Source organism: Butyrivibrio sp. NC3005, from assembly GCF_000424545.1.
GTDB lineage: Bacteria > Bacillota > Clostridia > Lachnospirales > Lachnospiraceae > Butyrivibrio.
This window is the reverse complement of sequence record NZ_AUKC01000019.1, coordinates 1-57671: the sequence shown is the minus strand read 5'-3', so window position 1 is coordinate 57671 and position 57671 is coordinate 1. Positions and strand designations below refer to the sequence as shown.

Annotated in this window: 50 protein-coding genes, 1 tRNA gene and 1 pseudogene; 47 read left to right on the top strand and 5 right to left on the bottom strand. The window is 36.9% G+C overall.

Going from position 1 to position 57671, the window contains the following annotated elements:
- The first annotated feature begins 449 nt into the window (after window positions 1-449).
- The 6 genes from G634_RS0107045 to G634_RS0107020 all read left to right on the top strand — a co-directional run bounded on the left by G634_RS0107045 (window position 450) and on the right by G634_RS0107020 (window position 6267).
- On the top strand, window positions 450-2189 hold the full coding sequence (locus G634_RS0107045; protein WP_026504702.1) for a glycosyl hydrolase family 18 protein: 1740 nt from the start codon (window positions 450-452) through the stop codon (window positions 2187-2189).
- A gap of 44 nt (window positions 2190-2233) precedes the next feature.
- A complete protein-coding gene (locus G634_RS0107040) occupies window positions 2234-3298 on the top strand; it encodes an L-threonylcarbamoyladenylate synthase (RefSeq protein WP_026504701.1) in 1065 nt (354 codons plus the stop codon).
- A gap of 27 nt (window positions 3299-3325) precedes the next feature.
- Window positions 3326-3763, top strand: coding sequence for a ribose 5-phosphate isomerase B (gene rpiB / locus G634_RS0107035; protein WP_026504700.1), 438 nt, complete (start codon window positions 3326-3328; stop codon window positions 3761-3763).
- 35 nt (window positions 3764-3798) lie between these two features.
- A complete protein-coding gene (gene upp / locus G634_RS0107030) occupies window positions 3799-4428 on the top strand; it encodes a uracil phosphoribosyltransferase (protein ID WP_026504699.1) in 630 nt (209 codons plus the stop codon).
- A 94-nt stretch (window positions 4429-4522) separates the two neighbouring features.
- Entirely contained in the window at window positions 4523-5005 is a 483-nt protein-coding gene (locus G634_RS0107025; protein WP_026504698.1) for a deoxycytidylate deaminase, read from the top strand.
- A 155-nt stretch (window positions 5006-5160) separates the two neighbouring features.
- Window positions 5161-6267 (top strand): cell wall hydrolase, encoded by a 1107-nt coding sequence (locus G634_RS0107020; RefSeq protein WP_196805298.1) that lies wholly within the window; start codon window positions 5161-5163, stop codon window positions 6265-6267.
- Between the two features lie 38 nt (window positions 6268-6305).
- On the opposite strand, the gene G634_RS0107015 is transcribed toward G634_RS0107020, so the two are convergent.
- Window positions 6306-6794 (bottom strand): DUF402 domain-containing protein, encoded by a 489-nt coding sequence (locus tag G634_RS0107015; RefSeq protein ID WP_026504696.1) that lies wholly within the window; start codon window positions 6792-6794, stop codon window positions 6306-6308.
- Between the two features lie 88 nt (window positions 6795-6882).
- On the opposite strand from G634_RS0107015, the gene G634_RS0107010 reads away from it, so the two are divergent.
- Window positions 6883-9444, top strand: coding sequence for a hypothetical protein (locus G634_RS0107010; protein ID WP_026504695.1), 2562 nt, complete (start codon window positions 6883-6885; stop codon window positions 9442-9444).
- A 65-nt stretch (window positions 9445-9509) separates the two neighbouring features.
- On the opposite strand, the gene G634_RS0107005 is transcribed toward G634_RS0107010, so the two are convergent.
- The 3 genes from G634_RS0107005 to G634_RS0106995 all read right to left on the bottom strand — a co-directional run bounded on the left by G634_RS0107005 (window position 9510) and on the right by G634_RS0106995 (window position 12517).
- Window positions 9510-10718 (bottom strand): ribose-phosphate pyrophosphokinase, encoded by a 1209-nt coding sequence (locus G634_RS0107005; RefSeq protein WP_026504694.1) that lies wholly within the window; start codon window positions 10716-10718, stop codon window positions 9510-9512.
- Between the two features lie 66 nt (window positions 10719-10784).
- Window positions 10785-11750 carry an ATP-binding protein gene (locus G634_RS0107000; RefSeq protein WP_026504693.1) on the bottom strand — a complete coding sequence of 322 codons (966 nt, stop codon included), beginning with the start codon at window positions 11748-11750 and terminating at the stop codon, window positions 10785-10787.
- An 11-nt stretch (window positions 11751-11761) separates the two neighbouring features.
- Window positions 11762-12517, bottom strand: coding sequence for a DnaD domain-containing protein (locus G634_RS0106995; RefSeq protein ID WP_026504692.1), 756 nt, complete (start codon window positions 12515-12517; stop codon window positions 11762-11764).
- A 360-nt stretch (window positions 12518-12877) separates the two neighbouring features.
- Here G634_RS0106995 and G634_RS0106990 point away from each other — a divergent pair, with 360 nt between their 5' ends.
- The 17 genes from G634_RS0106990 to thiI all read left to right on the top strand — a co-directional run bounded on the left by G634_RS0106990 (window position 12878) and on the right by thiI (window position 33561).
- Complete coding sequence (locus G634_RS0106990) at window positions 12878-14152, top strand: glucose-1-phosphate adenylyltransferase (protein WP_026504691.1); 1275 nt, start codon at window positions 12878-12880, stop codon at window positions 14150-14152.
- The gene (gene glgD, locus G634_RS0106985; RefSeq protein ID WP_026504690.1) at window positions 14149-15267 is read left to right on the top strand and encodes a glucose-1-phosphate adenylyltransferase subunit GlgD; all 1119 of its coding nucleotides are present in this window, start codon (window positions 14149-14151) and stop codon (window positions 15265-15267) included. The genes G634_RS0106990 and glgD overlap by 4 nt, the downstream gene beginning before the upstream one ends.
- A gap of 141 nt (window positions 15268-15408) precedes the next feature.
- Complete coding sequence (gene spoVG, locus G634_RS0106980; RefSeq protein WP_026504689.1) at window positions 15409-15708, top strand: septation regulator SpoVG; 300 nt, start codon at window positions 15409-15411, stop codon at window positions 15706-15708.
- 283 nt (window positions 15709-15991) lie between these two features.
- On the top strand, window positions 15992-16567 hold the full coding sequence (pth, locus tag G634_RS0106975; RefSeq protein WP_026504688.1) for an aminoacyl-tRNA hydrolase: 576 nt from the start codon (window positions 15992-15994) through the stop codon (window positions 16565-16567).
- 18 nt (window positions 16568-16585) lie between these two features.
- The gene (gene mfd, locus G634_RS0106970) at window positions 16586-20158 is read left to right on the top strand and encodes a transcription-repair coupling factor (protein WP_026504687.1); all 3573 of its coding nucleotides are present in this window, start codon (window positions 16586-16588) and stop codon (window positions 20156-20158) included.
- 155 nt (window positions 20159-20313) lie between these two features.
- Window positions 20314-20742, top strand: a complete 429-nt coding sequence (locus tag G634_RS0106965; RefSeq protein WP_026504686.1) for a hypothetical protein — start codon at window positions 20314-20316, stop codon at window positions 20740-20742.
- Window positions 20743-20912: 170 nt separating this feature from the next.
- Window positions 20913-22109, top strand: coding sequence for a pyridoxal phosphate-dependent aminotransferase (locus G634_RS0106960; protein ID WP_026504685.1), 1197 nt, complete (start codon window positions 20913-20915; stop codon window positions 22107-22109).
- A 132-nt stretch (window positions 22110-22241) separates the two neighbouring features.
- Window positions 22242-23090 carry an undecaprenyl-diphosphate phosphatase gene (locus tag G634_RS0106955; RefSeq protein WP_026504684.1) on the top strand — a complete coding sequence of 283 codons (849 nt, stop codon included), beginning with the start codon at window positions 22242-22244 and terminating at the stop codon, window positions 23088-23090.
- 403 nt (window positions 23091-23493) lie between these two features.
- A complete protein-coding gene (locus G634_RS20235) occupies window positions 23494-24006 on the top strand; it encodes a DUF6465 family protein (RefSeq protein ID WP_026504683.1) in 513 nt (170 codons plus the stop codon).
- Between the two features lie 238 nt (window positions 24007-24244).
- A complete protein-coding gene (gene hrcA / locus G634_RS0106945) occupies window positions 24245-25291 on the top strand; it encodes a heat-inducible transcriptional repressor HrcA (protein WP_026504682.1) in 1047 nt (348 codons plus the stop codon).
- On the top strand, window positions 25288-25968 hold the full coding sequence (gene grpE, locus G634_RS0106940; protein ID WP_026504681.1) for a nucleotide exchange factor GrpE: 681 nt from the start codon (window positions 25288-25290) through the stop codon (window positions 25966-25968). The genes hrcA and grpE overlap by 4 nt, the downstream gene beginning before the upstream one ends.
- 60 nt (window positions 25969-26028) lie before the next feature.
- Window positions 26029-27909, top strand: a complete 1881-nt coding sequence (gene dnaK, locus G634_RS0106935) for a molecular chaperone DnaK (RefSeq protein WP_026504680.1) — start codon at window positions 26029-26031, stop codon at window positions 27907-27909.
- A 164-nt stretch (window positions 27910-28073) separates the two neighbouring features.
- Entirely contained in the window at window positions 28074-29249 is a 1176-nt protein-coding gene (gene dnaJ, locus G634_RS0106930; protein ID WP_026504679.1) for a molecular chaperone DnaJ, read from the top strand.
- A gap of 70 nt (window positions 29250-29319) precedes the next feature.
- Window positions 29320-30387, top strand: a complete 1068-nt coding sequence (locus G634_RS0106925) for a 50S ribosomal protein L11 methyltransferase (protein WP_026504678.1) — start codon at window positions 29320-29322, stop codon at window positions 30385-30387.
- Between the two features lie 18 nt (window positions 30388-30405).
- A complete protein-coding gene (locus G634_RS0106920; RefSeq protein WP_026504677.1) occupies window positions 30406-31164 on the top strand; it encodes a 16S rRNA (uracil(1498)-N(3))-methyltransferase in 759 nt (252 codons plus the stop codon).
- Window positions 31165-31183: 19 nt separating this feature from the next.
- Window positions 31184-32344 carry a cysteine desulfurase family protein gene (locus G634_RS0106915; protein ID WP_026504676.1) on the top strand — a complete coding sequence of 387 codons (1161 nt, stop codon included), beginning with the start codon at window positions 31184-31186 and terminating at the stop codon, window positions 32342-32344.
- A gap of 14 nt (window positions 32345-32358) precedes the next feature.
- Window positions 32359-33561, top strand: a complete 1203-nt coding sequence (thiI, locus tag G634_RS0106910) for a tRNA uracil 4-sulfurtransferase ThiI (protein ID WP_026504675.1) — start codon at window positions 32359-32361, stop codon at window positions 33559-33561.
- Window positions 33562-33715: 154 nt separating this feature from the next.
- Here the strand turns inward: thiI and G634_RS0106905 are convergent, their stop codons facing one another.
- Complete coding sequence (locus G634_RS0106905) at window positions 33716-33946, bottom strand: HPr family phosphocarrier protein (protein ID WP_026504674.1); 231 nt, start codon at window positions 33944-33946, stop codon at window positions 33716-33718.
- A gap of 85 nt (window positions 33947-34031) precedes the next feature.
- Here G634_RS0106905 and mtaB point away from each other — a divergent pair, with 85 nt between their 5' ends.
- From mtaB to G634_RS18320, 23 genes and pseudogenes are all read left to right on the top strand, one after another.
- The gene (gene mtaB / locus G634_RS0106900) at window positions 34032-35417 is read left to right on the top strand and encodes a tRNA (N(6)-L-threonylcarbamoyladenosine(37)-C(2))-methylthiotransferase MtaB (protein WP_026504673.1); all 1386 of its coding nucleotides are present in this window, start codon (window positions 34032-34034) and stop codon (window positions 35415-35417) included.
- A gap of 134 nt (window positions 35418-35551) precedes the next feature.
- A complete protein-coding gene (locus G634_RS0106895; RefSeq protein WP_026504672.1) occupies window positions 35552-35827 on the top strand; it encodes an IreB family regulatory phosphoprotein in 276 nt (91 codons plus the stop codon).
- A gap of 17 nt (window positions 35828-35844) precedes the next feature.
- Window positions 35845-36267, top strand: coding sequence for a Holliday junction resolvase RuvX (gene ruvX / locus G634_RS0106890; protein WP_026504671.1), 423 nt, complete (start codon window positions 35845-35847; stop codon window positions 36265-36267).
- A gap of 105 nt (window positions 36268-36372) precedes the next feature.
- Window positions 36373-36636, top strand: coding sequence for a DUF1292 domain-containing protein (locus G634_RS0106885; RefSeq protein ID WP_026504670.1), 264 nt, complete (start codon window positions 36373-36375; stop codon window positions 36634-36636).
- 54 nt (window positions 36637-36690) lie between these two features.
- A complete protein-coding gene (locus G634_RS0106880) occupies window positions 36691-37188 on the top strand; it encodes a Fur family transcriptional regulator (protein WP_051233741.1) in 498 nt (165 codons plus the stop codon).
- Window positions 37169-38851, top strand: a complete 1683-nt coding sequence (locus G634_RS0106875) for a ribonuclease J (protein WP_026504668.1) — start codon at window positions 37169-37171, stop codon at window positions 38849-38851. Before G634_RS0106880 ends, G634_RS0106875 begins: the two co-directional genes overlap by 20 nt.
- Window positions 38844-39365, top strand: a complete 522-nt coding sequence (locus G634_RS18335; RefSeq protein WP_051233740.1) for an endolytic transglycosylase MltG — start codon at window positions 38844-38846, stop codon at window positions 39363-39365. Before G634_RS0106875 ends, G634_RS18335 begins: the two co-directional genes overlap by 8 nt.
- 24 nt (window positions 39366-39389) lie before the next feature.
- On the top strand, window positions 39390-40088 hold the full coding sequence (locus G634_RS0106865) for an O-methyltransferase (protein WP_242826783.1): 699 nt from the start codon (window positions 39390-39392) through the stop codon (window positions 40086-40088).
- A gap of 3 nt (window positions 40089-40091) precedes the next feature.
- Window positions 40092-41342 carry a peptidase U32 family protein gene (locus G634_RS18330; RefSeq protein ID WP_035799252.1) on the top strand — a complete coding sequence of 417 codons (1251 nt, stop codon included), beginning with the start codon at window positions 40092-40094 and terminating at the stop codon, window positions 41340-41342.
- A 464-nt stretch (window positions 41343-41806) separates the two neighbouring features.
- Window positions 41807-41879 (top strand) — tRNA-Gln (locus G634_RS0106855).
- Between the two features lie 239 nt (window positions 41880-42118).
- On the top strand, window positions 42119-43717 hold the full coding sequence (locus G634_RS0106850; RefSeq protein WP_026504666.1) for a DUF5722 domain-containing protein: 1599 nt from the start codon (window positions 42119-42121) through the stop codon (window positions 43715-43717).
- Window positions 43718-43769: 52 nt separating this feature from the next.
- Complete coding sequence (locus G634_RS0106845; RefSeq protein ID WP_026504665.1) at window positions 43770-44528, top strand: acyl-[acyl-carrier-protein] thioesterase; 759 nt, start codon at window positions 43770-43772, stop codon at window positions 44526-44528.
- 104 nt (window positions 44529-44632) lie between these two features.
- A complete protein-coding gene (locus G634_RS0106840; RefSeq protein WP_026504664.1) occupies window positions 44633-45472 on the top strand; it encodes a CvfB family protein in 840 nt (279 codons plus the stop codon).
- A 160-nt stretch (window positions 45473-45632) separates the two neighbouring features.
- Window positions 45633-46721 (top strand): PucR family transcriptional regulator, encoded by a 1089-nt coding sequence (locus tag G634_RS0106835; protein ID WP_026504663.1) that lies wholly within the window; start codon window positions 45633-45635, stop codon window positions 46719-46721.
- A 195-nt stretch (window positions 46722-46916) separates the two neighbouring features.
- Complete coding sequence (ftsE, locus tag G634_RS0106830) at window positions 46917-47603, top strand: cell division ATP-binding protein FtsE (protein WP_026504662.1); 687 nt, start codon at window positions 46917-46919, stop codon at window positions 47601-47603.
- A complete protein-coding gene (gene ftsX, locus G634_RS0106825; RefSeq protein WP_026504661.1) occupies window positions 47593-48489 on the top strand; it encodes a permease-like cell division protein FtsX in 897 nt (298 codons plus the stop codon). Before ftsE ends, ftsX begins: the two co-directional genes overlap by 11 nt.
- A gap of 21 nt (window positions 48490-48510) precedes the next feature.
- Window positions 48511-49734: a murein hydrolase activator EnvC family protein gene (locus G634_RS0106820; protein ID WP_026504660.1), complete on the top strand. Its 1224-nt coding sequence runs from the start codon at window positions 48511-48513 to the stop codon at window positions 49732-49734.
- 23 nt (window positions 49735-49757) lie between these two features.
- Window positions 49758-51221 (top strand): S41 family peptidase, encoded by a 1464-nt coding sequence (locus tag G634_RS18325; RefSeq protein ID WP_196805296.1) that lies wholly within the window; start codon window positions 49758-49760, stop codon window positions 51219-51221.
- A 147-nt stretch (window positions 51222-51368) separates the two neighbouring features.
- Window positions 51369-51620, top strand: a complete 252-nt coding sequence (locus G634_RS0106810) for a hypothetical protein (protein WP_026504659.1) — start codon at window positions 51369-51371, stop codon at window positions 51618-51620.
- Window positions 51613-51999: a hypothetical protein gene (locus tag G634_RS0106805; RefSeq protein ID WP_026504658.1), complete on the top strand. Its 387-nt coding sequence runs from the start codon at window positions 51613-51615 to the stop codon at window positions 51997-51999. Before G634_RS0106810 ends, G634_RS0106805 begins: the two co-directional genes overlap by 8 nt.
- Before the next feature lie 37 nt (window positions 52000-52036).
- Window positions 52037-54016 carry an excinuclease ABC subunit UvrB gene (uvrB, locus tag G634_RS0106800; RefSeq protein WP_026504657.1) on the top strand — a complete coding sequence of 660 codons (1980 nt, stop codon included), beginning with the start codon at window positions 52037-52039 and terminating at the stop codon, window positions 54014-54016.
- A gap of 1 nt (window position 54017) precedes the next feature.
- On the top strand, window positions 54018-56906 hold the full coding sequence (gene uvrA / locus G634_RS0106795) for an excinuclease ABC subunit UvrA (RefSeq protein WP_081676531.1): 2889 nt from the start codon (window positions 54018-54020) through the stop codon (window positions 56904-56906).
- A 531-nt stretch (window positions 56907-57437) separates the two neighbouring features.
- A pseudogene (locus G634_RS18320) lies at window positions 57438-57671 on the top strand (AAA family ATPase); the annotation flags it as partial.

Sequence of the window (57671 nt, the reverse complement as noted above, 5' to 3'; positions counted from 1 at the left end):
CAAACAATTAATGAACAAATTAGTGTGTCTTTCAATGCATCATGTATTGAAAATCAATATGAAAAGTCTTGCAATATCGCAATAATTTTCAAGGACTTAGTAATGGACAATCATAATGATTGTAACTATTGTTTTAGTGTGAAAACAAGTTGCCAAATTTTTTTAATAAATGGTATCTTGTTTTACAAAAATGAGTTTGGCGTCATCTCGAAGTAAAAAATTGAATAACTGCTACATGTAAAAAATGTGGCAAACAAATTATTACACAAAAAATTGGATTTATATCACGATTATAGAACCTTTTGGTTAAATAATTAATTTTGATGGATATTAAGTTTGAAAAAATATAAAAAAACAGGGTCCCGCCTGAAAAATGTATTTATCATATTAATGACGTTTGTGTAATAAACTGTTATAATAAAGGACGGTCAAAAAGGAGCAAATTATTTATGAAGAAAAAAGTACTTCCAGTAATACTCGTGATCGTCCTTATTATTATGCTCGGTGCTGCCTACGCAGGGACGATTATATATAAGAAATTTTCTTATTCTACAAAAAAGGCAGATTTAAACACATATTTTAGTATCACCGATGAAAATGACGTCCCAATTGTGTTGCAGAATGACAGGATAGATAATCATGCACGAATTATTGATGGAGTTTACTATCTTGACTTTGATAGCGTTCAAACATTATTAAATGACCGATTCTATTATGGAAAAGCAGATGGTAGTTTGATATATACTCTGCCAGACAAGATTATTACAGCGCCTATTGGCTCTACTTCATATACATCAAGTGACGGAGCAACAAGAGATTTTGGATTTCAAATTGCCAGAGTTGAGAATGAGAAGCTGTATGTAGCTCTTGATTATGTAAAAGAGTATACAAACTTTTATTATAAAACATTCACAAATCCCAATCACATGCAGGTATATACTGATTTTTCTGAGATGAATGTTGCAAGTGTGAAAAAAGATACCAAGCTTCGTTTAAGAGGCGGAGTAAAAAGTAGCATTCTCACAGATTTGAAAAAAGGTGATAAAGTAGTTGTGTTGGAAGAATTGGACAACTGGAGTAAGGTAAAAAGTCCTGATTCATTCATAGGCTATGTTGAAAACAAGTTTATTTCTTCTATTCAAAAGGCATCGGTTTGTGCTAAATCAGATTATGTAAAGCCAGAGTATATCGGAAATTCCTTGGATGGAAAGGTTAACCTAGCATGGCATTCAATAGCAGGAAATGTTGGATCAGACTCATACTATACAGTAATGAGTAGAACAAAAGGTGTAAATGTTATTGCTCCAACATGGTTTCAGCTTTGTGATAATGCAGGCAATATTAATTCACTTGTAAATGATTCGTATATTCAGGCGGCGCATAATGCAGGAATTAAGGTTTGGGCTACACTGGATAATTTTAACAATTCGTTTTTTACATCAGGACAGGGAAAGACTGATACAGTTTTGGCAACTGCAGGAACGAGAGCTAATCTTATAGGTAACATTATGGGACAGCTAGGTGCGCATAACATTGATGGACTAAATGTGGATTTGGAATTTGTAGGTTCTGAACTTGAAGATATCTCTAACAATAAGGGAGAGAATTATATTGAATTTATAAGAGAGTTGTCTATTGCGTGCAGGCAAAACGGCAAGACTCTTTCAGTTGATGTTCCGGTTCCGTTTGGAAACAGCTTTTTCCATAGAAAAGAACTTGGAACAGTGTGCGACTATGTTGTTATAATGGGATATGATGAGCACTATGCCGGAAGTAAAGAAGCTGGTTCAGTAGCGTCTATTGATTACGTTGAGAAGGGGATTCTTAAAACTTTGGAAGATGTTCCAGCAAATAAAGTTGTAAACGGTGTACCGCTTTATACCAGAATATGGTTCACTACATCTGATGGAACAGTATCCAGCAAAGCTGGAAGCATTACATGGGCTAAAGAATTTATTTCTCAAAATGGTATTCAGATGGATTGGAATCCGGCATGTGGACAGAATTACGGAGAAACAATAAGAGCTGATGGAACTAAAGTTCAGATATGGCTTGAGGATGCGCAGTCTATTCAGCAGAAAATTGACGTTATGACACATAATCAGCTTGCAGGAATTGCTGAGTGGCAGATTGGATATACATCACCTGATGATGTCTGGACTGTAATACAACAGTATCTTCTACAATAAAAATTCAGACTTCGAATCAGGAATAAAAGAAAGAAGTGATATAAATGAAAACAGAAGTTGTAACTATTGATGAAAACAATCTTGATGAAGAGGCTATAAAAAATCTGAAAAGAGCCGGCAGAATTTTGGAAGAAGGCGGACTTGTAGCTTTCCCGACAGAGACAGTATATGGTCTTGGCGGAGATGCTAGAAACAAAGAATCTTCCAAAAAAATATATGCAGCAAAGGGAAGACCATCGGATAATCCTCTTATTGTTCATATCTACAGAACAGAAGATTTGTATAAAGTTGCAAGTAATGTTCCTGATATTGCATTGAAATTGGCTGATAAATTTTGGCCAGGCCCAATGACAATGATTCTAAATAAATCCGATCTTATTCCATTAGAGACAACAGGTGGACTTGATACGGTAGCAGTGCGAATGCCCAGTAATAAGATTGCAGCTGCAATGATTAAAGAGGCAGGGGGATTTGTGGCAGCTCCTAGTGCTAACACATCAGGAAGACCCTCACCTACAGTAGCTCAGTATTGTATAGAGGACTTGGATGGGAAGATTGAAATGATAATTGATGGTGGAGCTGTTGGAATCGGACTTGAATCCACTATTATAGATTTGACATCTTCAAAGCCTATGATTTTAAGACCGGGATATATTACTTTTGAAATGCTTGAAGAAGTATTGGGTAAAGGTAATGTTGATATTGATAAAACAATAATTGACGCAAACTCAGGGCTTCATCCTAAAGCTCCGGGAATGAAATATCGTCACTATGCTCCAAAGGGAGATTTGACTATAGTGGAAGGTTCCCTGGAAAATGTGGTAAAATATATAAATGATAATGCCAAAAAATGCAAACAGCAGGGAAAAAGGGTCGGTATAATAGCTACTAGTGAAACCAAAGATCTATATAAAGGTGATGTAGTGAAAAATGTCGGTTCCCGAAATGATGAGGAGGCTGTTGCAAAACATCTTTTTCAAATCCTTAGAGAATTTGATGATGAAAATGTTGATGTAATGTTTTCAGAGTCTTTTGATCGAAGCGGTATAGGACAGGCGATAATGAATCGTCTTCTTAAAGCTGCTGGTCAGCATGTCGAAAAGGTTTGAAAAACAAAAAAAGAAAGAAGGACTAATATGATTGCACTTGGAAGTGATCACGGCGGATTTGATCTTAAGGTTGAGATTATGAAGCATTTAAAAGAGCGTGGAATTGAGTACAAGGATTTTGGTACTTATGATAAAAATTCCTGCGATTATCCTGTTTTTGGTAAGGCAGCAGCAGAAGCTGTAGCAAGTGGAGAATGTGAAAAGGGAATTGTTGTCTGCACAACAGGCATTGGCATTTCTATGGTTGCTAATAAGGTTAAGGGCATAAGATGTGCGCTTTGTTCAGAAGAAACAAGTGCAAGACTTACCAGAGAACACAATGACGCAAATATGCTGGCTCTTGGCGGCGGTTTTGTAGGACCTGTGGCAGCTTGCAGGATTGTTGATACATTTCTTGATACAGAGTTTTCTGGGCTTGAGAAACACAGTCGTCGTATTAACGAAATGATGGAATTTGAGAAATAATATTATTTTTAAAGTTTTTAAGGAGATTTTTTAAAATGGGTAAAGTTGTAGTTATGGATCATCCGCTTATTAAGCACAAAATAGGACACATTCGTAGAGAAGAGACAGGAACAAATGAGTTTCGTAAGCTCATCAGTGAGATTGCGATGCTTATCTGTTATGAGGCAACAAGAGATCTTGAGCTTCAGGATGTTGAGATTAATACACCTATTTGTAAGACAACTGTTCAGGAACTTAAGGGACGTAAGCTTTGCGTTGTTCCAATTCTTCGTGCAGGTCTTGGTATGGTTGATGGTATGCTCAGCATGATTCCTACAGCTAAAGTTGGTCATATTGGATTATATCGTGATCCGGAAACACTTAAGCCTGTTGAATATTATTGCAAGATGCCAAGCGATATCTCTGAACGAGATATCTTTGTAGTAGATCCTATGCTTGCTACTGGTGGTTCTTCTGCAGCAGCTATTCAGATGCTCAAGGATAAAGGATGCCGTCATATTCATTTCATGTGCATCATTGCAGCTCCAGAGGGAGTGGAAGCACTTAAAGAGGCTCACCCTGATATCGATATTTTCATTGGTGCAGTTGATGAAAAACTTAATGAGCATGGATATATCGTTCCAGGTCTTGGAGATGCCGGAGATCGTATTTTTGGTACAAAATAAATGAGTATTTCCTGCAAAAATCAGTGTGTTATTTTGCAATGTAGTATTAGCAGGTTTTGGCAGCAACAAAAATAGTCTCTTTAGAGGTGAACTGATGAAAAGAGAAGATTATATTTCCTGGGACGAGTATTTCATGGGAGTTGCAAAGCTCTCTGGTATGAGATCAAAAGATCCTAATACGCAGGTTGGTTCTTGTATCGTTAGTGAAGATAACAAGATACTTTCAATGGGATATAATGGTTTTCCGAAAGGATGTAGTGATGAGGAGTTTCCATGGGATAGAGATGGAGATGACGAGTTGTCCACTAAATATCCATTTGTAACTCATTCGGAACTAAATGCAATTCTGAATTTCAGAGGGGGAAGCCTTGAAGGTGCTAAAATATATGTATCTTTATTCCCTTGTAATGAATGCGCTAAGGCCATAATTCAGGCTGGAATTCGTACTGTTATTTATGACAGTGACAAATATAGCAGTTCAGCATCAACTAAAGCCAGCAAAAAGATGTTTGATGCAGCAGGTGTGAGATATTATCAGTATCAGCGATCAGGGCGAAATATTAAAATATCAATATGAGACGAAGAGAGAGTATTTTTGGCACCATAATAGCATTTTTTTCTAAAAGAGCACATTTATTGCCTTTTAAAACAGGCGGCAGTGGGAAGATAAAGCGGATATGGACATGCATTGCACTTATCACCGCTTTATCTATTTCAGTGCAGTTTTTTGGTATGGAAAGTAATGTGATTTCTGTTTTTGCCACGAAAGAGACAAGAAAGAAATTACAAGAGGCGAAGGATGCCAGAGATAAATCTAAGTCACAGCTTGAAGAGAAAAAGGGCGATATTGAAGAACTTAACAAAACAAAGACAGGATTACAGTCTGAGTTGTCTAGTCTGAATTCACAACTTCAAACAGTAAGTGACAATCTCGTTACGATAGAAGGAAACATAAATTCCAAACAAGCAGAAATAGATCAGACAAAAAAAGATTTGGAAGAAGCTATTGAAACGCAAAAGAAGCAATATGCTGCTATGAAAAAAAGAGTTCAGTTTATATATGAATCTCAAAGTTTTATGATGATTGAGCTAATGCTTTCATCAAAGTCATTTGCGGATTTTCTAAATAATAGTGAATATGTGGCTCAGTTGTCTGCATATGATAGGAAGCAGCTGATAAATTATCAGCAGATTTGTCAGAGTATAACAGACAAATCCAGAAAACTTGATGCTGATATGAAGAGTTTAGAAGACTTGAAGAAAAAACAGGAAACTGAGCAGTCGAGAGTTTCAACTCTTGTCAACAATACCAGTTCCTCCATATCTCAATATTCTGATCAGATAAACAGTGCTCAGGCTCAAGCTGATGCACTAAAAGAATCTATAGAAAAACAGAATGAAAATATCGAAGCTCTCCAAAAAAAGCTTGAAGAAGAAATAAGAATGTCAAAACTTGCTGCAAGGTCAAAGTGGAGAGATATTTCTCAAGTTTCATTTGCGGAGGGAGATAGATATCTTCTTGCGAATCTAATCTATTGTGAAGCAGGAGGAGAACCCTACAGCGGCCAGGTTGCAGTCGGCGCTGTTGTAATAAACAGAGTAAGGTCCAGTATTTATCCTGATACAGTGGTTGGAGTAATCTATCAAAGAGGGCAGTTTGAACCTGTTGCAACGGGAAGACTCGCGCTTGCTCTGGCGCAGGACAAAGCTACATCATCCTGCTACAAAGCTGCAGATGAAGCTATGGCTGGATATACTAATGTAGGAGAATGCGTTTACTTTAGAACTCCTATACCAGGACTAAATGGTACGAAAATTGGCGGACATATTTTCTACTGATAAACTAATAAATCCTTCGCGTGATAGCGGAGGATTTATTAGTTTATCTGAGATATAGCATTTTCAAGCGGAATAATGATGTCTTGAAGGCCATTGTGATATAATTTATCAAGAAGAACATGAAGCTGCTTAAGGCAGGTACACATTTGGCTACTGGTGATAAGACCTTCTTCAAGCGCCTGAGCAAGTTCATCCAAATCAACGACACGAACTGTGCCATCAGCGTTCACCACTACATCAGCGAGAAGATCCTGGACTAACAGAGAATCTTCTTCTGGGCCTTTACTGTAGGATACTATATCAAAGTACCAGACAGAAAAAGTTCCATCTGGACGGATGAATTTACTAAGTTTATAGCCTTCGTTTAAAAAATAGCAGGAATAACCATAAGAAAGATAAGGTTTTTCATGAAATGCACGCCATTTTGTAAAAACCATATCATCAGTTTGATATATAATAATATCTGAATCAAGTTTAATACACTCGTTTGGTATGACTCTTTTTCGGTAAATGATGTTTATGTTCATGTTCTGCCTCCATTCATCGAAAAGATAAACGATATTTGTATGACAAAAAAAGATATATTTAAATAATTATACCACAGGAAATCATATTATGAAAAAAACAGTTCTAAAAATTATTTATGTGATTATAGTTTTTTGTGTTAGCCTTGTAGTAATTGGTCATTTCTCCAATCACCAGGAGGTTGATCGCACTGCTAAAATGGAAGAACCGACTCTTCCTGTTTTATCATTTGTGGATAAAGACAAAGAGATAGATGAACTACATGCGTATGTAACTGAAATGGATATCAACTATATGCGAGGAAATATTTTTCCAACCGGAAAAAATCGTGAACTAACCTTTAAAATGAATTTAAACGGGCAGGAAGTCAGCAATCTAAGATTCGAGGTTAGAGAAGTAGATGGAAGCAGTCTGGTTGAAAACAGTGATATAACAAATGTCACTTCCAACAGTAGCAAAGATTTTCTTACAGGTACTTTCAAGATAAAAGATTTGATAGATGAAGATAAAGAATATGCACTTGTAATTCTTGCGGATAGAGGCGAAGATACTCTTCGATATTATTGCAGAATTGTCTGGAGTAGTGAAGGTGATAGGTTAAACTTTGAAGATGGACTTTCATTTGTAAAAGATTTTTCTGCAAAGACATTTGATGAGGAAAAATTGTCAGAATTAAGGAAGTATCTTGAACCAAAGTCAACCGCAGATAATTCTTCTTTTTCACATGTTAATATTAATTCAAGTTTGAATCTGATTGGTTGGAAAGATTTGGAAGTAAAAAAACATACTCAGCCCAAAGTATCAATTCTTGATTTGCACAAGCAGACAGGAAGTTATTTACTTCAATATGATGTCGAATTAAAAGGAGAAGCCAAGGGTACATACCTTGTAAATGAATACTTTAGAATTCGTCATACTAAGGAAAGAATATATCTTTTGGACTATGATAGAACAATGAATTATTATTTTTCTGGTGAAATGGATGATATTTCTGAAGGTAAGATAAATCTTAAGATTACAAGAGACAGTAATGTTGAAATGGCTGAAAGTGACGGCGGTTCAATGCTTGCTTTTTCAACTCAGAACAGCTTGTACTCTTATAACACTATTGATAAAAAGATTGCATTTATCTTTAGTTTTTTTGATAAAGATCACTTTGATAATAGAAGCAGGTTTATGAATCATGCAATTCAGATTTTGAAAGTCGATGAAACCGGAAATGTATTTTTTACTGTTTCAGGATATATGAACAGAGGAAAATACGAGGGAAAAGTCGGAATTGCAATATATGCTTTTAATGCTTCTACAAACACTGTTGAAGAAATGGCATTTTTGCAGAGCAGACAGTTCGAAAAGATTGTAATAGCCTATGCCAAGCAGCTTTCTGCAATAGGAAATTCCAATCATTTCTATACTATTCTTGGAAGTGATATGTATTCAGTTGATCTAACTAGTAGAGAATATGTTTCTCTTGTTGATAATATTGTTAACTGTGATTACAAACTTTCAGATGATGGCGCCAATATAGCATGGCAGGATGCAGGCAAAGAAGGCATGAAAAATATCAGCGTTATGAATCTGAATAATCAGTCAGTTAGTAAGGTGTCTGCAAGCGGTGATGATTTAATAATACTTCTTGGATTCATGAAAAAAGATTTGGTTTATGGTATTGTCAAAAATAAAGATATCAGGAATGATCAGATGGGAAATCCTGTTTATGCAATGGGCGAAGTTTTGATACAGGATTCTACTGGAACGATATTAAAGAGATATAAGCCTGATGGGTGTTTTGTAACTTCGGCAGATGTTAAAACAAATCAGATAGTTTTAAACAGAGTTAAGTATGATAAACAAACAAAGATGTATGTAGGAACAACATCAGACCAGATTATGAGTACTTTGCAGGATGACAGTGGTGCAAATCAGATTGTTTCTGTAAGCAGTGAAAACTCCAAGAATTTCTGTAAGATATCTCTTAAGAAAGGAGTAGAAAGTACCGACAACGTAAAACTTCTTACACCGTCACAGACGCAGTATGAAGGCAGCAGAGAAGTTGTGTTTGATGCAGATACCAATGAAATAGATGGAACATTGTTCTATGTATATGATAAAGGTGATGTTGGAATGGTTACCAACAATTCTGCAAAGGCTCTTCAGCTTGCGCTTGAAAATAATGGAGTTGTAATAAATAACTACAACCATTACATTTGGTATTCAGGTAACAGACTGTCCAGTAATCAGATAATGGCTATTACTAATGCAGTTGCTAATAAGAATTTTACAAAAGAAGATTCAACAGCTGTATGTCTTAAACTTATCTTAGAATTTAAAGGTATAAGGATAGATGTAGATAGTCTTTTAAAAGAAGGGAAGTCTCCGCAGGAAATTCTATCAACAGGACTTCCAAACGCTACAATATTGAATCTTGATGGATGCGACGTTAATAGTATGCTGTATTATCTTAATCAGGACATACCGGTAATGGTAAGACTGGCAAATGGAAAATCAATGCTCCTGATAGGATATAATAGTCAAAACACAGTAATACTTGATCCGTCCAAGTCTTCGGCAATTGTTTATAAATATGGAATCAATGATTCTCAGAAACTGTTTACTAAAAATGGAAATCATTTTCTGACGTTTATACCATGAAAAAAAGGTATTCTGCTTCAATAAATGAAGTAGAATACCTTTTTTATGATAAGAACAGGAACTTTTTAAATCTTAAGAGTTGCAAACTCTTCAAGTTCTCCGTTTTTGTAGCTATTGATAATTGTGTGGATACGCTCAACAGGATTGAGAAGATCACTGATTGATGCATCGTGGTTCAAAGTATCAATGATATATGCAATATATTTGCTCATATCGCAGCTAATATACCATTCACGAGACAATAGTTCAGGTGCCTGGTAGATAAGGTTAGTAGTGAAGATTCTATCAATAATGCCATCTTCATAAGCTTTATCGAAAATATCAAGTCCATTTGTAAAAAGACCAAATGTTGAGAAAACTAGGATTCGATCAGCCTTACGAGCTTTAAGCTCTTTAGCTACATCAAGCATACTCTCACCTGAAGAAATCATATCATCAATGATTACAACAGTTTTGCCCTCAACAGAGGATCCAAGGAACTCGTGAGAAATAATTGGGTTACGGCCGTTTACAACAGTAGTATAATCACGACGCTTGTAGAACATTCCAACGTCGAGACCAAGTACACTTGCTGTGTAGATAGCACGGCTCATACCGCCTTCATCAGGGCTTATGATCATCATGTGGTCGGAATCAATTTTGAGTCCACTGATGTTTCTAAGAAGAGCCTTTACGAACTGGTAAGTTGTACGTACAGTTTCGAATCCGTTGAGCGGAATAGCATTCTGTACACGAGGATCGTGAGCGTCAAATGTAATAATATTATCAACACCCATGTTGACAAGTTCCTGAAGTGCAAGAGCGCAGTCAAGAGATTCACGACCATTTCTCTTATGCTGACGGCTTTCATATAAGAAAGGCATGATTACTGTGATTCGACGAGCCTTACCACCAACAGCAGCAATGATTCTCTTTAAATCCTGATAGTGATCATCAGGAGACATATGGTTTTCTCTGCCAAAAAGTTTGTATGTGAGACTATAGTTCACAACATCAACCATAATATAAAGGTCATCACCACGAACAGTTGTTTTGATGACACCTTTTCCTTCACCTGTTCCGAATCTTGGAAGTTCGCAGTCTAAGAGGTAGGATGGACGCTCATAACCGGAGAATGCAAGGCTTCCTTTGTGCTCATTTTCACGCTGAGCTCTCCATTTAACCAAGTAGTAATCAACTTTTTCTGCAAGAGGTCTTACACCCTTAAGCGGGATAACTCCAAGTGTTCCAACCGGAATGGTTTCCAGATCTCTTTTTTCTTCTCTCTTTGGCACCTTAAATTCCTCACTTTCTAACATATCCGAGTTAAAAGGACATGTGCAACATAATAACTTTGTAACTTAGTTTTGTTTTTTTGCCATCTGCATACGAATGTCTGGCCCCGAAAGACGGAGCAGCTGGAAGTTCTTCGCAAGGCGCGAAAAAATTCTATCGTGATAGCGGTTTTGAATTTCCTTTAACGAAAGGTTTGTTGAAATGATAGTTGAGCGTTTCAAAAGTTCACGCTCATTGCAAATGGTAAATAGCTGAGCTAAAACAAATGCATTAGAAATCTCAGTTCCCAAATCATCAATAATCAACAATTCGCAATTATATATATTCTCGCAAAGGTTGGCAAGCTCTGTTTTTTTATTAAAGTCATAGTAAAAATCAGTCAGCTTTCTAAACAAATCACAACTGCTATAATATACAACAGAATGGCCTCTGTCTAGAACTTCTTTTGCGATGCAAATGGACAAGAAAGATTTTCCAGTGCCTACTGTACCATGGAATAGGAGATTTTGGTAGGTGGAATCGAAGTTTTTAATAAAATTAATTGATATTTGCTTTGCTTTCCTGAAATGATCCAAATGTTCACCGGTATAATAAGCTTCAGTTAGCTTTTTGAAATTGTTCTCACGAGTCAGTACCTGAAGGTGAGATTGTGCATACAACATGCTTACAACACGCTGGTTGAAACAGTGACATTTTTTATTCCCAATATATCCGGTATCTTTGCAGTCAGGACAATTGTATTTTGGAAGAAGATAGTTTTCAGAAAGACCTGCATCATGCAGCAAAATTCTTTGTCTTGCGCGTATATCTTCCAATTTGTCATGAAGAAAAGCAGAATCTGTCTTTTTTCCATTAAGACGGCTTATCTCAAATTCAACGGAAATTTTTGAAATTGAGTCAGCCAGTTCTTTGTAGCCTGGCACATGTTCATAGACATATTCGCGTCTTTTTTCCAAATCAGCTCGATTTTCCTGCTGGATTATTTCATATTCGTGCATTATTTCATTATATTGTGTATTTGATAGTGCCAAGTTGACCTCCGTTAATTTTTTATAAGTGTTTTTTCGAGCTCATCAAAATCGTAGTTGTTCTGCTCGAAAACATCTATGTTTTTTTTGCTCTGAATACGTGCCACCATCTCTTCGTGACGATTTATCTGCAAAGTGGCATCAGAAACATTTTTTACTCCTTCGGATTTCCAGGTATCAGCGACAGCTTTCATGAACTTAAAGTTGAATTTCCCTGTTTTTCCTGCGCAGTATTTCATAAGAAGGTCCATAACCTCCATGGAAAAAGCATAATTATTTTTTATGAAAAATAAGTCGCTTATCATGTCGGGATTAAGAGTTGTATTAAAATATTGTTCGCAAAGTGCTGCGATTTTCTGATTTTCCATAACCTGATTGTTATGAGGCATAGCATAATCAGACGTTTTTATTTCTCTTTTTTCCATGTTGTTTTTAACAGAAAACATGGAAGAAGTATTAGTATTATTCAAAGTGGCATTTGTTAATTTGAGAAGATTATTATCAAGCCAGACTTCCTTTATAGAGGAATCAGTATTATAGACAATCTTTGCAAGCCCCTTTTTTTCCCAGAAAAGAATGGCTTTTATAACATCTTTACTTGTTTCATTGAATTTATCGGCTAGAATATCAATGCTCGTAGAGATGTTTTCCTGTAAAAGCCTTTTTAAATATAGGTAGACTTTTAACTCCAAAGCATTCGCGTCATATATATAATTATCTATAAAAACATTAGAAATTCCAGTAAAACCGGTACTTTCAGAATTAATCATTGGTTTTTCCTATATTGCCATAAAAGTCATTATTTTTTTGAACGGTTCCATCAAAATAATATAACTTATAGGAACGTTTGTTGCAACTTAAAAAACGGCCAAAAAAATTTGAAAAAAAACCAAAACTTCTGTGAAATCTCGTTCCATAATATTTGGTTATATGATATACTGTTTTAGGAGATATGCGGTTTCTAAAGTAGCATTACTATACCGCTGTTCTTATCTCGTCTTTATTTTATGTTTTAGTAAACTCAGCTTTTTTGGTGCTGGGATCGTTTTTTCAAGTTAGGACCTGTTGCGGAGCGACAGTTGTGTACATGGATGTTGGGCAAAATGACAACTTTAGTGAGGTGGCAAAAGATGATTAAAAAGGAAATGATCGCCATGTTGCTCGCCGGGGGTCAGGGAAGCAGACTTGGAGTTCTGACTGCAAGAATGGCCAAACCTGCTGTTTCGTTCGGGGGCAAGTATAGGATAATTGATTTCCCACTCAGTAACTGTATTAACTCAGGTGTTGATACTGTCGGAGTTTTGACCCAGTATCGACCACTCAAACTTAACTCTCATATTGGAATTGGTATTCCGTGGGATCTCGATAGAAACGTTGGTGGCGTTTCCGTTCTTCCTCCATATGAGAAGAACACAAATAGCGAATGGTACACAGGTACCGCAAATGCTATCTATCAGAATCTCGAGTATATGGAATCCTATCATCCGGATTATGTTCTTATACTTTCCGGAGACCACATCTACAAGATGGACTATGAGACGATGCTCGATTTCCATAAGGCTAACAATGCTGATGTTACTATCGCAGTTATGCCGGTACCAATGGAAGAGGCTAGCCGATTTGGTATCATGATTACAGATGAAAAACACCAAATCGTTGATTTTGAAGAAAAACCTGAACATCCACGTTCAAACCTTGCATCAATGGGTATCTATATTTTCTCATGGAATGCATTGAAAGAAGCACTTATTACTAATCGTAATCAGCCGGGACTTGATTTTGGTAAGCATATCATCCCATATTGCAGAGATAAGGGCGAAAGACTATTTGCTTACGAATTCGACGGATACTGGAAAGATGTAGGAACTCTTACAAGCTATTGGGAAGCCAATATGGAGCTTATCGATATTGTACCTGAGTTCAATTTGTATGAAGAATACTGGAAGATTTATACAAAGAATGAAATCCAGCCACCTCAGTACTTCGGACCAGAAAGTGATGTTGAACGCAGCATCATTGGTGAAGGAGCAGAAATTGAAGGCAAGATTTACAACTCAGTTATAGGTAGTGGTGTTCGAATCGGTAAAGGTACTACCGTAAGACACTCAATTATCATGAATGGCACAGTAATTGGGGAGAATTGCTCAATTGACAAAGCGATTATCGATGAAGAGAGTATCATAGGTAATCAGGTACAAATGGGTGTAGGTGATTCTGTTCAGAATGATCTAAGACCAGATATCTATCGTGATGATCTTTGTACAATTGGTGAAAAGTCTGTTATTCCTAACGGCGTCGTTATAGGTAAAAACGTAATGATTAACGGCGTTACTACCAAAGAAGACTACGAAGACGGAAGGCTTGACAGTGGAAAGACTTTGGATAAAGGGGGTATACAGGAATGAGAGCTATTGGCATTATTTTAGCTGGCGGAAGCAGCAACAAAATGGGTGAATTGTCACAAAAACGTGCAATTTGTGCAATGCCTATTGCTGGGCACTACCGCGGTATCGATTTTGCTTTATCCAACATGTCAAATTCACATGTACAGACAGTAGGTGTTATCACACAGTATAATGCGGGTTCACTTAATGAACATCTTTCATCATCCAAATGGTGGGATTTCGGACGTAAACAAGGCGGTATGTTTATTTTTACACCTACACAGACAGCCAATAATTCAAGATGGTACAGAGGCACAGCAGATGCCATTGGACAGAATCTTGATTTTTTGAAAAAATGTCATGAACCATATGTTATCATCACATCTGGTGACGTAGTTTACAAGATGGATTATAACAAGCTTTTGGAATATCATATAAAAAAACAGGCAGATATTACAGTTGTCTGCAAAGATATGCCGGCAGATGTAAATACAGACAGATTCGGAACAATCAGAATGAATGAAGAGAGCCGAATCGAAGAATTCGAGGAAAAGCCAGTTGTTGCAAGATCCAACACTATTTCTTGTGGTGTGTATGTTATAAGACGCCGCCAGCTCATTGAACTTGTAGAGAAGGCAGAAGCTGAAGAACGTTTTGACTTTGTGCGTGATATCCTTGTTCGCTACAAAGATATGAAACGAATCTATGGTTATAAAATAAAGGAATACTGGTCAAATATCGCTACAATTGAAGATTATTTCCGTACCAATATGGATTTCTTAAAGCCTGAAGTGCGTAATTATTTCTTTAGCGAATATCCTAGTATTTATACTAAGGTTATTGATCTTCCACCTGCAAAATTTAATGTTGGAGTTCAGCTAAAGAACAGTCTTATTTCTTCAGGATGCATTATCAATGGAAGTGTGGAGAATTCATTGGTATTCAAAGAATCCTTTATAGGAAATAATTGTACCATCAAGAATTCCATCATCCTTAATGATGTTTATATTGGCGATAATACGCATATTGAAAACTGTATAGTTGAGAGTCATGGTACAATTCAGGCCAATTCATATCATAAAGGTGAAGACGGAATAAAGATTGTAGTAGAAAATAACGAGCGATATGTGATTTAATAGTATTGCAACTATCTTGTCAAAATAAAAAATTGCATTTAAAAATTTTGTTGATACTTTAAAGCTTTTGTATGGAGTTTCAAGAGTCGTATAAGTCATCTAAAGTCAAAAAATTTTTAGTGCCGTGAGGGGGCCGAAAACATGAAGATTACAGATGTACGCGTTCGTAAAGTCCTGAAACAAGGTAAAATGAAAGCAGTTGTTTCTATAACATTTGATAATGAGTTTGTAGTACACGATATAAAGGTTATTGAAGGTGAGAAAGGTTTATTCATCGCTATGCCTTCCAAGAAGTCAGCAGATGGAGAATACCGCGATATCGCTCATCCTATTAATTCCGATACTCGAAAAGAGATTCAGACAATGATTTTAGAAGCTTATGAAAAGGCAGCTATGTCAGAAGAAATGTCAGAAGATTTACCAGAAACTCCATTTTTGTAAATCGACGTCATTATTTTGATTAAACAATTGCACTAGGATATTACTATTCTGGTTGCAAAGACAACTAAAGGTTATTTCAATAGGCAAGATTTTTGTATAGATGACTTATTAACATAAACAAAAAAGATCTAGGAAACTAGGTCTTTTTTGTTTGATAAAATATAAAACTTTTTTTGACACAAAAGGATAACTCTGTAATAATAAAATTAAGCGGGGCAAACCACACAGGTACTGGTGATTTGTCCTTTTGGTGTGCATATGAAATATAGAGAGGAAGATAGAAATGTACGTAATTGCAGGGCTTGGAAATCCTGAAAGAAAATATATGGGAACTCGTCACAATGTCGGGTTCGATGCAATAGATGCACTTTGTAATGAATATGGAATTGAACTTACAGAAACCAAATTCAATGCAGCTTATGGAAAAGGAAGAATAGGAACACATCAGGTTATCCTTATGAAACCTTTGACATATATGAATAACAGCGGAGAAGCAATAGGACCTATGTGTAGATTCTATAAGATTGATCCTTCTGAAAATCTTATAGTTATTTCGGATGATATAGATCAGGAAGTTGGAAATATTAAAGTTCGTCCCAAGGGAAGTGCTGGCGGTCATAATGGATTAAAGAGCATAATAGCACATTGTCAGACAGATGGATTTAAGAGAGTACGAGTAGGAGTAGGACATAAGCCGCAGGGAATGGATCTTGCAGCATTTGTTTTAGGACACTTTTCCGAAGAAGACAGGAAAGAAATGAAAGAATCAGTTGATAATACAGTAAGAGCTGTTGCAACTATCATTGAGGAAGGCACTGATTCTGCAATGAATAAGTTTAACCAGAAAAAAGTTAAGTAGATTTTTTAAGAGGTAAGAATGAGAGCTATTGAAGCACCTTTACAGAGTTATCCGGTATTTGAAGAGCTGAATAAGTATCTAGACAGTCCATTTGCATGTGCTGAGGTTTTTGGATGCGTTGATTCTCAAAAACTTCACATGATAAATGGTCTCGGAAAGGAAATGCGTTATCGTATAATTGTCACCTCATCTGAAATCAAAGTTAAAGAAATGTATGAGGAATACAAATTTTATGATAAGAATGTTACCGTTTATCCTGCCAAAGATTTGATTTTTTATCAGGCAGATATTCATAGTAATGATATCGTAAAAGAACGCATAAAGACGATAAGGCGCCTTATAGAAGGAAGGCCTGTAACAGTTATAACAACCTTCTCAGCTCTTATGAGTCCTCAGATTCCAGTATCCATGATAAAAGAAAATATTGTGGCACTGGATAAAAGGAAGAGCTTTGATCTTCAAAAACTACTGGCAAAGTTTGTTAAAACCGGATATGAAAAGGTGTATCAGGTTGAAGCTCCCGGGCAGTTTTCTGTTAGAGGAGATATTGTAGATATTTTTGATATCACTGAAGAAAATCCTTATAGAATAGAATTCTTTGATGATGAAATTGAATCTATAAGATCTTTTGACATTAGCACGCAGAGATCTCTGGAAAAACTTGAGTCAATTGAAATCTATCCTGCATCAGAGCTTATTCTATCATCTGAAGAACTTAAAAAAGGTTTCGAAAAAATCGATGAAGAATTTGATAGGCAGTATAACCTTCTTAGAAAAGATTTTAAGACAGAAGAATCAGCAAGACTTAAAAAGTACATTGAGGAAAAAAAGGAAGAGGCACTTGAATTTCATAATCTCTCTTCAATGGACTTTTTCTTAAGATATTTTATAGATGATCCAATATCCTTTTTGGAAGTTTTTCAAAAAGGTAATACTATGATTTTCATAGATGAGCCTTTGCATGTTCAAGGACACGCAGAAGCGGTTTGGAATGAGTTTAGAGAAAGCATGATTCATAGAATAGAGCAAGGATATATACTTCCTACTCAGATGGATCTTCTTTTTTCCGAAGACGAAGTAATAGCCAAAATGGAAAGTGTAAGGCGAGTTCTTATTGAGTCAATTCCTGTTCCAAAGAGTCAGAATCATTTTAATCCAGGCAAAACCTGCGAAATACATGCAAGGTCAATAGCACCTTATAATAATAGCTTTGATGTCCTTGTAAAGGATTTAAAAGATTACAGAAAAAGAGGTTATAAGGTTCTCATACTTTCAGGTTCAAGAACTAGAGCAAAAAGAATAGTTGAAGACTTGCGAGATAATGATGTGCCTGCAGTATATAGTGAAGATCCGGGAAGAGTCCTTGAAAATGGCGAAATAATGACATATTATGGCAGAATTTTTAAGGGATTCGAGTATTCAGAAATTAAGTTTGCTGTTATTGCGGAAAGTGATATTTTCATAGAGCATAAAAAGAAAAAAAAGAAAAGAAAAGAAAATGGTGAACTTATAAATTCTTTGTCTGAATTAAAACCTGGAGACTATGTAGTACATGAAAGCTATGGACTTGGAGTTTACAGAGGAATAGAGAAAATAGTTCAGGATGGCGTAACCAAAGACTATGTCAAAGTTGAGTACGCAGATGGAGGTAATCTCTATGTCCTTGCAACAGGACTTGATGTATTGCAAAAATACTCTTCAGGAAATGCTGAAGTTGAGCATAAGCCAAAGTTAAACAAACTTGGCGGAAGCGAATGGAAAAAGACAAAGTTAAAAGTAAGAAGCGCTGTAGAAGAAGTGGCAAATGACCTTGTAGAACTGTATGCAAAAAGGCAGCAGGCAAAAGGATTCCAGTTTAGCCCGGATACAATATGGCAGAATGAGTTTGAAGATGCATTCCCGTTTGAAGAGACGAGAGATCAGCTTAGTGCAATAGAGGCGACAAAGGCTGATATGATGAGCAATAAAACCATGGACAGACTTGTATGTGGAGATGTTGGTTTTGGAAAAACAGAGATTGCGATAAGAGCCGCATTCAAGGCTGTTCAGGATGGAAAACAAGTTGCTGTACTGGTACCTACCACTATTCTTGCTCAGCAGCATTATAATACTTTTTCCAAGCGAATGAAGGACTTTCCGGTAAGAGTCGATATGCTCTCCAGATTTAGAACCAAAAAAGAACAGACAAAGACACTTAAAGACCTTGGAAAAGGAATGGTAGATATTATCATAGGAACACACAGACTTTTGTCAAAAGATGTTATATACAAGGATCTGGGCCTATTGATAGTTGATGAGGAACAAAGATTTGGTGTAAGACACAAAGAAAAAATAAAGAAGTTAAAAAACAACATTGATGTACTTACGCTCTCAGCAACACCTATTCCAAGAACTCTTCACATGTCTCTAATAGGAATAAGAGATATGAGCGTTCTTGAAGAAGCGCCAAATGAAAGACAACCAATCCAGACCTTTGTATGCGAATATAATCTTGAGATGGTAAGAGAGGCAATTGTTAGAGAGCTTGCCAGAAAAGGTCAGGTTTACTATGTTAATAACAGAGTAAACGGAATAGAAGATGTCTGTGCCAGAATTCAGAAGCTTGTGCCGGAGGCAAATGTAGCGTTTGCACACGGCCAGATGTCTGAGCAGGAACTTGAACGTATAATGTATGACTTTATAAATGGAGATATTGATGTACTGGTATCTACGACCATTATCGAGACAGGGCTTGATATTTCCAACGTTAATACAATGATAATACAGGATGCTGACAAAATGGGATTGTCCCAGTTGTATCAGTTAAGAGGACGTGTTGGAAGATCTAACAGGACAGCCTATGCATTCCTTATGTACAAAAAAGATAAGATGTTAAAAGAGGTTGCTGAGAAAAGACTTGCAGCTATAAGAGAGTTCACAGATCTTGGCTCAGGATTCAAGATAGCAATGAGAGATTTGGAGATACGCGGAGCTGGTTCACTTCTTGGAAAGAGTCAGTCAGGTCATATGATGGCTGTTGGATACGATTTGTATTGCAAAATGCTTGGTGAAGCCATTAAGAGAAAGAAAGCTAATGATACTGAAGAAATTCTTGATTTCGAAACATCGATTGAACTTGAGTGTGATGCTTTCATTCCAACCTACTATATCCTGAATGAAGAGCAGAAGCTTGAAATATATAAAAAGATTGCGTCGATAGAAAGCGCAGAGGAAGCACAGGAAATGATGGGCGAGCTCAAAGACAGATTTGGAGAATATCCAAAGAGTGTCGAAAATCTTGTAAGAATCTCTCTTATACGAAGCACTGCGCATCGTCTTTGTCTTACCAAAGTAAAAGGTGGCGATAAAGAAATTGTATTTAGCATACTTCCTCAGGCAAAAATTGTATCAAAAAATATACCACTTCTTTTGAAAAAACATGATAAAAAGCTCAGCTTTAAGACTAAGGGAATTCCGGCATTTATTTATAACAGAGGAACTGCCCACAAAGACACCAAAGAGGATCTTATTACCGAAACAGAGACAATAATTAAAGATATGGAAAGCCTGCTCCTTTCTTCTGAAAACGAAAAGAAAAAATCCTTAAACTAAACTTTTGGTAAAAATAAGCCGATGTTATTGTTGAAAGTTAAGTAAAATAACAATTTTGAAATTTCAAATATGTTTTATGAAACAAAGTTTGTCTGCACTTACGCCTGCAAAGCAGGCAGTTATTTCAATAGGTGGCTTATTACAGGAGGTAGATAATGAGTGCTAAGGTAATGCTTTACAAGGTTTCACTGGAAGGCCACATGGATGTGATGGCATTTTTGGGTGAGCAGGATGCTCGGACATTTTCCCAGATTCTTTTTGCAGGACCAGGAGAATATAGAATTAGTCAGGCACCGGCAGATGTAGCTGGTTTAAAATATGATTATCCTTGGGCAGTGTCTAATGATAGTGAAGAAACAACTTATGATATCGTATTTTTCAAAGAAAAGAAAATGCGTAATATCTTCGTTATGACTCTTATGTATGCACTGGCAGGAAAATCAATTGAATCTTTTACTGATGACGATACTAAGGAACAGCTTGATGAACTTGGTATGGAACTTGACAGACTTGGAACTGATCATATTCCGTTGTCATGGATTAAGACACAGGCTATGAATTTAAGTACTATAGCAATGGTATAACATAGAATTTCTCTAACAAAAAGCGGGATAATTTTTATAGCTGAAATTTATTAATTTTAGCTATGGAGATTATCCCGCTTTTTTGTTAGTATGTTAGTGTTGCAATGTACAGTTGTAAAGTGAAAAACAATAAGTTGATGATACAGTCATAGTGTTTTGGGAGAATTGTGATGATAAATGAAAGTTATAAGCAGATGCTTGGAGCTAAAAGTGTTATAAGAAATCTTGCTGAGTTTGCCACAAAAAGGGGACAAATAATAGGATATGAAAATGTTTTTGATTTTAGTTTAGGAAATCCGTCAGTAAAAACACCGGATGAATTCACAAATGTAATGATAGATCTTTTGCAAAATGAAAATCCAATGAAGCTTCATGGATACAGTCCTACTTTAGGCGATCCGTCTTTTAAAGAAGAAATTGCAAAGTCTTTAAATAAAAGATTTGGAATGATGTACAGAAGTGAACACATCTTCCCGACAACAGGAGCAGCAGGTGCGATAGCACATGCAGTTAGAGCGGTTACCAAGCAGGGAGATACAGTTCTGACTTTTGCACCTTTTTTCCCTGAATATAAGCCATATATTGAAGGATGCGGAGCGAAACTCAAAGTTGTACCAGCTGATACCACTACTTTTCAGATAAACAAAGAAGAGTTTGAGAAGATGCTCACAAGCGATGTTGCGGCAGTTCTTATCAATACACCAAATAACCCGTCGGGAGTAGCATATTCTACTAAAACTCTTGAATATCTTGCTGATTTTCTTACGAAAAAATCAGAAGAGTATAAACATACTATTTTCCTTATTTCAGATGAGCCGTATAGAGAAATTGTGTATAAAAATGCTGATTCACCATATGTTTCAAAGTTTTATCCTAACACACTTTCATGTTATTCGTTCTCAAAATCGCTATCACTCCCTGGAGAACGAATTGGATATGTTGCAGTTAATCCTCTTTGTGAAGAATCAGATTGTATCGTACCTATATGCGGTCAGATAAGTAGAGGAACAGGACATAATTGTCCTCCTTCAATTATTCAACAGGCAGTTGCTAAAGTATGTGACCTGACTGCTGATTTGTCGGTATATGAAAAAAATATGGAAATAATATATAAAAATCTTATAGAAATGGGATTTACTGTTTTGAAGCCAAGTGGTACATTTTATATATTGCCTAAAGCGCTTGAAGAAGATTCAATTGCTTTTTGTAATAAAGCAAAAGAGTATGATCTTATCTTTGTTCCGGCAGACAATTTTGGAGCACCTGGCTTTTTCAGAATGGCATACTGCATTGATACTGAGAAAGTAGAGAGAGCGATGATAAGACTAAGACAGTTCGTTGAAGAGGTTTATGGAAAAGAAATATAAATTAAGGCGAAGAAGTTTTTGTAATGCGTAGCATATTCTTGTTAGATAAAAAGTAAGAAAAAGCTTTGGTGCTTATTTATACTAACGACTGATACTCTTTTGGAAATAAAATAGAATCAAAAGAGGTGACATATGATCGATTTATTAAAAGCAATTCTATATGGAATTGTGGAAGGTATTACTGAGTGGCTTCCTATAAGTTCAACCGGGCACATGATTCTTCTTGATGAATTTTTGAAGATGGATGTATCTCCTGAATTTTGGAAGATGTTCCTTGTGGTTATTCAGCTAGGTGCTATTCTGGCGGTAGTTCTTTTGTATTGGGAAAAAATATTCCCATTCGATCTTAGCAAAAAAGCTATAGAAGAGCATAGAGTAAATAAAATAGAAATCTGGCAGATGTGGGGGAAAATTCTAGTAGCCTGTATTCCTGCAGCAATAGTAGGTGTACTGTTTGATGACTGGCTTGATGAGCATTTATACAAGGGAACTGTTGTTGCTACAATGCTTATTTTGTTTGGTATCTTCTTTATTATAGTCGAGAACAGAAACAAGCACAGAAAGCCTAAGATAAGAGATATCAAAGATCTTGATTATAAGACAGCTCTTATAATAGGTGCATGGCAGCTTATTGCAGCTATATTCCCGGGAACATCCAGAAGTGGTTCTACAATAATAGGAGCACTTCTTGCAGGAGTATCCAGAAAAGTTGCTGCACAGTTTACATTTTTCCTTGCAATACCGGTTATGTTCGGAGCAAGTCTTTTGAAAATTGTGAAATTCGGATTTAACTTTACTCCAATGGAGGGAGCAATTCTCTTTGTTGGAATGTTTGTAGCTTTCATTGTGTCCATAATAGTAATCAGATTCCTTATGAGCTATATCAGAAAGCATGACTTCAAAGCCTTTGGATGGTATAGAATCGTATTAGGTATTATAGTAATGGCATATTTTGTTGCAAATGGAATATTAAAAGGCTGATAGAGACTGTTTATCCGCATTTATTGCGGGTAGGCAGTTTTTTGATATAAGAATACAGGGCAATTTTTTATTACAAGGAAGCTGCATACTCAAAATACAGACATCCAAACAGGCCAAAAGCTGGATAGGAACATAACAAAAAAACGTTAAAAAGATTGACAATATCGAATATCTGCGATAAACTCAAATTTGTAAAGAAAATTATCGCAAACTGATACATCTATATCGCGATAACTTTACCAATGCAATGTGCTGATTTGCTGGTCAATTACTGTTATTTACTTAAGATAACAGTGAATTATCTTTTTTACACAGATTCAAAGTTTTTTCCAATGAAACCAAAAATAATTGACGTTTTAGAGAAAGTACAAAAGTGTACTGTATACGTATGGGAGGAAGGAAAATGGCAGAGATGACAAAAACTGTAAAACCGGTAGCAAATATCAAAAGCAACATTCGTACTGCAGTTATTGCAGATCATAAAACAGAAGCTGCTGGAAAGCCTGAGGAAACTCAGAAAATTGAGGTTGTAAAACTTACTTCTGCAACCAAAAAGACAGAAACAAAGGCAACAAAGACTGAAAAGAAGCCTGCTGCAAAGAAGACAGTAAAAAGTAAAGAGCCAAAGGCAGCAGAAAAGAAAGTAGAAAAAGCAGTAGAAAAGAAAGTAGAAGCTGAATCTGTAAAGAAGATAGCTGAAAACAAGGAAAACGAACAGCCGAAGGTAAGTGTAGTATTAGAGTTTGGCGGACGCAGCATTTCAGATGAGACATTCATTCAGAATGCAAAGAATGTTTGGCAGTATGACCTTGGAAAGAACGTAGAAGATCTCAAAGATTTAAAACTTTATGTAAAGCCTGAAGAAGGAAAAGTTTACTACGTTGCAAATGAGGAAAGCGGAAGCTTTGATCTTTAATAAAAATTTTTTTTGAGAGCAAAAGAAAGATGGTGCGTAAATATGCGCATCATCTTCTTTTTTTATATTTAATTAATATTTTTTTGTTTTAAAGCCGGTTGACATTGTAATGGTAAAGTGATAACTTAACCTATGTAAGGTGTTAGCACTCAAACGTAATGAGTGCTAACACCTGGGAAGAAAACATCGTTACAGTTCGTATGTGGAGAAAAACATCTGGTTTTGGAGGTGATTGTATTTGGAACTGACAGAACGAAAAAAAATAATTCTGAATGCAATAGTTCGCAATTATCTTGAAACTGGCGAGCCTGTTGGAAGTAGAACCATTTCAAAATATACTGATTTGAATTTGAGTTCCGCAACAATCAGAAATGAGATGGCGGATCTTGAAGAGATGGGACTTATCCTTCAACCTCATACCTCTGCAGGACGAATTCCTTCCGATCAGGGTTATCGAATCTATGTAGATGCGATGCTTCAGGAAAAGGAAAAAGAAGTAAATGAGATGAAGGAAATGCTCCTTCATAAGGAAGAAAAGCTTGAAGATCTCCTAAAAGACGTAGCTAAGAAACTTGCGGATAATACAAATTATGCAACAATTGTTTCGAGTCCGTCAGTGAGTAAGAACAAGCTGAAATTCCTTCAAATTTCCAAGGTTGATTCGAGTCATCTGCTTGCAACGATTGTTCTGGAAGGAAATCTTATAAAAAATAAGATGATTCCAGTTGAAACTCAGCTTGATGATGCAACACTTCTTAAGCTTAATATCCTTCTTAACACTAATCTAAACGGAGTGGCAGTTGAGAATATTAACTTGGGACTTATAGCTGCACTTAAGCAGCAGGCAGGAATTCATTCAGAAATCGTCGGATATGTAATTGATGTAGCGGCTGAGTCGATAAGAGCAGATGAAGATTTGGAGATATACACAAGTGGTACTAACAACATACTAAGATATCCTGAATTATCAGATAATCGTAAGGCCAGCGAGCTGATAAATGCTTTTGAAGAAAAAAGCGAATTGACCAGCATTGTAAAAAGTTCTTTGGACACTAAAGACAATACTGGTATCCAGATATACATAGGAAATGAAACACCGGTTGAGACCATGAAAGATTGCAGTGTAGTAACGGCAACCTATGAACTGGGCGAAGGAATGCGAGGAACGGTTGGAATAATCGGACCAAAGCGGATGGATTATGACAAAGTTGTAACCACCCTTAGAGAGATGATGCACCAGCTTGGTGTTTTATATCATGATGAAGGAAAGGATGAAACGATTTGAGCGATCAGAAGGAATTAGAAAAAGAAATAAATAAAGAGGCTGTTGAAAACGAAGAAACACAAACAGCTAATCCGGATGTCGAGGATAATGATACAGAAGCTGAAACAGTTGAGGAATCTGAAGTTGTAGAAGAGAATACAAACGAAGAAGAAACTGATGAAGCAGAAAACGAGTCTGAGAATTCTGACGAAAAAGGAAAAGAGAAAAAAGAAAAGAAATCTCTTTTTGGGAAAAAGAAAAATCCGCTTCAGGATCAGCTTGATGACATGAAAGACAAATATATGCGTCAGGTTGCTGAATTTGATAATTTCAGAAAACGTACTGAGAAAGAAAAAGCACAAATGTTTGACAATGGAGCTGCAAGTGTTCTCACGAAGGTTTTACCTGTAGTTGATAACTTTGAAAGAGGTCTTTCAACAATTCCAGAGGACAAGAAAGATGATTCTTTTGTTCAGGGAATGGATATGATTTACAAGCAGGTATTGAAATTCTTAGAAGATATGGATGTTAAGCCAATTGAGGCATTAGGCAAAGAGTTCGACCCTAATCTTCACAATGCAGTAATGCAGGTTGAAAGTGATGAGTATGAAGAAGGTGTCGTAGCACAGGAACTTCAAAAAGGCTACACTTATCATGATACAGTTATCAGACACTCAATGGTGGCTGTTGCAAAATAAAAATATAGACAATTATAATTCAAAATATTATTTGATTAGTTAATAATGGAGGTAAAGGAAATGGGTAAGATTATAGGTATCGATTTAGGTACTACAAATAGCTGTGTATCTGTTATGGAAGGCGGACAGCCAACAGTTATCGCAAATGCAGAAGGTGCAAGAACAACTCCTTCTATCGTTGCATTCACAAAGAATGGTGAGCGTCTTGTAGGTGAGCCTGCAAAGCGTCAGGCAGTTACAAATGCTGATCGTACAATTGCATCTATCAAGAGAGATATGGGTACAGACCACGGTCGTACAATAGATGGTAAGAAGTACTCTCCAGAGATGATTTCTGCTATGATTCTTCAGAAGCTTAAGGCTGATGCTGAGAACTATCTCGGTGAGAAGGTAACTGAAGCTGTTATTACAGTTCCAGCTTATTTCAATGATGCACAGCGTCAGGCTACAAAGAATGCTGGTAAGATTGCAGGTCTTGATGTAAAGCGTATCATCAATGAGCCTACAGCTGCAGCACTTGCTTATGGTCTTGACAATGGTAGCGAGCAGAAAATCATGGTATATGACCTTGGTGGTGGTACATTTGATGTATCTATCATTGAAATCGGTGATGGTGTAATCGAAGTTCTTTCTACAAACGGTGATACACACCTTGGTGGTGATGACTTTGATAACGCAATCATGAAGTGGATGGTTGAAGAGTTCCAGAAGAAAGAAGGCGTAGATCTTTCTGGTGATAAGATGGCTATGCAGAGACTTAAGGAAGCTGCAGAGAAGGCTAAGAAGGAACTTTCCTCTTCCACAACTACAAACATCAATCTTCCATTCATCACAGCTACAGCTGACGGTCCTAAGCACTTTGATATGGATCTTACAAGAGCTAAGTTCGAAGAGCTTATTCATGACCTTGTAGAGAACACAGCAATCCCTGTTCAGAACGCTCTTAAAGATGCAGGTCTTACAAGCGCAGATCTTTCAAAGGTTCTCCTTGTAGGTGGATCAACTCGTGTTCCTTGCGTAGTAGAGAAGGTTAAGCAGCTTACAGGTCAGGAGCCTTCCAAGAACCTTAATCCAGATGAGTGCGTAGCAGTAGGTGCTTCTATCCAGGGTGGTAAGCTTGCTGGTGATACAGGTGCCGGTGACATCCTTCTTCTTGATGTTACTCCACTTTCACTTTCAATTGAGACAATGGGTGGTGTTTCTACAGTTCTTATTCCTAGAAATACTACTATTCCTACAAAGAAGAGCCAGATTTTCTCAACTGCAGCTGACAACCAGACAGCCGTTGATATCAACGTACTTCAGGGTGAGCGTCAGTTCGCAAAAGATAATAAGTCTCTTGGTCAGTTCCGTCTTGATGGAATCCCACCAGCAAGAAGAGGTATGCCTCAGATTGAAGTTACATTCGATATTGATGCAAACGGTATTGTAAACGTATCTGCTAAAGATCTTGGAACAGGTAAGGAACAGCACATCACAATCACAGCTGGTACTAACATGTCTGATGATGAAGTAGATAAGGCTGTAAAAGAAGCTCAGCAGTACGAGGCTCAGGATAAGAAGCGTAAGGAAGGCATTGATGCAAGAAACGAAGCTGATTCCTTCGTATTCCAGACAGAGCAGGCTCTTAAGGATGTTGGAGATAACATCGATGCAGCTAATAAGGCTACAGTAGAAGAAGACCTCAAGGCTCTTAAGGAAACTCTTGAAGCTACAAAGGATAAGGAACTCACAGACGCAGAAATCGACCAGATTAAGTCTCAGAAAGAAAAGCTTTCTACAGATGCTCAGCAGCTTTTCACAAAGATGTATGAGAACATGCAGAAGGCAAACGGAGCAGCTGGAGCAGCAGGACAGGAAGGTCCAAATCCTCAGGCTGATGCTTCTGCAAGCCAGAGCAAGGATGATGACGTTGTAGATGGCGACTACAGAGAAGTTTAATCAAGAAAAAATTTCGTAAAGTTTTATATTTTACGGATTGCCTTTTAGGCAGCGCATGGTTATTATAATTACTGTTGGTTTAACAGTTAAAAAAAGTGAGGGCAGCTACTGTTAAGCGGTATACTGTCCTCACACTTGTGCATATAGATGTAGGAGCAGGAAGCATGGCAGATCAGAAACGTGATTATTATGAAGTGCTTGGTGTCAGCAAAGGGGCATCAGATGATGAGATAAAGAAGGCATATCGTGTACTGGCCAAGAAATATCATCCTGATATGAATCCTGGTGATGCTGCAGCAGCAGATAAATTTAAAGAGGCATCAGAGGCCTATGCCGTACTTAGTGATCCGGAGAAGCGTAGACAGTATGACCAGTTTGGACATGCTGCATTTGAAGGCGGCGGATTTGGTAATGGCGGCGGTGGATTTGATTTTACCGGTGGAGATTTCAGTGATATCTTTGGAGATATCTTTGGAGATTTCTTCGGTGGTGGAAGAAGCCGTGGAGCAAGAAACGGCCCGCAGAAGGGTGCTAACATTCGTGCAAGTGTACGTATTTCATTTATGGAATCTATTACAGGTACAGAGAAGGAATTAACTTTGAACCTTAAAGATCCATGTCCGACATGTAAAGGAAGTGGCGCTAAACCTGGAACTAATCCTCAGATGTGTCCAAAGTGTGGTGGTAAAGGACAGGTTGTATTTACACAGCAGTCACTTTTTGGAACAGTGCGAAATGTTCAGACATGTCCGGATTGTGGCGGTACAGGAAAGATTATAAAAGATAAGTGTCCTGACTGTGGTGGTTCAGGATATATCACCAGCCGTAAGACTATTAAAGTATCTATTCCGGCAGGTATTGATAACGGACAAAGTGTTAGAATCCGTGAAAAGGGTGAGCCAGGTATAAATGGTGGTCCACGCGGAGATCTTCTTGTAGAAGTTATCGTTTCAAGTCATCCTATTTTTGAAAGAGAAGATTATGATATCTTTTCAAATGTCAGCATGTCACTTGCAGTGGCAGCACTTGGCGGTTCAGTAGTAATTGATACCGTTGACGGCAAAGTAGTGTATGATGTAAAGCCGGGTACACAGACTGGTACAAGAGTCAGACTTCGTGGAAAAGGTGTTCCATCTCTTAGGGATAAGAATATAAGAGGCGATCACTATATTACACTTGTTATAAAGACTCCTGAACATTTGTCCAAAGAAGCTAAAGAACTTCTCAGACAGTTCGATGCTATAACAGGTGATTCTCTTAATGAGGCCGATAGAGTAACAGGCGAAAATACTGAAGATGGCAAAGAGAAAAAGAAGAAAAAAGGCTTTTGGAACAAATAATTTTTAATTGATACGGTGTCATATCGTATATAGCGATATGACACCTTTTTTAGGAAAAGGAGACATTTTTATGCGTTGGATGCGTTTTCGAATTCGTACAACAGAAGAGGCAGAAGATATTATTATCAGTTCCATGCTGGATATAGGTCTTACAGGAGCACAGATTGAAGATAAAGCACCGCTTACAGCGGCAGATAAAGAGCAGATGTTTACTGATATTCTTCCGGATGAAGAAGATGATGGAATTGCTTATCTTAATTTTTTTGCTGAGCTTTATGACGACAATACCCTGCTTGTTTCAATGCCTAATGACGAAGAAGACATGTCCGTAGAAAACGGCAGAGGAGATGTGTCCTATCAAATGACCAATAAATCCGGAAAAGAAGTCAAGAAAACACCAGAGCAGCTAAAGAAAGAAATCTTCGAACAGTTAGAAGATATTAAGAGATACTGCGATATAGGAGATGGAACAGTATCAGTTGATATTACCGAGGATATCGATTGGATGAATAGCTGGAAACAGTATTTTCATAAATTTCTAGTAGAAGATGTATTAATAATTCCTTCATGGGAAGAACCATCCAAAGAAGATCTTGAAAAGGCCAATAAGATATTTCATATTGATCCGGGAACTGCATTTGGAACAGGTCTTCATGAGACAACTCAGCTTTGTATTGGACAGATTAGAAAATATATTAAGCCGGGTATGGAAGTGCTTGATATCGGAACGGGAAGCGGTGTATTGTCTATAATAGCTCTTTTATACGGAGCAGGACACTGTGTAGGAACAGATCTTGATCCACAGGCAGTTCCGGCAGTTGCTCAGAATCTTTCTAGTAATGGATTTGAGGAAGACAAAATGAAGCTTATAATCGGTAATATTATCGATGATGAAAAGGTTCAGGAAGAAGTTGGCTTTGGATGTTATGATGTGGTTTTGGCTAATATACTTCCGGTTGTACTACTGCCTCTTACACCACTTATTCATAGGTTTTTGAAAAAGGGTGCCCTTTACATTACTTCAGGAATCGTAAAAGAAAAAGAGGCGGAAGTTGTAAAAGCGCATAAAGATGCGGGTTTTACTGATATAGAGGTTCACCATAAGGGAGAATGGGTATCAGTTACTTCTAGAGCGTGATTAATTGGAGAAAAATTGATGTATCATTTTTTTGTTGAAAAAGAACAGATAGATGAAGTAAATAAACAGCTATTTATCGACGGTGATAACTATAATCACATGATAAATGTGCTTAGAATGGTCAAGGGTGAGGAATTCTCTGTATCTGTCAAAGATGGAGACGGAAAAGAATATAGGTATGCAGTCGAAGAGATAAAAGACAAGATGGTAATAGGTACTTTGTTGTTTATAAAAGAGCCTGACGTAGAACTTCCTTCGAAAATATATCTTTTTCAAGGTCTCCCAAAGGCAGACAAGATGGAACTTATTATACAGAAAGCTGTTGAACTTGGCGCATATGAGATAATTCCGGTTGCAACAAAAAGAGCAGTTGTAAAACTTGATGAAAAAAAGGCCAAGAATAAAATAAGCCGCTGGCAGAGTATCTCAGAAGCTGCTGCAAAGCAGAGTAAGAGAGCAATAATTCCAAAAGTGTCCATGCCTATGACATTTGGAGAAGCTATAAAAAGAGCATCTGAAATGGATGTACGACTTATTCCTTACGAACTTGCAGAGGGAATGGATAAGACAAGACAGCTTATATCAGAAGTTAAAGCTGGAGAGAGCATAGCCATTTTTATAGGACCAGAAGGCGGATTTGATGACAGGGAAATTGAAAAAGCTATAGAAAATGGAGTTATTCCTATCACTATGGGAAGGCGAATTCTAAGAACAGAAACAGCCGGCTTTACAATCTTGTCCTGGTTGATGTATCATCTTGAAGGTCAGAAGAGTTAAATAGAAAGAAGATAAAGTAATGGAAAGTTATTTAGATAATTCAGCTACAACTAAAGCTTTTGAGGATGTTGCACAGCTTGTTGCAAAGACAATGATTGAGAATTTTGGTAATCCTTCCAGTATGCATCACAAAGGAAAAGATGCAGAAGATTTAGTTAAGGACGCAAAGAAGAAGATAGCTAAAACTCTTCGTTGTGAAGAAAAGGAGATTATTCTGACTTCTGGGGGAACAGAGTCTGACAATATGGCACTTATAGGCACAGCCCTAAGCAGACAAAAAGAAGTTGGAAAACATCTTATTACTACTAAAATAGAGCACCCTGCTATTCTGGAAACAATGAAACACTTGGAAAAAGAAGGGTTTGAAGTTACATATCTTTCAGTTGACAATCAGGGAAGAATAGATCTAAATGAGTTGGAAAAGGCTATAAGACCTGATACAGCACTTGTAAGTATAATGTTTGTGAATAATGAGATTGGGGCTTTGGAGCCGATAGCAGAAGCCGGCGAACTTATTAAAAAAGTTAATCCAAAGACATATTTTCATGTTGATGCAGTTCAGGGATATGGTAAATTTTCTATTATTCCGAAGAATATGGGAATTGATATGCTGTCAGTAAGCGGACATAAGATTCATGGACCAAAGGGAATCGGTTTTTTGTATGTGAAAAATTCTGTCAGAATTGTACCGATAAACTATGGTGGCGGACAGCAGAAGGGTATGCGTTCGGGAACTGAAAATGTACCAGGAATAGTAGGTCTTGGAAGAGCAGCAGAAGAGATATATGCAAATTTAGACGAACATGTTGCGAAACTAAGAGAACTTAAGGCTTATTTTATAAATGAAGTTACATCAAAGCTTCCGGATATAACAATAAATGGTAGAATTGATGAAATCAGTGCACCTCACATCATTAGTCTATCTGTAAAAGGAGTACGTGCAGAAGTTCTTTTGCATGCGCTTGAAGATAGAGAAGTATATGTATCGGCTGGATCAGCGTGCGCTTCTAATCATCCGCATGTAAGCGATACTTTGAAAGCCATAGGACTAGATAGTGATTTGTTGGATTCTACTATCCGTGTAAGCCTGTCAGTATTTACAACAAAGGAAGAAATTGACCACGCGATTGAAGCAATGTGCGCAGTAATACCGCTTCTTCGCAGATATTCCCGTCAGTGATTAAGGAGATTTTTATGCAGTATCATGCTTTTATATTAAAATATGCAGAAATTGGTGTTAAGGGTAAGAACAGATATATGTTCGAGAATGCCCTTGTAAAACAGATTAATCGTGTTCTTTCTAAAGTACAGGGTGAGTTTAAAGTTGATAAAACTGCAGGGAGAATCTATGTTGACGCCAGAAATTATGATTTTGACGAAACAGTAGAAGCACTTCAGACAGTTTTTGGACTTACAGGTATTTGCCCGGCTGTTTCTATTGAAAGAGATGGAGATGGCAAGCTTCCAACATACGAGAAACTTGCAGAACGAGTATGCAGATTCATGGATAATGTTTATCCGGATAAAAATAAGACTTTTAAAGTTCAGGTAAGACGAGTTGACAAAACATATCCAATGGATTCTATGGAACTTGGAAGAGAACTTGGCGGAGATATTCTGAAAGCTTTTCCTGAGTTTAAGGTAGACGTTCATAATCCTGAAATTTTGCTCCATGTAGAAATTCGTGAAAAGGTAAATCTCTATTCAGAGGTTATTCCTGGACCAGGTGGAATGCCGCTTGGAACAGGTAACAAGGCGATGCTTCTTTTATCAGGCGGAATAGATTCTCCTGTTGCAGGATATATGATTGCCAAAAGAGGTGTGGATATTGAAGCAGTTTATTTCAATGCACCACCCTATACTTCAGAAAGAGCAAAGCAGAAAGTTATCGATCTTGCAAAGGTTGTAGCAAGATATACAGGTAAAGTTAAGCTTCATATCATAAATTTTACAGATATACAGCTTTATATTTATGATAAGTGCCCACATGATGAACTTACTATTATCATGCGCAGGTACATGATGAGAATTGCAGAAGAACTTGCAAAACGTTCAGGTTGTATGGGACTTATCACAGGTGAATCAATTGGTCAGGTGGCATCACAGACAATGCAGTCACTTCAGTGTACAAACGATGTAGTTGAGACTATGCCTGTTTACAGACCTGTAATTGCATTTGATAAGCAGGATATTGTTGATATATCTCTTAAGATTAAAGCATATGACATATCAATTCAGCCATATGAGGACTGCTGTACAATTTTCGTTGCAAAACATCCTGTAACAAAGCCTAAGGTTGAAGTTATCAGAAAGCACGAAGAAAACTTAAATGAGAAGATAGACGAGCTTGTTAAGACAGCTTTAGATACAGATGAGATTCTTGAAATCGAAGGATAAAATTATTGTATTGTCAGAACTTTTTGTTAGAATTTGGGGAATTTACCAATTAGCCTGAATTCTAGCGGGAAACAATAGAAAAGGAAAAAGGCTCTGAATTAATTCAGAGCCTCTAGATACCTTAAAAATATTCCAAAAGGGAAATAGCCGAACATTAAACAATGTAAGGCTGCAAAACTTTGAGCACTTCGTCTACACGATCCTCTGCATGAATATTCAGATCAATCGGCTTAGAAAGGTCTAATGAGAAGATACCCATAATAGATTTTGCATCGATAACATATCTTCCAGAAACAAGATCAAAATCATAATCGAATTTTGTGATTTCGTTTACGAAAGACTTAACCTTATCGATTGAATTAAGAGAAATTTTAACAGTCTTCATTACGCAAATACCTCCTTCTTTTTTTAATAATAAACGGAGTAGTAGGCAAAGTCAACGGGGTAATGGTATAAAAAGGAGTTATCAATTGAAAAACGTTGCATTACATAACCTTGGCTGCAAGGTAAATAGTTATGAGCTTGATGTTATTGAACAGGACTTAATCGAGAATGGATATAATATAGTCCCTTTCAATGAAATAGCAGATGTATATATTATCAATACCTGTACAGTTACTAATATAGCAGATAGAAAGAGCAGACAGATGCTGCATCGTGCAAAAAAAGAAAATCCAAATGCTATAGTAATAGCTTTGGGATGCTATGTTGAAACAAGCAAAAAACAGGTTGAAAAAGATCCTTGCATAGATATTGCAGTTGGAAACAATAGAAAAAAAGACGTTGTTAAAATTCTTATGGAATATGAAAAACAGCAGGAAAGTTGCGAAACAAGCCTTGATGAAAATACTCTAACTAATGAAAAAGTAAAAACTCCTGTTATGGAAATGGATGCATCTATAGAAGTTGGAAGTAAAGAAGAGACTAAGTATGAAAATATGGAACTTACTAATGCTCCGGAACATACAAGAGCATACATAAAAATACAGGATGGCTGTAATCAGTTTTGCAGTTACTGTCTTATCCCTTATGCAAGAGGCCGAATCAGAAGCAGAGAGCAAAGTGACGTAGTAAGAGAAATTGAAGGACTTGCCCAAAAAGGTGTAAAAGAAGTTGTTATAACAGGAATACATGTTAGCTCTTATGGTCTTGACAGGGGTCAGTCGGAGTTTATAGAACTTCTGCAGAAAGTTCATGAGATTGAGGGAATTGAGCGTATTCGATTAAGCTCTCTTGAGCCACGAATAATAACACAGGAGAATGCTAAAGCACTGGCGTCTATGCCTAAAGTGTGTCCTCATTTTCATCTATCGCTTCAGAGTGGGTGCCAAAGTGTTCTTGAGAGAATGAATAGACATTATACTTCAAGTGAATACAAGATGTGTGTGGATATTCTTAGAGATGTTTATGATAAACCAGCTATTACAACTGATGTTATCGTGGGATTTCCTGGCGAAACAGAAGAAGAATTTGAGGAAAGCAGAGCTTTTTGCGAAGATATAAATTTTTACGAAATGCATGTATTTAAATATTCAGTAAGGCAAGGAACAGCTGCAGCCAGGATGAAGGATCAGCTTACAGACCGTCAGAAAACAGAAAGAAGTAATGTGCTTTTAAATATGACAAAGAAACACTCTGAAGAATATAGAAAACTGTTTTTGGGCGAAACTGTAAAGATTTTATGGGAAGATATCGAAGAAATAAATGAAGAAAAATTCCTTGTAGGTCATAACGAAAGATATGTTAAATTCGCCAAAAAAGTTAGCGAATTAAAGGATAATGAAAAATCCGGTAATATTACAAGTGCAGTAGCAACGTGCCTGGCAGAGGATGGAAGCATAGTATTTGTTTGTTGAATATTTAGATAAATAATGTTGCCCGTAAACATTTATTTGTATTTATTCTGATGCTATAGTAATATAAATATAGGTATTGTCTAGTGAATATGGAAACTCGTTTTCGAGCATTTGGCTTAGAAAGGACGTAAATTATGGCAAACGATTTAGGACATACACAGTTTTTTAAAGTGGAGGCTCCTCAGGAAAATGGAGTACATAAAATTTTGGAAGTAGTTTATGAAGCAATGCTTGAGAAAGGCTATAATCCTGTAAACCAAATCGTTGGATATATTATGTCTGGTGATCCGACATATATTACAAGCCATAATGGTGCCAGAAGCCTTATCATGAAGGTTGAGCGTGATGAACTTGTTGAAGAGATGCTCACACAGTATATTCGTACATATCATTGGAATGAGAAAAAATAATAAAGAGGCAGAAAAACATGCGATATATGGGTCTTGATTATGGCTCTCGCACGGTGGGAGTGGCAATCAGTGATCCATCAAATACCATCGCGCAGCCAAAAGAAATAATTAGACGTAAGGAAGAAAATAAACTTCGTCGTACACTTGCTAGGATAGAAGAACTTATTGAGGAGTACGAGATTACTGAAATAGTTCTCGGACTCCCTGTAAATATGGATACAAGTGAAGGAGAACGTGCAAAGCTTTCTCTGGAATTTAAAGATAGAATTGAGCGAAGATGCGGAATTGTCGTTCATATGCTTGATGAGAGATTAACTACTGTTGAAGCAGATGAAATAATGGATAAACTAGGCATTCGCGGTCGTGAAAGAAAAGAGCACGTAGATATGATTGCAGCAGAACTTATTTTGCAGGATTATTTAGATAACGTGCGTAAATGAAAATGAATAATTGCAAGAGTTGTTGCTTATTGGGATCAAAAGGGATTTCTTTTGTTTATGTGACAGATAGGCGACTTTTTTTGCATGTAAAAAGAGGAAAAAATTATGGAAAAGATTTCTTTTTGCCTAGATGGTCAGAATGAGCAGGATTTTTATGCGATTTCCCAGACTGTCATTGGAGGAAAAACATATATTCTCGTTACCGACTCTGAGGAAGGTGACGGAGAAGCTTTTATTTTAAGAGATGATTCAAATCCCGAAGAAGAAGATGGACTTTACAGCATAGTGGAAGATGACGATGAATTAAGTGCAGTAGGAAAGATTTTTGAAAAGCTACTAGCAGACGATGGGATTGGACTTGATATGTAAGATATGAGACAGGTATTTATGTTTAGGGAATAAGTCAGAAAGGATATTGACCTTATGACAATGAATGAGTCTAAAAGCCAAATGGTAGATCCTGAAAGATTCAAGCAAATGTTGCGCTTAAAAGGGCTTAAGGTTACAAATCAGCGTATTTATGTGCTTCAAACCTTGGAAAGTTGCAGGAACAAACACCTGACGGCAGAAGAAATATATAACAATGTAAAAGTAGATCATCCTGAAATCGGATTGGCTACGGTTTACAGAACAATACAGATACTCAAAGAGTTACACCTTATTGACAGAATTAATTTTGATGATGGAACAGAGAGATATGAGATTGCCGAAATCCTCGAAGACGGAGTAAAGCATCACCATCATCATCATTTAATCTGTATAAAATGCGGCAAAGTATCCGAGTTTGCAGATGATATGCTAGAGGCTTTAGAAAGTGCTATTATGCTGAAAACAGGATTTCATGTCGTTGATCATGAGGTTAAACTCTACGGGTATTGCAAGGAATGTGGAGGAAAACTGATTGAAGAAACAAAAAAATAGTGAAAAAGCCGGTAAGCTTAAGATAATACCTCTTGGTGGTCTTGAGCAGATTGGAATGAATATTACTGCCTTTGAGTATGAAGACAGTATTATAGTGGTAGATTGCGGATTATCATTTCCAGATGATGATATGCTGGGAATAGATTTGGTAATACCTGATATAACTTATCTTCAGGACAATATCGAAAAAGTAAAAGGCTTTGTTATCACTCATGGGCATGAAGATCATATTGGTGCACTGCCATATGTGCTCAAGGCTGTGAATGTGCCTATTTATGCGACACGCCTTACGATGGGACTTATAGAGCACAAGCTGGAAGAACACGGCCTTATGCGAAATACCAGACGTAAAGTTGTAAAGTTTGGACAATCAATTAACTTAGGAAATTTTAGAGTTGAATTTATTAAAACAAATCACTCAATTGTCGATGCTGCAGCACTTGCTATATATTCACCTGCAGGAATTGTAGTACATACTGGTGATTTCAAGGTTGATTATACACCTGTTTACGGAGATCCTATCGATTTGCAGAGATTTGGCGAAATAGGTAAAAAAGGTGTACTTGCACTTTTATGCGATTCAACAAATGCTGAGCGTTCAGGTTTTACTGCTTCAGAGAAAACAGTAGGAGATACACTTGATTCTCTTTTTAGAGAACATAAAAAAGGACGTATTATTATTGCGACTTTTGCAAGTAATGTAGATAGAGTTCAACAGATAATTAATTCTGCAGACCGTTATGGAAGAAAAGTTGTAGTAGAAGGCCGCAGTATGGTTACTGTTATTGATATTGCTCAGAAACTTGAATGTATCAAGGTTCCGGAGAACACATTAATCGATATAGATGAGTTGAAGAACTATCCTGATAATAAGCAGGTTATTATAACAACTGGCTCTCAGGGTGAGTCAATGGCTGCGCTCTCAAGAATGGCTAATAACCAGCACAAGAAAATATCTATCAAACCTGGTGATACAGTTATATTTTCCTCAAATCCTATTCCGGGAAATGAGAAATCAGTAACCAATATCGTGAATGAGCTTATGATGAAGGGTGCAGAAGTTATTTTCCAGGATGTTCATGTGTCTGGTCACGCATGTCAGGAAGATATTAAACTTATCTATAACCTTGTAAGGCCAAAATATTCAGTTCCAGTACATGGCGAATATCGTCATCTGATGGCACAAAGATCAATAGCGCTTTCACTAGGTATTCCCAAGGACAACATTTTCATATTGAAGTCCGGCGAAGTGTTGGAAATGAATGAAGATGGTGCTAAAATAAATGGAAATGTTCCGGTTGGAGCTATTCTTGTTGATGGACTTGGCGTTGGGGATGTCGGAAATGTTGTACTTAGAGACAGACAGCGTCTTGCAGAAGATGGCATAGTTATTGCTGTATTTGGAATTGACAAAATGAATGCAGAACTTATTTCAGGACCTAGCATTGTATCTAGAGGATTTGTTTATGTCAAAGAATCTGATGAACTTATCGAGGATGCAACAGATTTGGTTCTTGATGAAGTTGTTGAAGCGCTTTCTATGGGCATAACAGACTGGGCAAAGCTCAAGAATATAGTAAAAGATGCACTTAGTGATTTTATCTGGAAGAAGACAAAGAGAAGACCAATGATTCTTCCGATTATCATGGAAGAAAATGCTTGATAAAAAGAGGCAGAACGGGAATAATATGAATTCAAAGGAAATTGGAATTTCTGCAATCTCAGGAATTATAAAAGTAATAGTTATAATAATTTTGCTGGTGGTATTTGTTCGCTTGGGACAAGTAGGATACGACTACGGTTATCAGGTTTTTAACCAGAAAGCCGTATCAACAGGTGAGGGAAAATCTGTTACTGTCACCATTAAAGAGGGTGAATCCATTGCAGAACTTGCAAACGATTTGAAAGAAAAAGGTTTGATTGAGGATGCAACTCTTTTTAGAGTACAGGAGTTTGTTTCAGATAATCATAATAAGGAAAAAGCTGGGACATACACTGTGACAACAGCTATGAAACCTGATGAAATGCTTGCTGTTTTCTCACCCAAAACCGAAGAGAAAAAGGAAGATGGTAAGACAGAAGTTCCTACTACACAAGGCGAAGCCGGAACTGGCTCTGCTGAGGGTGAGGATATGTCTGAAGAGGGAAATTCGCAGCAACCTGCTGAAGGAAACTGATTTTGATTTGATATAAGGTGAGAGATGTCTAATCGTTTTGATGAAGAAAATCTGGTTGCCATGGATCCGGAAAGGCTCAGAACATTTATCTGTGCCATGGACCATGGCAGCCCTGGATGGCTCGAAGATTTGGAAAAAGAGGCTATTGAAACAGATGTACCAATAATTCGTAAAGATACGCAAAGTCTGATGAAATTTTTGATGAGGTCATTTGATCCCAAAAATATTTTGGAAATTGGTACAGCAACAGGTTTTTCTGCACTTCTGATGGCAGAGTATACTTCGAGAGATGCTAAGATTACTACTATTGAGAAGTTTGAAAAAAGAATACCTATAGCTAAAGAACATTTTGAAAAGTATGATACTTTTAATAAAATCATGCTCTTGGAGGGGGATGCAGCAGAGGTTTTAGAAGAACTTACTCCAGAGTATGATTTTATTTTTATGGATGCGGCAAAAGGACAGTATCCAAGGATGCTGCCTGCTGCAATGCGTCTTCTTGGAAATGGCGGAATACTTGTCTCTGACAACGTGCTGCAGGATGGAGATGTTGCTCAGTCGAGATTTGCTGTTACCAGAAGAAATAGAACGATTCATTCGAGAATGCGTGAATATTTGTATGAACTTACGCATAATAACCAGCTTCAGACAGTAATTCTTAATGTTGGAGATGGTATGACACTTAGTGTTAAGATACCTGCAGATGAAGAAAAAAGGATTTAGAAAATGAGAAATAAACCAGAATTGCTGATTCCGGCAAATAATTTGGAAGTATTAAAAACAGCTGTTAATTATGGAGCAGATGCTATATACATTGGTGGACAGGCGTTTAGCCTTCGTGCAAAAGCTCACAATTTCTCTAAAGAGGAAATGGCTGAGGGCATAAAGTTTGCACATGAACATGGCGTACATATTCATGTTACTGCTAATATCATGGCACACAATTATGATTTAGAGGCAGCAGAGAAATATTTTAAAGAGTTGGCAGAGCTTAAGCCTGATGCAGTATTAGTCGCAGATCCGGGCATGTTCTCGATTGCCAAGAGAGTGTGTCCTGAACTTGAGATTCATATTTCAACCCAGGCAAATAATACAAATTATGAAACCTTTAATTTTTGGTATAAAATGGGCGCAAAACGTGTAGTATGCGCAAGAGAGCTCTCTCTTAATGAGATAAAGGAAATAAGAAAGCATGTTCCGGATGACTTGGAAATCGAAGCATTTATTCATGGCGCAATGTGTATTTCCTATTCAGGACGTTGTCTGCTTTCAAATTATTTTACAGGCAGAGATGCCAATAAAGGTGCGTGTACACATCCGTGTAGATGGAAGTATGCAGTTGTAGAAGAGTCAAGACCAGGAGAATATCTTCCAGTCTATGAAAATGAGCGCGGAACATTTATTTTTAACAGTAAGGATTTGTGCATGGTAGACCATCTTCCAGATCTGGTTGATGCGGGTATCGATAGTTTGAAGATTGAAGGTCGTATGAAGACAGCTTTATATGTAGCAACTGTTGCAAGAACATACAGACGCGCAATTGACGATTATTTCGAGTCTCCTGAAAAGTATCAGTCAAATATGGATTGGTATAAAGATGAAATTGCCAAGTGTACATATCGTCAGTTTACTACAGGATTCTATTATGGTAAGCCTAACGAAGAAACACAAATTTACGATTCTAATACCTATGTAAATGAATATACATATCTTGGAATAGTAGGAGATATTACTAAGGATGGAAAGGCAAGACTTGAACAGCGTAATAAGTTTTCTGTTGGTGAAACAATCGAGATAATGAAGACTGATGGAAGAGATATCGAGACAAAGGTTCTTGGAATCTATGCGGAAGATGGCACCAGTCAGGAAAGCGCACCTCATCCACAGCAGATTGTGTACGTTGATTTGTCTGTAAAACCAGAAGTAAATGACATTCTTAGAATCCACGCTCCGCAGAATGGTAAAGTCAGAGGATGAGCATTAGTAAGTGACAAAAACCTATAGATTTTTGTCACTGCGTTCCAAAAACTACGCAAACTGGCCATTTAAAAAGGCTTCGCCTTGGGCCAGTTTGCCGCTTGACTTTTGTTCTCACGAAACTCGCAGTAAATGCGAGTTTCTGAATGTAAGTGACAAAAAGTCATGACTTCTTATATTTGGTAGATGAGTTTTGCTGGCTTGTAATATTTCATGAGCAGAACTGTTTATAAACGTTGGTTCTTATGGTTCTGTATTTTAGAACCTTAGAACCATTACGTTTATAATCAAGCGAAAGCGGGTCTGCGACGAAATATACAAACAGCAAAACGGACTATATGAAAGCAAAAAGTCTTGGTAAAATTTTTTTGAAAAAATTTCAAAAAAGTGCTTGACGAATCAAAACTAATCCTGTATAGTATTTAATTGTTGCGGGGCACGAAAGCAACACAAAAATAAAACATTGGGCTATCGCCAAGCGGTAAGGCAACGGACTCTGACTCCGTCACTTCGCAGGTTCGAATCCTGCTAGCCCAGCTATTTATGGGACTGCTGAAGCAGTCCTTTTTTGTTGCATAAAAATAATTAATGTAAGATAAGTAGTAGTAAAAAATAGCGTTGTTCACACAAGAGTGTTCTATATGTTATCCATTTCAAAGAAAATAAGCACAAAAACATTAATTCTTTTGGAAATGATCAAAATATTCTTTTGAAAGTTAATGTAAATCCGATATAATGAATATATGTGTCATATCTAAAACAAAGGAGAATTTTAAATGAAGGACAGTAAAAGAATTGTATTTTTGCGAAAAATAGTAGCTTTGATTGTTGGAGCTACCTTATGTATTTGTGCAATGGATAATATGAGTTCATTCACACTTAAAACAAAAGCTGCTGGAAATGTTATTTCTTTAACTGCCAGTATTGCAGGGAAAAATGTCGTAATAAAGGCTAACGTCGGAACCGTACCGTCAAATTCTGATGGTCAGTATCATTTATATGCTCAAGATGTTTTTGAAAGCGGAACAATGGGCAAACAGGTTGCAACTCAAGCCGCAGCAAAAACTGCAACGTTTACTGTACCTCTTGCAAAGAACTCTGCAGGAAGTATGCTATATAAGAAATTCGTAGTACTTGTTAATCAGAATGGAAATTTAGTGCCTGCAAGTAATGCAGCATATATTACTAATCCTGAAGGCTGTGCAACACATACAGTTGCTCGCATGAATGTTGGAAAAAAAGGTATTATTCCAGCATCAGCGAAACTTGGTGATAATGGTCTTAAAGAACTTGGAGTACATCAGGTCAGCTATAACCTCCTGGTTTCGCACATGATGAATACAAGTCAGGGACAGATTACATATAACTATAATGGTAAAACATATCACTTCAGTAAAGGGCTTATCGGAGCATATGATAACCTTATGAACTGGTTTAAGAGCTCCAATGTACAGGTAACACTTATTATTCTTAATGATTGGCAGAATAATCAGGTTACAATTCATCCATGGTCCAGAGCAGGAGCTGGCGCCTATTACTATGCTTTCAATGCAGCAGATGGTGATGGAACAGGATATCTTGCAGCTATAGGTTCTTTTCTTGCTTCAAGATATGCAGGAAAAGTTGATAACTTTATAATCGGAAATGAAATAAATGCACGACAGGAGTGGAACTATATGTCTCCTGTTGATGTTAATACATATGCTGTTCAGACAGCAAATGCATTTAGAGTTTTCTATAATGCTATTAAGTCTGAAAATGGAAATGCAAAAGTTTATTTGCCGCTTGATCAGCAGTGGGCAAGCTCGTCCTCTGCCGCCAAGTATTATTCGGGATTGTCATATCTTAATGCTTTCAATTCTTATATTTCTGCGGAAGGAAATATTGACTGGGATCTGGCATTCCACCCATATAATGTACCGCTCACAAGCCCTTATAGCTGGGCAAACTCTGCAAAGTATGTTAATCATACAATAAACACAAGATTTATAGCTATGCAGAACATCGATGTGCTTACAGATTACATGGGAAGTCCACAGTTTCTTAATCCAAAAGGACAAATTAGAAGTGTACTTTGCAGTGAAGTAGGTTATACTAGTAGTGCGGGCGAGGCAGTTCAGGCTGCATCAATTGTATATGCATATCAGCAGGCAGCTGCTAATCAGCATATTGATGGATTTATTTTAAATCGTCAGATGGATGATGCAACAGAGATAGCCCAAGGACTTGCAACTGGTCTTATGCAGACAAATGGCGCTCACAAGATGAGTTTTGACTATTATAAGAATATTGATACAGCAAATGGACAGCAGTATATTAATGCTGCTTCTAGCATTATAGGAGCAGATTTAAACTCACTTCTTATACGAAGATAATGAATTACCAAAACTGACATAATGCAAAAAACTTGACAGAAAGACAAATAACATGTATATCTTTAATTCTAGAATTCGATATAGCGAAATTGGTTCAGATGGTTTCTTGACAATCGAATCATTAATGAATTATTTTCAAGACTGTTCTACGTTTCAGTCTGAAGATAGTGGAGCAAGTGTAGACTACTTAATGGAAAGAAATCTTGCCTGGGTGGTTAACAGCTGGCAAGTTGAAATTAACAGATTTCCAAAGCTGGGTGAAGAAGTAGTGATAGGAACAGTTCCGTACGATATTAAAGGATTTATCGGGTACAGGAATTTTTTTCTGGACACTGCAAAAGGAGAAAGGCTTGCAGTAGCCAATTCAATATGGTCACTTATGGATATGGAGAAAGGAATGCCCAAAAGAGTATCAGAAGATATTCGAAAGGCTTATCCACTTGATCAGAAACTTGAAATGGAATATGCTCCAAGAAAAATAGATTATTCACATGAAGGATGTCATGATGAAAAAATGGATTTTGTAGTTCAGCCTTTTCATCTAGATACGAATATGCATGTGAATAACGCACAATACATTAGCATGGCATTAAGCTCTCTTATGAATTTTCATCAAAATGAATGTGAGAGCAGAGAAATATGGTATAGAAACATAAAGCGTCTTAGAGCTGAGTACAAGAAACAGGCGCATTTGTGGGACAAAGTTGAACCATATTATATGAAGAGGACGGAAGACGACAAACAAATAGAAACAGTCGCTTTGAATTCAGCCACAGGCAGTCCATACTGCATAGTTGAGATTGTAACCTAAGTCGACTACGTGTATTGGCGGATTTCTGTTAATGGGGAATCCGCCTCCTTATTGCTTGCAAATGTGGAAGTAACAACAGGCTTTAAAAAAGAAAGAGAAAAACTATGTTAAAACTAGGAGAAAAACAGACACTAACAATTGTTCAAAAAGTTGATTTCGGTGTTTATCTTGCATGCAGCATCGAAACAAAAGACGAAAAGGTTTTGCTTCCGATTAAGCAGGTTCCGGAGAAAGCTGAAATCGGTGACGAACTTGAAGTATTTTTATACAAAGACTCTGATGACAGATTAATTGCAACTACTAATACACCAAAGCTCATGCTTCATGAAGTAAAGAGGCTTAAAGTAAAAGAAGTAAGCAAGATTGGTGCATTTATGGATATGGGACTTGAGAAAGATGTTCTTCTTCCATTCCATGAACAGACTAGAAGGGTAAGAGAGGGCGAAGAAGTGCTTTGTGCACTTTATATCGACAAATCAAGCCGTTTGTGTGTAACTATGAATGTTTATGATTATCTCAGCACAGAAAGCCCATATCATAAAGATGATAGAGTTAAAGGTGTCGTTTACGAGACCAGTGACAATTTTGGAATGTTCGTAGCGGTTGATGATATATATTCAGCGCTTATTCCAAAGAAAGAATTGTACGGAGATTCAATAAACATCGGAGATGAAATTAACGCACGTATAATTAATGTTCGTGAAGATGGAAAACTCACGCTTTCAATACGTGAGAGAACTTCTGAGCAGATGGATATAGATGGAGAAAAGATTCTTTCAGAGATAGACGCTTATAATGGTGTTCTGCCATTTACAGATAAAGCTAGCCCGGAAATAATTCGTGAGAAGATGCAGATGAGTAAAAGCGAATTTAAACGAGCAGTTGGAAGATTACTTAAGATGCGTAAAATAGTCATAACCGCCAAAGGAATAAAGAGAGCATAATTAAACAATTATATTGTTTTCATGTTCTACGCATGTTAACGATATTTTGAAAATAAACAAAATTCACAAAAAAGATAGTTAAAATGTGGATTTTTTCACTAAAGTGCTTTACAATAAAGGGGCGGGGCGACTATATGATAGTGCAGAAAGGGGCACAGGAATGATTTCAAATCAAATATTGCAGAACACGATTGATGGGCTAAAGAATATAGCACATGTTGAGCTTTGTGTGTTAGATGTAGAAGGTAAGGAAGTTGCGTCAACTCTTATTGAGGCCACAGACCTGTCCGCTTCTGCGAAGGAGTTTGTAACATCTCCCGCTGATTCACAGGAGATCCAGGGACATCAGTATTTTAAAATTTATGACGAGCAGCAGTTAGAGTATATTTTGATAGCCACAGGAAGTGGTGATAACACATATATGCTTGGAAAAATGATTGCTTTTCAGTTACAGAGTCTTCTTGTTGCCTATAAGGAAAGATTTGATAAGGACAATTTCATTAAAAATCTTTTGCTGGATAATCTTCTCTTGGTTGATATATATTCCCGCGCCAAGAAGTTGCACATCCAGTCAGATTCCAGCAGAGTAACAATGATTATGGAATCTGAGAACAGCAGAGATAACAATGCATTGGAACTTACCAGAACCTGCATCGGAAGTACAGGCGACGATTTCGTAACAGAAGTTGACGAAGATAATGTTATCATTGTTAAAGATGTTTCATCTTTTAACAGCCACGAAGATTTGGCACGATTTGCTCGCGATCTTTGTTCAGAATTGGAAAAAATGGGACTTAGAGGGGTTAGAATTGCTCTCGGAACTACTGTCCATGAAATTAAGGAAGTCAGTCGTTCCTACAAAGAAGCTAAGATGGCTCTTGATGTCGGAAAGATTTTCTTTGAAGTTAGAAAAGTAATAAGCTATAGCGAGCTTGGAATAGGTCGTCTTATTTACCAGCTTCCTATACCTCTTTGCAAAATGTTTATCAAAGAAATTTTCGGCGGAAAGAATCCGGATGACTTTGATGAGGAAACACTAGTGACCATTGACAAGTTCTTCGAGAACAATCTTAATGTGTCAGAAACATCAAGACAGCTATTTATTCATAGAAATACTCTTGTATATCGTTTGGATAAACTTCAAAAGAGTACAGGACTTGACCTTAGAATATTTGAAGATGCAATTACATTTAAAATTGCTCTTATGGTCGTGAAGTATATGAAGTACATGGAAAAATTTGAGTATTAATATTATTTAGTTATCTGAAACATAGAATCAAGGGGGCATCCTTTATTTTTCATCGCCCCGGAGGTGTCTAAAATCTGACACTGTATATTTGCTAAAAAGCTAATCTTTATGTCATCAATAGTAAATAGGAGATATGGGAGGGATCCGATGGAAAAAGTAATGCGAAAAAAGAAAAAAAGGATTCCGAGTGATGAAATAATCACACTTGAGAATGTTACTAAATCATATGAATCGGGACAACCGGCATTAAATGGCGTAAGTCTACATGTAAAAAAAGGCGAATTTGTATTTATCGTAGGTGATAGTGGAAGCGGAAAATCCACGCTTATAAAACTTCTTTTAAGAGAATTAAAGCCAACCAGCGGAAATATTGCGGTACTTGGTTATAATTTAAATAGAATAAGGCATAGACAGATTCCGAAGTTTAGACGTAATTTGGGAATTGTATTTCAGGATTTCCGACTTCTTCAAGATAGAAATGTATACGATAATGTTGCATTTGCCCAGCACATCATCCAGACTCCAGGACGTGATATCAGAAAGAACGTTCCAAGGATTCTGGCTGTTGTAGGGCTTGCAGGAAAATACAGAAAGAAAGTAACGCAGCTTTCCGGTGGTGAGCAGCAGCGTGTGGCGCTTGCAAGAGCACTTGTTAATAAACCTCAGGTTCTTCTGGCGGACGAGCCGACAGGAAATCTTGACCCGAATACCTCATGGGAGATTATGAATCTGTTTGAGAAAATCAATGAAAATGGTACAACAGTTTTGATGGTTACACATAACCGTGAAATTGTTAATGCTATGCAGAAGAGAGTAATCACGATGAAAAAAGGCGTGATTATAGCAGATGAGGAGAAGGGTATTTACAAAGATGAGGATTAATACTTTTTTTTATACTATAGGCGAAGGATTCAGAAACCTTACTAGAAATAAATGGTATACACTCGCATCCATTGCCACTATAACAGCATGTTTGTTTTTGTTGGGAATGTTTTATTCAATTGTAGCCAATTTTCAAAATATGGTCAGGACAGCTGAACAAGGGGTTTCAGTTACAGTATTTTTTAATAAGGGTATTGGCGAAGAACAGATTTTAGCAATCCAATCCAATATAGAAAAAAGAACAGAAGTCAGTAAGGTAGTCTACATTTCAGCCGAAGATGCATGGAATGGTTTCAAAGACCAGTACCTTGGAGAATATGCAGATGGTTTTACAGAGAATCCACTTGCAGATTCATCTAATCTACAGATATATATGAAAGATGTATCAATGCAAACACAGCTTGTTACATACCTTAACAGTATTGATGGAGTAAGACGTGTCAGAAGTTCTGAGATTACAGCGTTAACATTAAGTGGTATGAATAAGCTTATTGCATATGTTTCCGTGGGCATAATCGTAGTTCTTTTGTTCGTATCAGTCTTTCTTATCAGCAATACGGTTACAATTGGAATTTCAGTTAGAAAATCCGAAATTGAAATTGCAAAATATATCGGTGCGACAGACTTTTTTGTTCGAGCACCATTTGTTATTGAAGGAATCCTGATTGGAATTATAGGCTCTATTATCCCGCTTGCAATTATATATGAACTGTATATCAGAGTTGTAAGTTATATATCAGAGCATTATTCCATTCTTAATAATCTTTTAGTATTTTTGTCAGTAAAGAGAATATTTGAAAATCTTATGCCATTGTCATTGGCTATAGGAGTAGGAATTGGTTTCTTTGGAAGCGCCTTTACTGTCAAAAAGCATTTAAAAGTATAAAATTAATGTGAGGAGACATTATTGCGACAAAAAAAACGCTTATATCAAGCGATTGCGTGCATTTTAATTTGCTTTTTCTGTATTCAGGCAGGCTTTCAAAGGGAAAGTCTGCCTGTTTATGCAAGCGTGACTAAAGAAAGCATAAGGGCAAAAGAAAGACAGATTACTGCTGCTAAAAAAGACAGAGAATCTTTGAAAAACAATAAAACAGATCTTGAAAAGCTTAAAAAACAACTCGAGGGTCAGAAATCAGATCTGAATGCATATATCAGCAATCTGGATGCTTCACTTACAAGTATCCAGAAGAAAATAAAAGATTTGGAAAGTAGTATTGCCAGCAAACAGGCAGAAATTGAAGAGACTCAAAAACAGCTCGAAGAGGCCAAGAAGATTCAGAAAAAGCAATATGAAGATATGAAAGTCAGAATCCGTTTCATGTATGAAAAAGGTGATACATATCTTCTGGAACTAGTTATGAGCTCGCAGACTTTTGGTGATATGTTAAATAAGGCAGAGTATGTAAGTCAGGTTTCGAGCTATGATCAGAAAAAACTGCAGGAATATGCTCAGACTACTCAGCTTATAGCTCTTTCAGAAAAAGCATTAAAAGAAGAGCATGAGACACTTGAAGCTGCAAAGAATCAGCTAAGTTCAGAACAGGCAAGTATGCAGTCACTTATGCAGGATAAACAAAAGCAGCTTACAGCAGTTAATAGTGATATATCCAATAAGGAAGTAGCAATCGCAGAATATGAAGCTCAGATAAAAGAAGAGAATGATACAATTGCGGCTCTTGAAAAGGCCCTTGCAGCAGATAAAGCTTCTCTCGCATCAAGACCAAAGTATGATGGTGGTATGTTTACATGGCCGTGTCCGGGGTATACCAGAATATCTGATAATTTCGGAATGAGAATGCATCCTACTTTGAAGATAAATAAGATGCATAATGGAATAGATTTGGCTGCGCCTGTCGGATCATCGATTCTGGCAGCATATAAGGGACGAGTGGTAGCGGCATCATATTCGAGCACTATGGGAAATTATATAATGATTGACCATGGTGGAGGATTATATACTTTATATATGCATTGTTCGGCTTTGTATGTTTCACAGGGAACAGAAGTAAAAGCTGGTCAGAATATTGCGGCAGTGGGTTCTACTGGAAGATCAACAGGTCCACATCTTCATTTTGGTGTAAGATTAAATGGAGGATATGTAAGTCCTTGGAATTATCTTAAGGGATGAGAAGTTGGGAGGTTTATGAAAAAATGAGTGAAGTTAATCAGTCAAATATTTATGGGGATCAAAATACAAACACGGATGTTGAAGAAAAAGATAATGAAAATATCCAAATCGAGGAAACAAATTATCAGAAAAGCTTAAGAAACCATCAAAGTGATAATAATGATGGCGATAAAAGTGGAAATGATGGAAAAAAGAAATTATCACTTTCAATGCTCTTTTTTGTGGGTTTCCTTGTGGGAACAATTCTTAGTACAGTTATTTTTACAGCATGCTTTTATCTGGTAAACTCCAATAAAGTTCGTGAGATTTCCTGGCAGTCCAGAGAAAATATGCGGGAGGAAAATGATTCAGAATCTGAGGCATCAACGAGTGAAAATTCAAAAGATACCTCATCCAAAGATGGAAAAAACACAGTATTAAATGATGCTACTATGCAAAAAGTAGCACTTCTTCAGGATACGATTGATTCCTATTATCTTGATGCGGACCAAATTGATTCCAAAAAGCTTGCTAACGGATTGTATTCTGGAATGTTAGAGTCACTAGAAGACCCATATTCTGTTTATTATACCAAAGAACAGCTTAATGACCTTATGGATGATACAGAAGGTATTTACTATGGAATTGGAGCTTACATTTCTACTAATACAGATTTGAAGAGACCAGTTATTTCTGGAATCATCTCCGGAACACCGGCAGAGGAAGCCAAACTTCAGGATGGTGATATCTGTATGAAGGTAGATGGAGAAGATACTGAAGGCATGGAACTGTCTACATTTGTCAGTAAGGTAAAGGGAAAAGAAGGGACAAAGGTTACTCTTACAATATCTAGAGAAGGCGTTGCTAAGCCATTTGATGTCAAGGTTGAAAGACGAAAAGTTGAAAGTCCTACAGTCAAATATGAGATGAAAGACAACAAGATTGGATATATCAGGATAACAGAGTTTGATTCTGTAACACCAGATCAGTTCAAGGATGCAATGGCAACTCTCAAAGGTCAAGGCATGAAAGGACTTGTAATCGACTTAAGAAGTAATCCTGGCGGAAGCCTTACAGCGGTCTGTGATATCGCAGAACAGCTTCTTCCTAAGGGAAAGATAGTATATACAATTGACAGAGCAGGAAACAGAAAAGACTATAACTGCGATGGGAAGAATGAATTCAAACTTCCTATGGCTGTTTTGGTTAATGAGTATTCTGCATCTGCTTCAGAAATACTGTCAGGTGCTATCAAGGATTATAAGAAAGGAACACTTATAGGTACGACAACTTTCGGAAAAGGAATTGTCCAGAGAATTATTCCATTTTCTGATGGAACAGCAGTTAAGCTGACAGTCAGCAAATACTATACGCCAAATGGTCACAATATCCATAAGATTGGAATCGAACCGGATATAAAAGTCGAACTTGATACTGAAGCTTTCTCGAAGAAGGGAAAAGATAATCAGCTGGATGCAGCTTTAAAGAATGTTAAAGATAAATTTTAAGGAAAATATGGCCGCCAAAAGCGGTCATATTTTCAAATTGTTGTTAGTATCTTAAATGCTTGTAATAGCAGACAAAAGGATATTATAATAAGCTATAAGAAATGCTAGCTTTAAATATGTTGAGAAGGTAATAAAGGGAGAGATATTATGTTTCCATATTTAAGAACAGCAAGGGAATTTATTGATGATTGTACAGTACCTAAATATTTATTAAAAGAAAGTAAAGGCAAATATATTATTACTTGTTATGACTGTGTAGGTGACAAAATTCAGTGTAATTATATAGATAATGGTAACAGAGATGATTATAAGTGTTGTGGTAATTGCATCAGTTCTCGTTTGGTGGGGTGGCTTATACAGAGGGTTAATAACAATAGAGCATGCAATCTATATGCATAATCTAGATAAAAATAATGATAAAATTCCGTTGACCGATAATAAATATGAAGTTAAGGTTTTTTATAAAGGGCAAGAATTACTTTTAAAGGAGTATCTTGAAGAATTATTTCCAGAAGATAAGCAATCTTTGGAAAAAGCTAAGATTACTGTACAGAGTATAAGAAATGGGTATCAAACTCTTAATACAAGAAATGTTGCAGAGATAATACTCGGGAAACAAAATGGAAAAGATTACTTACGTTCAGATCAAAGATTCGTTTTTGGTAAAATTCAGGAAAGAATAAATGAAAAAGATAAAACTATAGATATTATATATGGAGTTTATAATGGGCTAAGAGAAAGATTTAGGCACTACACTTGGAGATGTTCAAATAGATAACATGTTTTAAATTTTTTTATAGACAGGAATAAAATAAATGAACTTCAAATTACATTCAGAATTTAAGCCTACAGGCGATCAGCCTCAGGCAATAAAAAAGATAGTAGAGGGTTTCAAAGAGGGTAACCAGTTTGAAACCTTGTTAGGCGTTACAGGCTCTGGTAAGACCTTTACCATGGCTAACGTTATTGCAGCATTAAATAAGCCAACTCTTATTATTTCTCATAATAAAACTCTTGCAGGACAGCTATATGGCGAGATGAAAGAATTCTTTCCGGAAAATGCTGTAGAGTATTTTGTATCTTACTATGACTATTATCAGCCAGAAGCATACGTGCCTCAGACAGATACATATATTGCTAAAGATTCTGCAATCAATGATGAAATAGATAAACTTAGGCTTTCTGCAACAGCATCGCTTGCAGAAAGAAATGACGTAATCGTAATAGCATCCGTTTCTTGCATATATGGACTTGGAAGTCCTGACGAATTCAAAGGTATGTCTATATCACTTCGTCCAGGAATGGAAAAAGACAGAGACGAAGTAATAAAAGAGCTTGTAGCAATTCAATATCAGCGAAATGATATGGAACTTTCAAGATGTAATTTCAGAGTACATGGAGATGTACTTGAGATTGCACCTGCAAATGCATCTGACTACATTTTGAGAGTTGAATTTTTTGGCGATGAAATAGATAGAATTTGTGAAGTTGAGCCCATTACAGGGAAAATTATCCACCAGCTTGAACATGTAATGATATATCCTGCATCTCACTATGTTGTACCTCAGGAAAAGATTAATAAAGCATGCGTTAATATAGAAAAAGAACTTGAAGATAGAGTTAAGTTTTTCAAGGCATCAGATAAACTTATAGAAGCACAGAGAATATCTGAAAGAACAAATTTTGATGTCGAAATGATGAGAGAAACGGGTTTTTGTTCTGGAATTGAAAACTATTCAAGACACCTTAATTTTATGAATCCGGGCGAACCGCCTCTTACACTACTGGATTTCTTTCCAAGAGATTATCTTATTATCATTGACGAGTCGCATATTTCTGTACCCCAGATAGGTGCAATGTATCACGGAGACCGTTCAAGAAAAGAAACTCTTGTAAATTATGGATTTAGACTTCCATCAGCCCTTGATAACAGACCGCTTAATTTTGAAGAGTTTGAAACTCATATAGATCAGCTCCTTTTTTGCTCGGCAACTCCGGGAAAATACGAAGAAGAGCATGAACTTCTAAGAGCAGAGCAGGTAATAAGACCTACAGGACTTCTCGACCCATCTATAGATGTTAGACCTACAGAAGGCCAGATAGATGATCTTTTGTCAGAGATAAGAAAAGAAACTGCGAATAAAAACAAGGTGCTTATTACAACGCTTACCAAGAAAATGGCGGAAGATTTGACAGAGTATCTTGCAGAAAATGATGTAAGAGTAAGATATCTTCATTCGGATATAGATACGCTAGAACGTTCAGAAATAATAAGAGACATGAGACTGGATGTATTCGATGTTCTAGTCGGAATCAACCTGCTTCGAGAAGGACTTGATATACCAGAAATAACTCTTGTGGCGATTTTAGATGCTGATAAAGAAGGATTCCTAAGATCTGAAACATCCCTTATTCAGACAATAGGAAGGGCTGCCAGAAATTCTGACGGACATGTCATAATGTATGCCGATAATATGACAGACTCAATGGCACGGGCTATCGAAGAGACCACCAGAAGAAGAAAGATTCAGGAAAACTACAATAAGGAATATGGTATTACTCCAAAGACTATTAAAAAAGCTGTTCGTGATCTTATAGCTATTACCAAGGATGTGGCAAAGAGCGAACTTAAGATTGAGAAAGATCCTGAATCAATGAGCAAGGAAGAACTTGAAAAGCTCATTGAAAAAGTTAAAAAGCAGATGAAGAAAGCGGCAGCAGAACTTGACTTTGAGCAGGCTGCAATGCTTCGTGACAAGATGATAGAACTGAAAAAGTATTTAGAGGATATTTGAAATGGCTAACAACATACATGAGAAAAATAGTAATAGTACACCCAAAAAGATTCTTTCAACTGATATTCATGACTATATAAGAGTTAGAGGTGCCAAGGAACATAATCTTCAAAATGTAGATGTGAATATTCCAAGAGGAACTCTTACAGTATTTACAGGATTGTCTGGTTCTGGAAAAAGTTCGCTTGCATTCGATACTATTTTTGCAGAAGGACAAAGAAACTACATGCAGTCTCTTTCATCCTATGCAAGAATGTTCCTCGGGCAAATGGATAAGCCAAATGTTGAGAAAATTGAAGGTTTGTCACCTACTATTTCCATAGACCAAAAATCCACCAATCATAACCCAAGATCAACAGTTGGAACAGTTACTGAAATATACGACTATTTTAGACTACTTTATGCAAGAATCGGTATTCCTCACTGCCCAAAGTGTGGTCGTGAGATTAGAAGGCAGAGCGTAGACGAGATGGCAGATCAGATTCTGGCACTTCCTGTGCGCAGCAAGATAATGATTCTGGCACCTATTGTCAGAGGCAGGAAAGGTATGCATGAAAAAATCTTGGATCATACCAGAAAAAGCGGTTATGTAAGAGTTAGAATTGATGGCAATCAGTATGATTTGTCTGAAGAAATATCGCTTGATAAGAACATTAAACATAATATAGAAGTTATAGTAGACAGACTTATCATCAAAGAAGATACAGAAAGTATCCGTGGAAGACTGACAGATTCAATAGAAAATGCACTTGGACTTGCAAATGGACTTCTTATAGTAGATGTTATAGATGAAAAAGAGATAACTTTTAGCCAGAACTTCTCATGCCCTGATTGCGGAATCAGTATTCCTGAGATTGAACCAAGAAGCTTTTCCTTTAATAATCCATACGGAGCATGTCCTGAATGTTCAGGACTTGGTTACAAAATGGAATTCGATGAAAAACTTATGATTCCGGATGAATCTCTTTCTATTAACGAAGGTGCCATTAGAGTAATGGGGTGGCAGTCTGCCAATAAGGAAGGAAGTTTTTCTAATGCAACTTTACAGGCACTATGTAAAGCCTATGGATTTAATCTGGATACCCCTTTTGAAAAATATCCACAGAAAATCCGTGACGTCATCATTCATGGTGCAGACAAAAAAGTAAATGTTCATTATAAAGGTCAAAGAGGAGAGGGTGTATATCCTATTCTTTTCGACGGATTAATCAAAAATGTTGAACAAAGATATAGAGAGACAGCTTCAGAAACAATGAAGCAGGAGTATCAGGAATATATGACCATCACCCCTTGTCAGGCATGTGGAGGGAAAAGACTTCGTCCGGAATCCCTTGCAGTTACAATTGATGGAAAAAATATTTTTGATCTGACGAGTATGTCTATTGCAGACCTGAATATTTATTTGAATAACCTTACACTAACACCCCAGCAGGAATTTATAGGCAAGCAGCTTTTGCAGGAAATAAAGAATAGAGTAGGATTTTTGGTAGATGTCGGACTTGATTATCTGTCGCTTTCAAGAGCCACCGGTACTTTATCTGGAGGTGAAGCGCAGAGAATAAGGCTTGCAACTCAGATAGGAAGCGGATTGTGCGGAGTATGTTATATTCTTGATGAACCTAGCATAGGACTTCATCAAAGAGATAACGACAAGCTTCTTAATACGCTCAAGAACCTTCGTGATTTGGGAAATACACTCATAGTGGTAGAACATGATGAAGACACCATGAGAGAGGCAGACTATATTGTGGATGTAGGACCAGGTGCAGGAGCTCATGGAGGTAGAATTGTGGCAACTGGAACAGCCAAAGAGCTAATGGAAAATCCTAATTCTATTACAGGTCAATATTTGTCAGGAAAGCTCAAAATAGAAGTTCCCAAAGAAAGAAGAAAACCTTCCGGTTGGCTAACTGTTCATGGAGCAAAAGAACATAACTTAAAAAATATAGACGTCAAAGTTCCACTTGGAGTATTGACTCTTGTTACAGGCGTTTCTGGTTCAGGAAAAAGTTCTTTGGTAAACGAGATATTGTACAAACAGCTTGCAAAAGTTTTGAATAGAGCGCATAGCATTCCTGGTAAGCATGACAGCATAGAGGGATGTGAACAGCTTGATAAAGTAATTGCAATTGATCAGTCTCCTATTGGCAGAACCCCTAGAAGTAATCCTGCTACATATACAGGTGTATTTGATCTTATTAGGGATCTTTTTGCAGGAACACCTGATGCCAAGGCAAGAGGATATGCCAAAGGAAGATTTTCATTCAACGTAAAGGGCGGAAGATGTGAAGCCTGCAGCGGAGATGGTATAGTGAAAATCGAAATGCACTTTTTGCCTGATGTATATGTTCCTTGTGAAGTCTGCAAGGGTAAAAGGTATAACAGAGAAACTCTCGAAGTACGGTACAAGGGCAAGAACATCTATGATGTGCTGGATATGACAGTAGAGGAGGCACTTGAATTTTTCAAAAACGTACCAAAGATTGCTAAGAAGATTCAGACACTCTACGATGTGGGACTTGGCTATGTGAAACTGGGCCAGCCTTCCACACAGCTATCCGGAGGAGAAGCACAGAGAATAAAGCTCGCTGCTGAACTTTCAAGAACAGCAACAGGAAAGACCATATACATACTAGACGAACCTACAACTGGTTTGCACTTTGCAGATGTTGCCAAACTCGTCGATATTTTGCACAAACTGGTGGAAACAGGTAATTCGGTTGTAGTAATAGAACATAACCTTGATGTTATTAAGACAGCAGATTATATAATCGACCTTGGTCCTGAAGGAGGGGCTGGCGGTGGAACAATTGTTGCAAAAGGAACTCCAGAACAGATTGTAAAAACAAAAGAGTCATATACAGGAAAATATCTGAAACCACTTTTGTAAATCGAAGTTTGTTTCAATAAAAGATTTGAATAAGTATTTTTGAGTGATGTAAAAGCAGAGAGAAACATAATTGTTCTCTCTGTTTTTTTGTTAAAAAAGCCAAGAGCATTAAATTAAATGGAAACTCGCCTCTTTTCGTTTTTGGGTATCAAAATGAACGAAAAATATTGATAGAATCAGTTTTATATTTTCATTATTCAGTACTTCTTCAGACAGAGTTAAAAGGATTTATGGGGTAATTCTTCCAGAAATACTTAGCACGTTTACTCAAATGTTATTATCTGGATTTGTATTTTTTGTTTTGATGGGAAAGGAAGGTGCGTATTTCTTTTTGCTGTGGCTGATGTTTTATAATCAGCTGATAAATAAAAATAATATGTATTGTCAGCTGATTATAACGCTAAAATTGCATTAAAACCAGCTGATAAAGATATAAAAATGCAGTTGACAGCTGATTATAGTAAAAAATATAATAAAAAGTAGATGATGTAAAGTTTTTTATACTGATTTGTTTACAATGAGGATACGAATATGATAGGAAGAGAAAAAGAAGTTGCGGAGTTATTAGAACTATATGAAAACAATAAAGCAGAGCTTGTTGCTGTATATGGCAGACGTCGTGTTGGTAAAACGTTTCTTGTTGATGAAACATTTAGAAATAAAATAACTTTTAGACATGCCGGACTTTCATCTATCGAATCAAACGAGTCCAATAAAAATCAACCGCTTAAAAAGCAATTAGAGGCATTTTATTATTCGCTTATT

What these genes read in the sequence shown, in the direction of transcription:
- G634_RS0107045 (WP_026504702.1), top strand. Translation starts at nt 450, where the DNA reads ATGAAGAAAAAAGTACTTCCAGTAATACTCGTGATCGTCCTTATTATT.
- G634_RS0107040 (WP_026504701.1), top strand. Translation starts at nt 2,234, where the DNA reads ATGAAAACAGAAGTTGTAACTATTGATGAAAACAATCTTGATGAAGAG.
- rpiB (WP_026504700.1), top strand. Translation starts at nt 3,326, where the DNA reads ATGATTGCACTTGGAAGTGATCACGGCGGATTTGATCTTAAGGTTGAG.
- upp (WP_026504699.1), top strand. Translation starts at nt 3,799, where the DNA reads ATGGGTAAAGTTGTAGTTATGGATCATCCGCTTATTAAGCACAAAATA.
- G634_RS0107025 (WP_026504698.1), top strand. Translation starts at nt 4,523, where the DNA reads ATGAAAAGAGAAGATTATATTTCCTGGGACGAGTATTTCATGGGAGTT.
- G634_RS0107020 (WP_196805298.1), top strand. Translation starts at nt 5,161, where the DNA reads ATGGAAAGTAATGTGATTTCTGTTTTTGCCACGAAAGAGACAAGAAAG.
- G634_RS0107015 (WP_026504696.1), bottom strand. Translation starts at nt 6,794, where the DNA reads ATGAACATAAACATCATTTACCGAAAAAGAGTCATACCAAACGAGTGT.
- G634_RS0107010 (WP_026504695.1), top strand. Translation starts at nt 6,883, where the DNA reads ATGAAAAAAACAGTTCTAAAAATTATTTATGTGATTATAGTTTTTTGT.
- G634_RS0106995 (WP_026504692.1), bottom strand. Translation starts at nt 12,517, where the DNA reads ATGATTAATTCTGAAAGTACCGGTTTTACTGGAATTTCTAATGTTTTT.
- G634_RS0106990 (WP_026504691.1), top strand. Translation starts at nt 12,878, where the DNA reads ATGATTAAAAAGGAAATGATCGCCATGTTGCTCGCCGGGGGTCAGGGA.
- glgD (WP_026504690.1), top strand. Translation starts at nt 14,149, where the DNA reads ATGAGAGCTATTGGCATTATTTTAGCTGGCGGAAGCAGCAACAAAATG.
- spoVG (WP_026504689.1), top strand. Translation starts at nt 15,409, where the DNA reads ATGAAGATTACAGATGTACGCGTTCGTAAAGTCCTGAAACAAGGTAAA.
- pth (WP_026504688.1), top strand. Translation starts at nt 15,992, where the DNA reads ATGTACGTAATTGCAGGGCTTGGAAATCCTGAAAGAAAATATATGGGA.
- mfd (WP_026504687.1), top strand. Translation starts at nt 16,586, where the DNA reads ATGAGAGCTATTGAAGCACCTTTACAGAGTTATCCGGTATTTGAAGAG.
- G634_RS0106965 (WP_026504686.1), top strand. Translation starts at nt 20,314, where the DNA reads ATGAGTGCTAAGGTAATGCTTTACAAGGTTTCACTGGAAGGCCACATG.
- G634_RS0106960 (WP_026504685.1), top strand. Translation starts at nt 20,913, where the DNA reads ATGATAAATGAAAGTTATAAGCAGATGCTTGGAGCTAAAAGTGTTATA.
- G634_RS0106955 (WP_026504684.1), top strand. Translation starts at nt 22,242, where the DNA reads ATGATCGATTTATTAAAAGCAATTCTATATGGAATTGTGGAAGGTATT.
- G634_RS20235 (WP_026504683.1), top strand. Translation starts at nt 23,494, where the DNA reads ATGGCAGAGATGACAAAAACTGTAAAACCGGTAGCAAATATCAAAAGC.
- dnaK (WP_026504680.1), top strand. Translation starts at nt 26,029, where the DNA reads ATGGGTAAGATTATAGGTATCGATTTAGGTACTACAAATAGCTGTGTA.
- dnaJ (WP_026504679.1), top strand. Translation starts at nt 28,074, where the DNA reads ATGGCAGATCAGAAACGTGATTATTATGAAGTGCTTGGTGTCAGCAAA.
- G634_RS0106925 (WP_026504678.1), top strand. Translation starts at nt 29,320, where the DNA reads ATGCGTTGGATGCGTTTTCGAATTCGTACAACAGAAGAGGCAGAAGAT.
- G634_RS0106920 (WP_026504677.1), top strand. Translation starts at nt 30,406, where the DNA reads ATGTATCATTTTTTTGTTGAAAAAGAACAGATAGATGAAGTAAATAAA.
- G634_RS0106915 (WP_026504676.1), top strand. Translation starts at nt 31,184, where the DNA reads ATGGAAAGTTATTTAGATAATTCAGCTACAACTAAAGCTTTTGAGGAT.
- thiI (WP_026504675.1), top strand. Translation starts at nt 32,359, where the DNA reads ATGCAGTATCATGCTTTTATATTAAAATATGCAGAAATTGGTGTTAAG.
- G634_RS0106905 (WP_026504674.1), bottom strand. Translation starts at nt 33,946, where the DNA reads ATGAAGACTGTTAAAATTTCTCTTAATTCAATCGATAAGGTTAAGTCT.
- G634_RS0106895 (WP_026504672.1), top strand. Translation starts at nt 35,552, where the DNA reads ATGGCAAACGATTTAGGACATACACAGTTTTTTAAAGTGGAGGCTCCT.
- ruvX (WP_026504671.1), top strand. Translation starts at nt 35,845, where the DNA reads ATGCGATATATGGGTCTTGATTATGGCTCTCGCACGGTGGGAGTGGCA.
- G634_RS0106885 (WP_026504670.1), top strand. Translation starts at nt 36,373, where the DNA reads ATGGAAAAGATTTCTTTTTGCCTAGATGGTCAGAATGAGCAGGATTTT.
- G634_RS0106880 (WP_051233741.1), top strand. Translation starts at nt 36,691, where the DNA reads ATGACAATGAATGAGTCTAAAAGCCAAATGGTAGATCCTGAAAGATTC.
- G634_RS18335 (WP_051233740.1), top strand. Translation starts at nt 38,844, where the DNA reads ATGCTTGATAAAAAGAGGCAGAACGGGAATAATATGAATTCAAAGGAA.
- G634_RS0106865 (WP_242826783.1), top strand. Translation starts at nt 39,390, where the DNA reads ATGTCTAATCGTTTTGATGAAGAAAATCTGGTTGCCATGGATCCGGAA.
- G634_RS18330 (WP_035799252.1), top strand. Translation starts at nt 40,092, where the DNA reads ATGAGAAATAAACCAGAATTGCTGATTCCGGCAAATAATTTGGAAGTA.
- G634_RS0106850 (WP_026504666.1), top strand. Translation starts at nt 42,119, where the DNA reads ATGAAGGACAGTAAAAGAATTGTATTTTTGCGAAAAATAGTAGCTTTG.
- G634_RS0106845 (WP_026504665.1), top strand. Translation starts at nt 43,770, where the DNA reads ATGTATATCTTTAATTCTAGAATTCGATATAGCGAAATTGGTTCAGAT.
- G634_RS0106840 (WP_026504664.1), top strand. Translation starts at nt 44,633, where the DNA reads ATGTTAAAACTAGGAGAAAAACAGACACTAACAATTGTTCAAAAAGTT.
- G634_RS0106835 (WP_026504663.1), top strand. Translation starts at nt 45,633, where the DNA reads ATGATTTCAAATCAAATATTGCAGAACACGATTGATGGGCTAAAGAAT.
- ftsX (WP_026504661.1), top strand. Translation starts at nt 47,593, where the DNA reads ATGAGGATTAATACTTTTTTTTATACTATAGGCGAAGGATTCAGAAAC.
- G634_RS18325 (WP_196805296.1), top strand. Translation starts at nt 49,758, where the DNA reads ATGAGTGAAGTTAATCAGTCAAATATTTATGGGGATCAAAATACAAAC.
- G634_RS0106810 (WP_026504659.1), top strand. Translation starts at nt 51,369, where the DNA reads ATGTTTCCATATTTAAGAACAGCAAGGGAATTTATTGATGATTGTACA.
- G634_RS0106805 (WP_026504658.1), top strand. Translation starts at nt 51,613, where the DNA reads ATGCATAATCTAGATAAAAATAATGATAAAATTCCGTTGACCGATAAT.
- uvrB (WP_026504657.1), top strand. Translation starts at nt 52,037, where the DNA reads ATGAACTTCAAATTACATTCAGAATTTAAGCCTACAGGCGATCAGCCT.
- uvrA (WP_081676531.1), top strand. Translation starts at nt 54,018, where the DNA reads ATGGCTAACAACATACATGAGAAAAATAGTAATAGTACACCCAAAAAG.